Consider the following 57,671-nt stretch of genomic DNA (forward strand, 5'->3'; position numbering starts at 1 on the left):
TGGACAATGAAGTTGGACACCACGCGGCCGTCATTGGGGTGCATCCTCGGGCCGTAGGTGTTGAAGATCCGGGCGACCTTGATCTTCAGCCTGTGCTGGCGATGGTAGTCGAAGAACAACGTTTCGGCGCAGCGTTTTCCTTCGTCGTAGCAGGACCTTCGACCTATGGGATTCACATGCCCCCAGTAGGATTCGTGCTGCGGATGGACTTTGGGATCGCCGTAGACTTCCGATGTGGATGCCTGCAACACCATCGCTTTATTTTTTCTCGCAATTTCCATCAAATTGAAGACGCCAATCGTGTTGATCTTCAGCGTCTTTACAGGGTCCGCCTGGTAATGCACTGGTGAAGCTGGTGACGCCAGATTGATAATAATCTCCGCGCTCACCTCAAAGGGCTCCAGTATGTCATGGTGAAGGAGCTCGAACCCCTCCCTACCGATCAAATGTCTGATGTTCTCCTTTCTTCCAGTGAGTAGATTGTCTACGCAGATAACATCGTATCCGTCCTCAAGAAGTCGATCGCATAGATGAGAGCCGATAAAACCAGCGCCACCTGTGACGAGAACTCGTGTCATGCGGTCTGATTATTGCTAACCACGTGTATAACTCTATAGTTTGATGGGGCAGAGGGTGTTTGAGGGCAAAGGCTAAGGATTGAGAGTTTGAGAGGCTCATACAGTGATAGAGGTATTCAATATCTGGGGAGAAAACTCGTCGATGCGCCTATCCATCCTCGCGGGCAGAATGGTGACTTGACACCTTTATATTCGTGAGCGCCTATAACAACAACGTGAATGTCCTGGTAACAGGTGCGGCAGGACAGCTCGGTTCTTACCTGCTGGACGAACTGTCTCGTGATCACGATGTCCGAGGGATCGACATCAAGTCGCCGAAACTCGAGGCCCATTCAGATATCGTCTCTTTAATGGACATCAGGGATGCTGAGGGCGTGATACGGGAATGTAGCTGGGCCGATGCGGTCGTCCATGCAGCTGCGCAGGTCAGCGTTGAAAAGAGTATTGAGGACCCGTTGCTAGACGCCGAGATCAATATCATCGGTACGCTCAATTTACTTAAGTCTTCCATTATTGCGGGTGTCGGTTTGTTCGTTTACATTTCGAGCGCTGCCGTTTATGGTGACCCCAAGTATCTACCTGTCGACGAGGCGCACCCAACGAATCCGAAGTCGCCCTATGGTATCAGCAAGTTGACAGGGGAGGAATATGTGAGGTCGTTTGGAGAATGTCACGACCTCGATTATTTTATCATCCGACCTTTCAACTTCTATTCACCGAGGGCGGACCCAAGAAGTCCCTATTCTGGCGTTATTACAAAATTTGTTCAGAGGATCAAGGCTGGCGAGCCGATCGTTATCGAGGGTGATGGCGAGCAGACGAGAGACTTCATCCATGCGCTCGACGTCGCGCATTTGGTGAAGCTTGCCATTGATTCACCGGTTAGGAACATTACCATGAACTGTGGCTCTGGCAGGGGTATCTCGATCAACGAGCTCGCCGATGTGCTCGCATCTATCTGTGGTGACGTGGAAGTCGTGCGTACAAAGTCGAGGGAGGGGGATATCAGGCACAGCGTGGCGGACATCTCGCTCGCGAGGGATTTCCTCGGCTTCGAGCCGAGAATTTCCCTTCATGAGGGACTAAAGGCCTTTTTCGAAAATGATGAGTGATGTCTCAGATATGATCGAATTGGTGCTGCACAGTCATGTGATTCTCAGAAATCAAGGTGCCTGCGATTTATTTTAACTCCAAAAATTATGCAATCGGCAACTCGATGACGAAACGCGCACCCTTTGTATGATCGCCCTTGATTCTGTCCTCAACCCACACTCTCCCTCCGTAGCGCTCGACGAGCCTCTGCACGATCGCAAGGCCGATGCCAGTACCCTTTTTCGCTTTGTCTGTGTCGAGGGAGAAGCGCCGGTCGAATATTCTCTCCTTGTACTCATCTGGAATCCCCGGCCCTTGGTCCTCAAAGGCAACCTTCGCGACTTTCCTTTGAGGGTCAATTGTCAATACAACCGAAACAGGCTGCTGGCCGCTGTATTTCAACGCGTTTGTAATGATGTTGAGAAAAACATGTGGCAAGGCGTCGTCTGCAGCGATGAATGTCTCCCTTGCTGACTTCGCATCAAGTCCCTCGACAGTGATGTTTGCATCGCTGTACCGCTGTTTTGCAATCTCGATGCTCTTGTCGAGTGCTGCAAGGAGATTTATCGGCTTCATTTCCGTTTCCTTCTTCTCTATGGCGCGAGCAAGTACTCTCACATTTTCGATGAATTCAATTAAACGCTGGACTGAGGACATCAACTTTGAGGCATACCTTTGCAGGTTTTCATCGTCCATCTCAGAATCTTTCTTCTTCACAAGGTTGTTGACGATCTCACAATACGCGTTTATTGGCATCATAAAATTGACGATATCGTGAAGGATGATGTCACCGTAAAGCCTCAGGGTTTCCAACGATCGTCGCAAGTCTTCATATAACATGATGTTTTCGTAGGAATAGCCAATGATGATTGATAGCGACTCGAAGAAACTCTTCTCTTCTGGGGTGAATTCTTTGTGACCGTGCGAACAGACGCAAAAGAATCCGTTGAGCTTCCTTCCCCTAATCGGGACGAACGCGGCAGAGGAGACGTCCTCCAGCTTCTCTCTGAACTTTCCCCCCTCGCTAGGTGAAACAAAGATGATGTTGTTGCTCTTGATGATTTCCTCTGCAATCTCCTCAGCTATCTGTTCATAATCAGGGACTTTTCTCCTGTCATCATCGCCGAGACTGAGGATTTTCTTTGGTTTCATTTCTTCTGTAAAAGAAAAAACGGCCGCTCGATCAAAATTAAAGAAATTGATAGCGATCTCGATTGAAGCTTTCAATGCTTCCTCTGAACTGAGCGATGAAGTCGCAGCGACACTAATATCATTCAATCTCTTGAGCAGTTCGTTGTGTTTCCTGAGGTTTTTTTCGATTTCGAGCCTCGAGGTAATATCCTCGCCTATTGCAACAATCCCTGCAATTTTTGATTGCTGGTCATAGAAACCTTTGAAGGTCCATAGGATACTTGCTCTCTTCCCGTGTTTAGTAGGAATCTCCCACGTCTTTTTAACAATCTCCCCGTTTTCTACCACACGAGTCATGAGTTCTTTGAATTCACCGCGGGCCTCTTGCGGCACGAATTTTTCTGCGAAATCTGCCTCGATGACCTCATCCTTGCGATAACCGAGGATTATCTCTATACTATGATTGACCAAACTAATTCTTCCGTGGAGATCCATTTCCACGATGATCGCAGCAGCCGTCTCGATGATCGTTTCCAAGCGTTTTTTGCTCAGCACGAGTCTTTCTCTGAGTAGTTCTAATGAAGTCATATCCCTGATAATCCCCTGGACGAGCAACTCACCGTTTTTTTTCTTAGCGAGCTGGGCATAAATCTCGCATCGCCGTAATTCACCGGCCTTTGAAATTAGGTCAACGAAATACCTTGGTTCAGAGGCCTCCCCCCTTATCCTCCTTGAGAATTGTTGGTAGGAAAACCTGCGGGAATCCGGGGTCATGAGGTCGAAGATCGAAGTACCGATGAGTTCCTCTGGTTCATAGCCAATGATTTCCCGCGTCGCCGGATTAATATAAAGGATCTTTCCAGTTTGATCGATCAGGTAAATGATGTCCTTCGCGCCCTCAACAATCTTCTTAAAATCAATCCTATGCATCGAATTTCACCCGCTTATCCTTCTACTTTGATAAGAATCTTTTCAAATGGAGTTCATAAATTTCCCATCGATAACGATTTGGACTTATATGCTAAATATAAGCGCTTCACCTGGGTGCAATACTTCAGCACTCAGTGAGTGCATGGATCCGTCAACGGAATCCTCTTTGAAAAAAAGGGGGGAAAGGAGTTTAACGAAAATATTAGCTGACGAAAACCTGCGTGAAGGGTGCTCTCAACTATGCTCGGCTTGAGCGCATTCTCTCATGAGCGCTGCGAAATCGAAATCGTAGTTGTAGTTCTCCGTCGTGCCGTCGTTCATTTCAATTCTAGCTCTAATTCTATTCTTTTCGAAGATGATCTGTGCGATCCTGACCTTTGATTGGTAAAGGCTGATCCTCTTGCCAGCTTGCGTCAATCTCCTCTCTGCGCAGATCAGGAGGCCGGCTTTTTCGAGTAAATGGATTTTCCTGTAACAGGCGGCGATCGGGATTCCAAGGGACTCGCTCAACTCGAAAGCACTCCTCGGCTTAGTCATCGTCGCCAGAAGGATCTTTGCGGAGTATTCATCGGTCAACAGGCGTGAGGTTTCAAGAGCATGCATATTTTCACAAATGAGAAAAAGTTCGGGAGGGTATATAAATTATCTCAGGTGATTATCACTTTTGATTCTTGTTTTTCCGTGATGCCAGTATTCTAAAATATTGTGAAAATATTCTTACATTTTCGTCGTGAGGAATGAGGTCCTGATTGAATAGCGGCATTACTAATCGTGATTCTCATGGCAGAAATCAATACTCCTCTTGATACAATTGTTCCCCAGGTATCATGTCTGTGAACAAAGTTTTATATATATCAGTCGGTAATATTTTTTATCACAAAGCCAGATATGGAGGGAAAGAATGACCTGCGGAAAGTGTGGATCGAAGAAGGGAGAAGCAAAGAAGGAAGAAAAGAAGAAGAAGGCGACGAAGAAAAAGTAGTTACTGACCTCGCATTGTAATGATTCACGGGGCCGAGTCATATCAACTGTCGCGGTGAGTTTATTCTTTCTTCTCTGTTTTTTCTATAACGCCTGGCTCTCGTAGAGTTTTCACTAGCCCCAGACTCGCAGTGGTCATTCCTTATTTGGTATTGATCTTCGCACCGGGTTATGTTTTTCAATAAACTATTCTCCGATCCAAATAGTCGAAAGAGAAGAATTGATATCAGGACTTTTTAGACATTGAGCTGGCTCGCAGTCCTCCGCCTTGAATCCAATGAGTCCTCTCTTGGTTCAACCTCCTCGGTCGTTTTCTCGCCTCTCGAAGCGACGTAGATCGCTGCGAAGATCATCGTCGCGCCGATCAATCCTGAAAAATCGAGCGTCTCGCCGAGTAATAGGCATCCAAGGACCGTCCCGAAGACAGACTCTGAGAGGACGATGGTCGCCGAAGTCGTCGCGCTAATTTTTGTCAGTCCCTTGGCCCATAGCAGCGAGGGTATAGAAGTGCAGAGGACGCCAACATAGAGAAGCAATGGTATCGATCCAGGATCGATCGTGAAGTCGTCAACGGTCACTGCCGATAATAGGAACAGTGGTATAGGGTAGACGCAGTAGACCCCGAAGACCCACTGATCGTGGCTGAGGTGTCGCATCGCACTCTTCGTCAGAATCCAGATCAGCGCACCTGAAGCCGCAGAACCAATGAGCATCGCATCGCCGAGGAACTCGCCCTCGAGGAGTTTAGACAAGTCCCAACCGGTTGTCAGGGATACGAGCCCGACGATCCCGACGGTGATGCCAAAAATGCCAGTACGGTTGATCCGCTCACCGAGGAGGAGCGCGGACATCGGAGCTACGAAGACAACGGTGCTGCCGATGATCAGCGCCCCTTTCGATGCGTTCGTCATCGTCATCCCGATGAATTCGAGGGAGATTGAGACTGCACCGACGACCATCGCTGCCCAGACCTCCCAGCGTCTAAAGACTTGGAGGGTAAAGGATCCCCTGATCAATGCGTAGAGGATCGCGATGAGGCCGCCTATCCCGATGACGATAGCCTCGAAGAGGAAGGGGTTGTTCCTCTCGACGCCGACTTTGATCGCTACGTACGACGTCGCGAACAGCATGCTCGAGAGGAATGTCAGGGCAATAGCACCATTCCTCGTCAACTCCCCTTCTCCTATCGATGCGGCTTTGAAGACCGGCATCGACACCACCGTGAAGGGGGAATGCCGAGGGGGTTTTTGACATTTTCGATTTTTTTGAAATATTTGCTAATTGAGCTCCTGGCTCATGCTAACAAATGCCAATAATTCATAGTCGAAACGAGTTTCATCGGGGTGCTCGATCGACCTTTGAGGGAGACATGTTGTGACATCCCCCATTATCTTTTGCCCGTTGGTTCCAGGAAATACGATTTTTGGTCATTTCTCAGACGAAAAGGCAGAGATGAAACGTTCCCACCTCTTTTTCATTCCTTCTCTGAGAGAACCAATCTTGAGCGTCGAGGCGATCAACCCTATGAAAATCCCGATGACCGCTCCACCTATGACGTCGAGCGGCCAGTGGACGCCGTAGTAGATCCTGCCAAAACCGACTGCCATGGCAAAGAGGCCGAGGGGAAGGATCAATTTGGAGTATCTCCTGCCGAGGACTGCAGCGGCTGCGAAGCTCCCCTCAGTGTGGCCCGAAGGGAACGAAGGGTCCGTGGGCTGGTAAACCGTATGCACATCGTCTAGCACCTCGAAGGGCCTCGGCCTGTCGACGACGTATTTCAAAGTGCCACCGACGGCAATATGGATGAGGATCGCGATAAGCAGGTAAAGCGCCATCTCCTTTTTTCCGATAAGCCAGAGGACAAAAATGACGATGAACCAGAAAAAGAACGAGCCCATTTCCGCAAAGATCCTGCAGACCGTTTCTAGTGATGGGTTCCAGAGCGCGTTGATCCGCAAGAAGGTCTCGCGGTCCCAAGCGATTGAATTCTTGTTAAAAATCAGGAGGATGAAGAGTCCGATCATTAAAATGAGTAGGACGGTGAGGAAGCACCTCTCCCTCTCTTTACAAAATTCTCTTATCGTGCAGTTCACCGTATGCCACCTGTTTTCAAAGAATATAAGGAATAGATGAGGCTGGTAATTATGCCTCGCATGCCTGCGACAATGTTTAAGTCTCGTGCATCACATTAAGTCAGTGTACATGTTTGAGAAGATCCTCCTTCCCATCGACTTCTCCCAGCAGTCAATCATGATGCTCGACTGTGTCGCAGAGCTGCGCCAGTTTGGAGCGGAGATGGTGATCATCCTGCATGTGCTCCCGCCTAAAGGGAGGCTATCCGAGGACCAGAAGAAGACGGCAGAGGAGCTCGTCAACAGGTTGAAGGAGCGGGGTTTCGATGCGATGTTCAATACTGTCCATGGGAACCCGGTTGACGAGATCCTGGCGCTTGCAGAAAAGGAAGAAGTGACGCTCATCGTCATGGCCTCGAGCGGCAAGGGGAGGGCGCAGGAGTTCTTCGTCGGCAGCACCTCCTTTGGCGTCGTTAGGAGAACGGGCAAGCCGATGCTCATCGATAAGTTCGAGGTCATCGAGAAGGATGGGAGCAAGAAGATCAAGCCAGCGTGCACGATGCTCTTCCGCACTGCGCTCGTCCCAATTGACTTCTCGAGGTGCACTTACACCGTCATCGACGTTCTCCATCATCTGGCTAAGCGAGGTCTGAAAAAGATCGTCCTCTTTCATGTCATCGAGTCGACGAAGTACAGCGTCTCCTCGGACAAGCGCTTCGGTGAAGTCAAAAAGAGACTCGAGGAGCTCGAGAAGGACTTGTCGAGCGCTGGTTTCGAGGTCGTCACGCATGTCCATTTCGGCACCCCTGCATACAACATTCTCGAGGCAACGAGGGAATTCGACGCCTCGCTCATTATCATCGGCGCGAGTGGCAAGAGTTTTTTGAAGGGGCTGGCGCTCGGTAGCACTTCTGAGGAGGTCATAAGGAGAGCGACCGTGCCGCTACTCGTGGTCAGGTGCTGACACTGAGCGGTTTTTTGAGAAAGGCAAAGGTGACTAATTTTTGAATCCTAGCACAGCATATTTACTACATTCTTGAAATTGTGCGCAAGTGGCACATGATCATTTAAGTAAATAGATCGCATAATAGAAGGAGATGCATCGCTTTGGTGTTCAGATTGCCATATCATGGGCATCGGTCATCGCGATTTTTCTCGCGACAGAGTACGCAATCTTTGCCTTCAATCTATTCTGGATTATCATGGGCTTCTGGGCCCTGTGCATCGCTGTCTTACCTGCAATCATGAGCCGGAGCGTCGCGAGGATCCTCCCTTTCGAGCTCCTCTCCCTCATCACCGTGCCCTTCTTACTCTACTTCATCCCTGGAGTCTTCGGACTCGAGAACCAGTTCTATGAGGAATATCTGCTGAGGGCTTCCCAGGTGATGGCGACTTTCCTCATCGGCTTCGTTACAGTCATTGACCTCCATACTTATACAAGTTTGAGGATGAACAGGGTCTTCGCGGTCGCTTTCACCGTCATGTTGACAATGGCATTGAGCAGTTTTTTCGCGATCGGCGACTTCATCAGCGATGCGATTTTCGGTACTCACACACTTGTCAGCAACGACTACCTCATGATGAACCTCCTCTACAGCTCCATCGGCGGTCTCATCATGGGTATCGTCTTGTCCATTTACTTGGGGCGCGTGCCGACCGAGCGGCTCCGGCGCTTTGGCATCAGTAGGATCGGTGATGCGAAGTGAACAGGACGAAGGTTGAGAAGTGGCTGGGCCATTTCTTTGAAGGATCGCTTTTCGCGATGTTCCTGTTCGGCCTCTTCAACGGCGATCTGTACGCTGCCTTCTCCGCCCTCTTCGGCCTCGGCATGGCGATGATCCCCTGGTTTTTAAAGAGGGAGAGGATATTGACGGTGCCGTTCGAGCTGAACCTCTGGATTTTCATCGCGCTCTTCCTCCACAACCTCGGCGTCCTCGTCAAGTTATATGACACGGTCTGGTGGTGGGACAAGATGACGCACTTCCTCTCGACATCGATGATCGCCGCCTTCGGGTTCATCGGTGTCGTCATTGTCGATAAGTACGTCGATGCGATCTATCTCCCCCCAAAATTCCTCCCCTTTTTCATCGTCATTTTCGTTGGCGCAATGGGCGTCCTCTGGGAGATCATCGAATTCGTCCTCGACAAAGCGTTGAACGCCGGTATGCAGTACTCTCTTTCCGACACGGTCATCGATCTCGTCTTCGACAATATCGCTGGCGTCGTCGTCGCGGTCCTCGGCCCACTGTACCTGCGTTACAGGTCTGTCGACGCGATCGTCGAAGAAATGAATGTCGAAGGCGTCGTCAAGAAAATTGCAAACAGAGCTGGAAGGAAAAATTGAAAAAGCTTTTATTGCAAAAATGGAGCGTCAGGTTCCCTGGATTCAAATCTTTTCTCGTTGAAAATGGATTGGAGCATTGAGAAGCGTGATGGTTTCTGATTAAAGTGATCGTCCCATCCTGAAACAGTTCGAGGACGCTTGAGAACCGCCTGCGATTTATTGGAAAATACCTCGACCCGAAGCAAGCCATCATAATGGGCATGAATTCCACTGATAAGACTGCTAGAATAGCGGAAAAATGTGATTGCACGATTCTTTACGATCTTTTTTTTGAGCTCTGCGAAGATGACTGGGGTGAGAAGGGTATCAAAGGATCTGATGGTATTCATCGACGACGTTCAAATGTAGAGGTACTTTATCTATATAATTGATTTTTCTCCATAAGCAAAGTCATACGATACAGGTGCTGCCTGATTCTGGATTCTTATCTTGAAGATTCACGCGTGATTGAATCTGTTGCTCACGAAAGTAAACTGTCAATGGACGATCAAGGATGTAAAAATGCGATGGTCGCAAGAGGATTTCCTAATTGATTACGATAACGATGTCTCAGACGCGCACTGGTAATAAATTATTTGGTCATTCATTTAGATATCAAGTATTTCAACATGTGATCGTTCTCAGCGTCGTAAATAATTTAGAGATCGGAAAAAAGGGATGGTTATAGCAGTAGCCTTAGCCATTAATGGCACTCTGGTTTGGTATCACAAATTTCCCCTTTTTCGAAGCTTCTACGACTTCCAGCACTTTTTCATGAGGCCATTTCTTGTCGTATTTTTTCTTGTCACCAACATCATCAAAATCTTTCATCACTTCTTTTCTTTTATTAAAATGTCCAATATGATATGTTTTAACAAAAGGACATGTGGTGATCTTCCATTTATCTGAGAGAATTATTCTAAAGCAAATATCGACATCAGAAAAGGATGTTCGGAACTGCTCATCAAATCTTCCGATGTCTTCCCAACACTCTTTTCTAATGGCGAAAAGCGATGTAGCCTGGCCGATCATGCCTGGTACGAATTTATTGACTCCGACAATGAAAGGTCTCTGATCAATCGCTTGAGTTATTTTTCTTAAAAATAAAAAAGGAGAAATATTCAAAATACACATTTTGAAAAAAGTGGGTGAAAAATTACCATATATCCAACCGAGTATATCAGCTGCCCCAATTTTGCATTTCTGCCTTATTTTAACCCCAAAATATCCGACATCTGGATATTTCGTTGTGAAATCGATGAGATCCTTAAATGCATTCACATAAGGAAATGAATCATAGTCCATTCCTATAACAATATCCGATTCCGCTTCCGAGATCCCTCGGTTCATTGATTTCCCAAAGCTGAACGATGGGGTGCTGTCCTCTATTAAAATAGGTCTAAAAGGATACTTCTGCGTATGCTCCAAATGTTGCAAACATTTTTTTGTGGTTTCATCATTCTTGTTTGGAACAGGGATCACCACATCAATAGCCCTCATATCTTTTCCTCCAGCTTACCCCTTATTACAGATTAGATCCATCTCTTCTCTTGCGTCGTTAGTTCACGATTCCAACCGCCTTGATTGCGAATCGTGCAAATAAAGATGCGCAACCAAACTGTCCTGAATATACACCGGATCGAATAAATAAATAAAAGATACGATTAAGAAGTCCTTCCCATTCATGTGTCGGACGATGGATTTTTTAGCGTCTATGAGTTGACCCGCCATAATTTCGCCAGACTGGTGCAAGTCTTTAGAGAAAGATCAACGCAGCGAGATTCTTTAATGCGCCTGGAAGGCGAGCAATATTTCTCCGTTCCGTGCTCTGGTATCTTTTCCCTTTGTTGAGCACTGGTATTAATTCATTCATGAAATCCCAATTTTAAAATCTATGTCTCCCGATTTCCCAGGTTGACGTATGAAAAAAAAAGGATCTTATTCATCAGGCCTCAAGCTGTGAGTTTCACTGAGACCGACCGCATGATTCTCGAGAAGCACTTCGAGGTGAAGGCGATCGATTTCGGATTTTTTGCGAAGAACCCCCTAAGTTTTCTTGGGAACATTTATCGAACGATCATAGGGGTAACCTGCGCGGACGGCGTATTCATTTGGTTTGCTGACTTCCACGTGTTATTGCCGATCATTCTTTCGAAATGTCAGTGGAGAAAAACGATTGTCGTCATTGGAGGATACAAAGTAGCTAAAGTGCCAGAAATCGAGTACGGCGGGATGCCGAGTCGGAGGACACGGTGGATAAAGAGATAAGGGAACGATAGCGCGCCAGAGGGTCATCGAGAAGTTCAGCATCGCTGAAAGGGAAAAGAAGCTCCTCGAGTTGATCAAGCGAGATCTTTGAAGAGAACTGATCCGAATGCATTCACCCCTTCTCTGCTAAATCGACTCGTGATTGAGGACATCTTTTCGTCTTTGAGGAGTCTCGACAAGGTGTTATTGATCAACCCTCCTCATAAAAGCGCTCTCAATCCCTCTTTAAAATATCAAAGCTGGTGGTACCATGAGCACGAGGAAGAGAGAGACTGCGAAAGCCGTCTTGAAAGTCTTGGCATCAGCTGAGATGAAGGGCATCATAAGGACAATCGGCTGAACGATCGCGAGGATGAAGAGCTGCACGCCGCCGATGAGAATGGTATTCGCCATCAGTGTCCCAACGCTCCTGATCGTCGTAACTGACGCGAAATTCATGACGAAGAGGGATTCAACGGCGACGACGAAGACCACGACGATGATTGTGTATGATGCAATCTTCGCGATGATTGGCCTCTCGCTCAATATGTCCGACGCGAAATTCCTCACCAGCCAGGCAATCAATGCGACGATGCCGAGGACTAGGAGTTGCGTGCCTGCTGTGTTGACAGTCGAAGCGGTGATCCCCCCGATGCTCTGCACGTTAGCTGGTGAAGCAAGCCCCATCACGAGCAACCCTTCCGACGCGATCGCAATCGATGCAACGATAGAGATAATCTCGGCAAATCTTGTCCTCAACAGGTTCTCTTTGCTGAGTATCCAGAGCGAAGCGGAAAGGAGGCCGAGGGCGAAGAGCTGTGCGCCGCTCGCGACGACCGTCCTCTCAAGAATGCCGCCGATCCCATCGATCGTCATCCTGCCGCATTTTATTGCGAGGATGATTCCCTCGATGGCGATGATGATTGAAATAACGACTGAGAGGATGCGGACAGCCCGCTGTCCCGAGATCTTCCGCCCCTTGATCGCGATGGCCCCATCTTTTAGGGACCAGGCGCAGAGGAGGATGAGGGCGAGGACGAGTAATTGGATTCCAGCGTATGTGAACGTCGACTCCCTGATCCCGCCGATCCCCTCGATTGATGTCCTGCCGGCTATGCTGATGACGAAGAGCCCTTCTGCTGCGAGTGCCGTCGAGACGATAATCCCGAGGATCCTTGTAAGACCGATTGTCCTGAGCGGTGTGTCGGCGAAGCGCGATGTCAGCAAGCCGCCAACACCGAGTACAAAGAGCTGACAGCCAGCAGCGCCCACCCAAAACTTCCTGATCCCGCCGATCCCTTCCCATTGGACAGCACCGGCCATCGATGCGATCACGATCCCCTCGACAGCGATGACCGTCGCGATGAGGAACGGGAGGATTGTGAAAAAAAGGGAGAGAAGTTCACGCCTCTTGCCCATCCCCCAGTCCCTTTTTCTCAACCAGAATGAAACGATGAAGAGGAGGCCGAGGACGAAGAGCTGCAACCCGCCCAGGGAAACCGTTGTTTCCTTGATCCATCCGATCCCGTCAACCTTCATTGGAGCGGCGAGGTTCAGGAGGGCCAGACCTTCAATAATGATGATAATACCGATGATGATCGCGATCAGGTTGACAGCCCGTGGAATCTTCACCAATCTCCTCTCCCGATGTGTGCGACATTTAACTGCGTTTATGAATAAATGTTTTGTCTTGATGCATCAAATTTGTTATCACCTTTCATTTCTTCGTCCAAAAGTATCATTCCTCCACATTCATCGAAAGGTTGAGTGAGAGAATCCTGCCTTCGATTGCGTCAACAATCCTTGACCCCATGCCACTGTCCACATGGTCCTGATATTTGATGCCCTCGAAAGGTTGTTGATCTTTGAAAAGGAGGAACCACATCTTATATTGCCCTGGCATTTCGAGAGAGAAGTTGTAGCGGAGCTCCCACTGCGGCGTCCAGTTACCCTCGAGGTTGACTGGTGTGTGTGCGAGTGAGACAGAGAAGGAATCGAAGAAGTACATGTGGTTGACGACAGTTGTGTTGTTGACGAAGCTCGAGTCGACGAGCCAGATCTCGACGGCGTAGTTGACCTCGCGGTACTCATGATTCGCGATGCCGATGATGATCGTTGCGTTCTCTCCGACGGTCAAGTTCGTCGGATAGTTGTGCGCCTTGCCATCTGGCCCCAATATATAGAACTCGGTGAACTTCTCCCCCTGCTTCGGCACAGCGATTACATAGACCAGAGCGATCAGACTTGCTGCGATCGAGATGACGAGGATGATGTTGAGAGCGCGGTCAATTTTCGTCCCTCCTTTGAGATTCTTTCTGACGTAGTGTACGACCGCTGGGAGCTGCACTGGTAAGAAGGGCTCTTTAGCCCCCTTTCTCCGATAATAAGCGGTGAAGGAAAAGAGAATATTGAAGGCAGAGACGCTCGCGAGTATGGGATCGAGCCGGATGCCGAAGGGCGTATAGTTAAGGCCGAGGCCGATGAGCGGTGTGATGGCAATACTCAGTCCAAAGGAAAGGGCGACCCTCTCGACAAGATCGATGCTCTCCTTCTCAGGGAAAAGGGTTGCGATGAGTACATAACCTGGAAAGAAGAGGATGAAGGGGAGGCCTATGACAATCCTGAGGGGGTTGTCTGGCAGGAGGTAGACAATCGGGATAAGAATTCCTGTCAAAAGAACGATTGACGCGAGATCCCAGTGCCTTCTCAGTTCTTCCTTCATCTGACTGGAAACTCCGCGTTCGATATTTATTGTTTGTCATCTAGATGAAAATGTTTTTGAAAAGGTGTCGCAACCATTGTGTCCTATCGGTCGGGAGGATTGTTTAATAGGGGTGAAAAAAATCACCTCTCCACATGCGGAGAAAGGTCTTCCTTCTGATCCCTATCATCCTTATCACAGTCGCAGAGTCATTCTTTTTCATCAAGTCATTTGAGACGACCCTGCTGGTCCACGGGATCAACCTCCTCTTCTGTGTCCTTTTTCCCCTTTTTTTAAAAGAGAGCACAACGCTGTGCCAGTCATTTTCCTTAGTCTCCGTCCTCAGAATGCTCAATATCGGCATGCCGGTCTTCTTCACAATGACGATCTACTGGCTCCCATTCATCTACGGGGCGGCGATCCTCGCCGCGTATTTTGTAGTAAAGAAGGAAGAGAACCTCAGATTGAGGGAAAGGATAGCGAGGGCAGTCAGCTTCTTCTCGTCGCAGAAGAGAAAATACCCCGTGTACTTATGCGCAGGCGTCGTCATCGGCCTCGTCCTGGCGAACGCCGAGTTCTCTGTTTTGAAAGCCGAGAGCCTCATCCCCTCGCTCGATCTTTTTAATCTATTCGTACTCGCGGTCGTCATGTTTCTCTTCGTCGGCTTTGGCGAAGAGCTCATCTTCCGTTTTATACTCCAGACAAGGCTTGAGAAGGAAATCGGGAAGTATAACGGTCTTTTCCTCGCCTCCTTCGTCTTCATGACGATGCACTCCGGCTACTCTTCAATCCCTTACCTCGTCTTCGTGTTCATCGTCGGGCTCATCCTCGGTTACGCGTTTTACCGGACGAGGAGCCTCTTCCTCGTCACGGTCATCCACGGATCGATCAACTTCTTCCTCTTCTCGCTGATCCCGCATGGTTACCTTGCGTTTACCTGATTAAGACGGGTGCCAGTGTGATAGCGCTTTGCAGAAGGGCCATGCATGGCAGTCCCAACTCCATTGATTAATGGAAGGGGTAACGATTGATCAGACACCCTCCTCTTACTTTACATAATGTTTTTTCGTCTCACGCCTGTGATGCTTCCTGCCATTCTTTTGAACAATCCCCAAAGTGGATTTCGAAAGAACATAATCGAATGTGATCTTATTGCGCAAAATCGTGTTTTCTCCGCCGAGAAGCAAAACTGCTTTCTCGGGAATGATAAAATCTTTAAGACGTTAAGATCGATGACTTAACGGGGGTGAAAATGGATCCCGAAAAGTTTCGAGAGAAGTGCAAGGGGGTATTGACGCTGGTCCCGACGGCCTTCAAGAAGAATTATGAACTGGATCTTGAGGCCTTGAGGGAGCACGTGAGGTATCTCGCAGAGAATCGGGTGACGGCAGTGATCCCGGCTGGTAGCACGGGCGAGTTTTCTTCGATGAGTGAGGAGGAGATCAAGAAGGTGATTTCTGCGACTGTGGATGAGGTGAACGGGAAGACGATGGTCGTCGCTGGGACGGCGCACAGCGGAACGCATGAGACTATTAAGTTGACAAAGTACGCGGAGGATGTAGGGTGCGACGCAGTGATGATCGTCACGCCATATTACTTCAAGGAGGTCGAAGAGGGCATTTTCCAGCACTACAAGATGGTCGCCGATAGTGTCGATATCGCCATCATGCCTTACAATAACCCGTGGGTGACAAGCGGTGTCATTTACAGCTACCGCCTCGTCGAGCGCTTTGCCAAGGAGGTTCCGAACATCACAGCGCTCAAGGACGTGACGGGGAACTCCGCGTATGTCCTTGAATTGCTCAGGCGCGTCGGGGACAAGATCGCCATTCTGCCGTACGCTGAGACGGAGCACACGATGCTCTGCTATTTATTAGGATGTCCCGGTACGATTTCCCTCCTTTCAAACATCGCGCCGAAGGAGTCGATCGAACTGTGGAAAGCGGCATATCTTGAAAAGGACGCGAAGAAGGCGATGGCGATCCTCGATAAATTCGAAGGGTTCAACCGGTTGATGAACAGGTTGATCATGGAAAAGGGGATACCGGCGTATCTCCACACGATCAAGCACGCCCTCACGCTCCTCGGAAGACCTTGTGGACTCCCGATGCGGCCTCCCGCTCAACCCTTGAGGGAGAACGAGGTCGAGGAGCTGAGGCAGGCGTTGATCAGAATGGGGCTCATGTGATTGGGAGATTGCTTTCGAAGTGTCCGCTATCAAATTGCGCGGCTTGAACGATCATAACGGCCCATCGAATGCCCGGCACTGTTTCCCCCCTTTCTTCCTTTTTTTACTGGCGCGATAAGTTCCGAGAGGCCACGGCGTCCTCTTGCATACTCCTCCTGACCCGTTGCGGCTGCGATTGAGGGCCGGGAGAGGATCGCAGATCTTAAAAAGACCCAACTATGTTAGTCGTGCTTCGTCAATTGCACGTTTGTGCTCACCGTATTTGACGGATATGGTATCCTTTTTAATCTCTGGAATTGACAGGGCCGTTATCATTCACCGTGTCATTGGCGTCTGCTTCACACGTCAGAGATGATATGGAGACCACAATCTTTTTAACAGAAAGGATGAATACATGTGAGGGAAGCATGCTTTCGACCATTGTGACCGTGACAAGCACCTCTTCAAGCACGAGCGCCGTGTCGAGCGCAGCGTCCAGTGCAATCTCGATGACGACGGCCATCTCGATCGGCATCGGGGGCGCGCTCATCGCCATCTTCCTCATACTCTTCCTCGCCTCTAAGGAGCTCATCACCGCTTCTTCGCTTAAATCGAAAAAGGTCCTCGACTCCCTGAACTCCGTCATCGCGCCACTTTTAATCGTCTTCGCGCTGACCGTCATCTTTAAGGTTATGGAAGTCCTCGCCGCCTGAGCCTTCACCCTCTTCCTCCCTCCTCACAGCCTTTACAAATCCTTCAATCAATTTTCAAAAACAATGAGAATTCTTCGCTCTCCCCCTCACTGAAAAATTGAATAATTTTTTTTGAAAAAAATTCACATCGCTTGATGCCCTCAGCTCTTCATCTTGATTATAAATATCACTGCTCCTGTAAGAGAATCGTTATAAACGATGAAAGAGAATATATTTTGCTGAAAAGGGGACGACCTAGCTTTTTTCTGGGATTCTTTTTTTGGCATATAGGAGAAAGGGGGTGAAACTTGTGGCGATATTCGTGACTTTCTGGAAGCTCAATCCAGGTGTGCCTCCGGCTGAGGTCTCAAGAATCGCGGCGACTTTGCTGCAGAAGGGCCTTTACCCGCCTGCGGGTGTGAAGGTGCTCGCGTGGTATCTCTGTCCTGGCGGGAAAGGCGTATCGATCGTCGATATTCCAAACGGCGACTCCGCGACGGCATTCAAGAGCTGGCTTGCGTGGGTCATGGAAAAGGCGGTCTTCTCTGAATACGAGGCGATGCCGGCCATTACCGCGGAGGAAGCGATAAAGATGGTTGCCGCACAGGCTGGGAAGGGGTGAGCGCTTCATCGTTCTTACAAATCCCCTTTTTTATTTTTTTGGATCTTTATTGTCGCTATTAAGAAATTAAAGGGAGTGCTGAAACAATGAGGGGATATGATCTGATGTCCCCTTTTTTGAATTCTTGTATTGAATTGAATAGAATAAGATCATTGTTGGCCTTGCAATCACCTCCGTTTTGTCTCTTATTGCTGTTTTTGAAAGGAAGTGGAGGCGATTCTTGAATCCAGCAATTCCCGTGCTAAACCTATCATCCCTCACTTTTTCAATTGAGGGATTTCAATCAATAGATTTCTATTAAAGACATTTATCGTAGATGCGAAAATTTATGAATGACATTCTCTATCACGTTTGATAATCACGGGGGAAGTCATTTTGGGTGAAACGATCGTCGCGCTCATTCCAGCTTATAACGAGGAGTTGACGATCGGGAGTGTTGTTCTTGAAACGAGAAGATATGTTGACGAGGTCATCGTCGTCGATGATGGATCCTCTGATGCAACGGCGGAAATCGCGAAGCTGGCAGGGGCGATCGTCGTCAGGAATGAAGTCAATGGGGGGAAGGCGAATGCGCTGAAGCGGGGGTTCGAAGAATTAAAAGGGAGAGACCTTTCGGCGGTCGTTCTTTTGGACGCGGACGGCCAGCACGCGCCGCAGGAGATTCCTAAAATCCTCGAACCAGTTTTGAAGGGGAAGGCCGATCTCGTCATCGGATCGAGGTTTATGAACTCGGATAATGACATTCCAGCTTATCGACACCTGGGGCAGGTCATTCTCAATGTCGTCACGAATATGGGGACGAAGCAGAGGATCAGCGATTCGCAGTCTGGTTTCAGGGCGTTGAGCGTGTCGGCCGTCAGGAGCCTCGATTTCTTCTCCCGCGGGTATTCGGTTGAATCGGACATGCTCATTTATCTGTCAGAGAAGGGCATGAGGATCAAGGAGGTCCCGATCACCTCGAGATACGAGGTGCCGAAGGGGCATAAGAAGAATCCATTCGCCCATGGGCTTGAAGTTTTCGCAAGGGTTCTGAGAATTGTCAGCCAAAAGAGACCGCTCCTGATCATCGGCGTCCCGGGTTTTATTATATTTCTAACAGGATTGATTCTCGGTTTCCTCAGTCTCATCGAGATCACGCTTTTTGGATGGGGGTGGCTGTTCCAGACGGTGCTCGCTGCATTCTTGTTCATCATAGGCATGGTGCTCGGGATTACTTCATTGACATTGAATGCGATCGCAATGATGCTGGCAGAGAGACATTAAAGAGAGGTAATGGTTGTTAAAGGAAGGAATCAAGTATCGATTCATGCCATTCCAGTGGCGTTGTATTTCAAAAATGGGGGTGTGTCAGGAAAGAAATGAAAACTAAATCAACAAGTTTCTGATGAGGCTTTGGTTAAACAATAAGGGAGATGAGAAGCAGATGGGAGTTGCCCGGGAAACAAGTGTGATCATAGTCACCCACAATCACGCACGATACATTGAAAAATGTCTGGGAACCGTGATTGAGAACAATCCGCTGGAAATCATCATCGTCGATAATGATTCATCAGACGGCACTCCCCAGCTGGTGAAAGAAAATTTCTCAACGTTAGAAATTATCGACTTGGAAGAGTATCTTGGAAGCGACAAACGCGAGGATCCATCAATCCACCGTTCAGAATTTTCGTCTAGGAATATGCAAAGAGGAAGCGAATTCTGCGAAAATCCCATTGAAGATTTCACTTCGAGCCAGAACGAAAGAAAGCCACGAATAAAGCTCATTCTGTCTCCCAATAACAGAGGATACGGTGCTGGCAATAATCTCGGGGTGCGGTACGCAGAAGGAAAATATATCGTCGTGCTGAATCCTGATACTGTGGTAGAAAAGAATTGGCTGGAGGAATTGGTAAAACCCCTGGAAACATCAGAGAAAACGATAACGACGCCGAAAATCCTTCTTTATGATGGCTCAGCCATCAACACATGCGGAAACATCAACCACTTCACAGGGCTGACATTTACACGAGGACTGAATGAAGATCCGGGGAAATATGATGTTCCAGAAGAGGTTAGCGGTTTTTCGGGGTGCTGTTTTGCGATGAGAAAAGATCACTTTGAGGAACTCGGAGGTTTTGACGAGAATTTCTTTGTGTATAACGAGGATTCGGATCTCTCGTGGCGTGCCCATTTGAGGGGATTTAAAATACTTTATGTGCCAACATCTATCGTTAAACATGCTTATCAACTGAATGTCTCTCCAGAAAAACTGTATCACCTGGAGAGAAACAGATATCTCATTTTGAGAAAGTATCTATCTCGAAAAGATCTTTTTATTCTTCTCCCGTCCATGGTGATGGCCGAGGTGCTTACTTGGGGGTACGCATTGAGAAAGGGATCTGGATGGGCGAAATGGAAGTTATTAGCTGTGATGGATGGATTGAGAATTGTGGTGAAAAAAGAGGAGGGCGATGGAAATCGGTTATTTCAGAGATTGAGCAAGACCATACCCGTTGAACACCTTGCCCATAACGGAATAGAAAGAATGGTCAATATGTTTGCCAACAGCGTTTTCAAATGGAACGTGGGGGTAACGATGTGAAAATAGCTCTGGTGTGTTCCCACGGCGGACACTTATCGGAAATGCTTCTTCTCATGGAAGCATTTGAGGGCCACGAAGTGTTTTTCATCACATATCAAAGTCCGAGGACTATAGCTTTGAAACATAAGAAATATCTCCTGGAAAACATAGGGACGAATCCACTTAAGATGTTGCATGCGTTTGCTAAGATTCTTATTATATTTGTAAAGGAGAGACCAGGGCTGGTAATCAGCACGGGTTCAGAAATAGCGATTCCAGCTTTCATCCTTGCAAAACTTTTGCGAATAAGAACTGTATTCATTGAAAGCTGGTGCAGAGTTAAGACCAAGTCTGGCACTGGAAAGATTCTCTATCACATTGCTGATTTATTTCTAGTTCAGTGCCCTGAACTTGCTAGAATATATGGGAAAAGGGCGTTGTACAGAGGGGCGGTAATATAGAAATGATCTTTGTGACGGTCGGTACCCATAATCAGGGTTTCGAGAGGCTCATAAAGAAGATGGATGAGATAGCTGGGAAGATTGATCAAGAGGTTGTCATGCAAATTGGTTCCACGGATTATGAGCCGAAAAATGCCAAATGGTTCAAATTCATAGAGAGTGAGGATGATGTTCTAGGGTACTATGAAAAGGCGGACGTTATCGTGGCTCATGCTGGAGCAGGTACTCTTTTGACTGCGTTATCCCTTGGAAAAAGAGTTATCGTGGTTCCGAGATTGAAAAAGTTTGAGGAGCATATAGACGATCAGCAGATTGAGCTGGCTGAAGCCTTATCTCGAGAAGGAAAAATAATAGCGGTTTACGACATTGAAGAGCTTGAAAGAGCTCTTAGGGAAGTCAAGAAGCTGGAACCCGCTGCGGTGGAAAGGGATATGAGATTGATTGAGTTCTTAAAGGAGTATATTAGAGGACTGGAAAAATGAGAATCTGCATGGTAATCTCGGTCCCCTTTCCTCCCGAGGAGGGGATTGGATATCATGTTTACAATCTCTCAAAAAAACTAATAGAAAGAGGACATGAAGTTGCTGTAATTACCCGAGGCAAATTGAAAATCGAAAAGATGCGTTTGGATGGTATAGATGTCTTAAAGGCACCATTTATCCCCTTATATCCTTTTCATATATCGATTCATGGATACTTCCTTAATAAATTATTTAAAAAAATCGAGAAGAATTTTGATCTAGTTCATATACACACGCCGCTATCGCCTATTGTAAGAACCACACTTCCGATCGTTAGTACGATTCACGGTTCAATGGTGGAAAATGCTCGTGCAGTTGAGGTTGTGGATTTAAAATCGTTTGGAACAAAAATACTGACTAGAATTGTCAGTTACCCACTAATTATGAAATTGATTAATATATCCGACGTAGTTACCACGGTGTCCGAATCTGTTTCTGAAGAATTAAAGAATTATTACGCAGACAATAACGTGATTGTTGTTGGAAATGGAATAGATCTGACACTATTTTCACCTCCAAAGCAGAAAAAAAATGAAAATTATATTTTCTACGCAGGTCGTATAAGCTATGGTAAAGGTTTGTTTGACCTTTTTGAGGCTGCAAAACGGGTCTGTCAGAGGTATAATATTAAATTTATGCTGGCAGGTAAAGGGGAACTGGAAGGAAGATTAAGGGAAAAAGCAAAGAAAGACGGATTGCACGACAAATTTCTGCTTTTGGGGCACATTAACCAAAAAGAATTGGTACACCTCTATCAAAATGCGACTGTCTTTGTTATGCCATCACATTATGAGGGACTGCCAACTGTTCTTCTCGAGGCGATGGCGTGCGGTCTTCCGGTGGTGGCAACAGACGTTTGTGGTAACAGAGATGTTGTGAATAATGGAAAAAACGGCTTACTCGTTCCTCCCAAATCAGCTCAGAAAATGGCTGAGGCTATATCCATGCTTCTTGAAGATAAAGATCTAAGGATAAAGCTTGGAAGGAATGCAAGGAAAACTGTCGAGGAGAAGTACACATGGGACGTGGTTACTGACAATGTCCTGAATGCTTATCACCTTGCGAGGGATGCCAGATGAATGTTTGTTTCATATGTTTTGATTTCAGGAAAGAAAATGTTAGAAGACAACCTTGGAAGTATGTTTATGAGATAAGCCAGAGACTGGCCCAAAAGGGCTTGGAAGTGGTTGTAATAACAGACACATTTGAGACTGAGCTCGATGGTGTAAGAATCCGTAATGTGAAAAAAATATCATCTCCTTTTGGAGTAAGAGAAGAACTTGTTGAAGCGATTAATGAAGAGAATCCAGATGTTGTAATAACACTTCTCGGAATAACCAGTTTTTTGAGTCTTTATGGCTTGAGAGAGCGAGTTAATAAGCCGATTATAGGAATCCTCACAAGTCCTATTTACTCGCTTAGAGAGGTTATGGCGGTAGGAGCGGGAGAATTCATCAGACATATCAATTATTTGGCGATACATATCGCCGGGGCACTGATTCCTCGTTTTATTATAAGAAAAAGTGCCATGCAGTATGACTACATAGTAACCTTAAGCGATGAGAACAGAAAAAGATTAGAAAGAATCGGGGTAAGGAGTAAGCTAACAACGATACGGCCAGGAGTGAATGATGGTTTTCCAAAACCTCCAATTGAAGAGAAAGTAAAGAAGATAAGAGAGAAAATTAACCAAGATGACCTACCGCTGATAATGTACTTTACCTCACCATTGACGCTTAGAGGAACTGATACATTAGTGAGGGCATTTGCAAAGGTCAGGAAAACTATACCATCCAAACTGCTCATTCTCTCAAGACTTGAACACGAAGAACTGATGAAGGAAGAGCGAGTGCTAAGAGAAATAGCAATAAAAGGTGCAATTTCTGACTCAGTAGAAATACTTTCTGAAGTACTGACACCAGAAGAAGTGAAAGCATACATTTCAGTAGCAGACATTATCTCACTTCCTTTCAAGTTAGTTGTATCTGATGTCCCTGTAAGCATTCTTGAATCTATGGCGCTTGGTAAGCCTGTGATATCGACCAGAGTTGCGAGCATACCGGAAATGCTTGAAGGAAGAGGTATAATAGTGAAACCAAACGATCCAGAAGAACTATGCAATGCTATCATTAAGTTGCTTGAAGACAGAGAGCTTTGCTTAAAACTTGGAGAGGAGAGCAGGAAGTATATGGAAAGGTACCCACAATGGGGCGAGTCCGCAGAGCAGTTTTACAAATTGATTAGGGAATTGGTGAGATGAAGCCTAGACTAATTTGCATAATTGGACCTGACGGCACGGGGAAAACAACACAAGCAAAACTATTAGTTGAAAAATTAAGAAAAAAAGAGGTCGATTGCGATTACAAATGGATGCGTTTTCATCACTTTTTTTCCCTACCGGTACTCGCGCTTGCCCGCCTGATGGGTTTAAGCGAAGTTAAAACATCAAAAAATGGAAGAATAATAGGTTATCACTATTTTTATAAATCAAAAATGATATCAAAATTGTATACTGGTCTTTTATTTCTAGACACCTTGAGCTTCACTATGATGAAGGTTTATATCCCAATGAAATTACTTAAAAAAACCGTGGTCTGCGATCGTTTCATACACGACACTTTAATTGATTTGGCAGTCTCGACAGGAGATAAGAGTGTTTATAATTCAAAAATGGGCAAGCTATTCATAAAATTGATACCAGAAGATGCGAAGACATTCATGTTAATTACAGATGAGGACGTATTGAGAGAAAGAAGAGAAGATGTTATGGAAGATAAGACATTAGAAATTAAAATCGATCTATATATGAGGCTGGCTCAACAATTCAAGATAACAATGATGGAAGCAAATTTACCTATTGAGGAAATTCAGAATACTCTATTGAGGGCTATTGAATGAAAAGAATCGGCATAAGTTTCAGTGAATTCCATAAAAAGTTGGCAAAAGGGAGGGAGTTTCCCCCGATTATTAAAGTGCCGATATTGACCATATCATCGTGGTTGTTTCAAGGAATCCTTTACATGGATCGCACTGAAAGAGTATTTAAAATACTGTTGGATATTCTGTTTTTCGTACCATTCTATTGTTTAATCTTGCTATTTAATTGCGGGATACCTGGGATACTTGTATCATTTGCAATGGCACATACTTTGAATTGGGTATTCAATAGTCATATATTTGTTTTAATGAAAAATTTGAATTTGAAAAAAACCGAACCTGAACGTTTCAATCAATATCTGGAAAGACTACAGAAAAGGATCAAAAGTGAACGTAGCATCATTTGGGCCGGAGTTTTTGGAAGCTTGGCTAGAGGTGAATTTAAAGAGACTTCGGATCTAGATGTTAGACTCGTAAGGAAGCCAGGATTAATTAATGGTGTGAGAGCGTGCTTTTTTGCGATGAGAGAGAGAGTATGGGCAACAATTGGTAAATTTCCACTTGACATTTATGTTTTGGATAACATAGGTACTACAAACAGACATATTGATAAGAATGAAATTGGAAAAGTGATAGTGCTGTATGATCCATGTAAAATTTTGAAAGGAGTGATTTAAATGAAAGTGGCGATCGCATATAATTATGACCCATCAAACTTAAGGGGTGGAGGTGGAATTACTTATGTCCACAATCTGCTAAAGGAGCTACTTAATAAAGCTGAGGAAGTAGTTTTGTTTGGATGCAAATTATCGGAAAATCAAACTTTCAGACATTCTAATTTAGAATTCATACCGGTGTTAAGAGGAACAGATGATTGGTGGAAATTTTTGATAAATCTTCCTCGTCGCATAAAATCTGCGAATGTTCGAAAATATTACATAATCCATACCCATCATCCCCCAACCATGTATCCCTTTACTCGCATTACCTCAGATAATCCAAAAATATGCACTTTTCATGGCGTACCTTTAGATTGGGTCAAAATCAATTATCGATATCTCCATCCTTTTGTTGGACCGGTGTATAAATTTGTTGAGAGACGCATAATCGAGAACGTGGATGCAATTACTACTGCAGGAATATATCCACAAATGGGATTAAAAAAAAGATATCCTAATTTAGATTTAGATAAAAAATATGGGTAATACCGAGTGGTGTTGATTTAGATAAATTTAGGCCGATGGATAAGAACAAATTAAAAGAAAAGTATAACCTCTGCAGATTCGATAATATAATCTTATTCGCAGAGCGACTTTCAGAAGTAAAGAATTTGAAACTGTTGTTAGAGAGTTTTGCATTGGTTGAGAATACATTAGAAGATATAGCTCTTGTAATTGCCGGGCGAGGAGATAAAGAATGGGAAATAAAACTGCTTTCCCAAAAAATGGATATCAAGAATGTCATTCTTACTGGAGAAGTAAGTCCTGAGAAAATGCCAGAGATTTACAATTGTGCAGACGTTGTCGCTCTCACTTCTTGGTATGAGGCCAGTCCTACTGTGGTAAAAGAAGCGTTAGCATGCGGAGTACCTGTTGTTTCAACGAATGTAGGTGATGTGAGTGAGATAATTACTGATCCACAGTTAGGCACTGTTGTCGATGAATATGATGAGAAACTCTTCGCAGATGCTTTGATAAAAACCATTGAGATGACTAAAGCAATACCGGAAGAGGTCAGAAAGAAATGCCGAGAAATAGCTTTAGAACGATTTGGTTTCAACAAAGTGGCAAAAGAATTCTTGGCTGTTTATGAGAAAGCAATGACTATGAGGGGAGCAAAAATAAAAACTAAATGAGACCGAATGTGCACGGAATTAGTAAATCCCATTGCTTCAAAATCTATTTCAATGCGCCCCATGCATTGACTTATATTCTTTTTTTCCAGTGCGCCATATTGGATCTATGAGAGAATCTTGAAAAACACCCATTTCTGATTTAATAGAGAATGCCAGATTTTGATGATTCGATTGATCTATAGCGGTCTCAATATATATGAATGAGACCTAGCGAGTTTTAACATGGGATTTTTCAAAAATATTTCGTTCTCACCAAAGCAATTTCAATTTCATGGGTTTCGCAATGACATCTTTGTGGTAATTTCTCTAGTTCCATATTTTAAATGGATACCAGCTGCTATCGGTCTAGAATTCGGCAGGTGCTTTCCAAGTAGCTTGAAGCATTTCATTAGTTTTTTCCTGATCTATCGAAACGGTCTAATAAGTCAATTTCTTCCATGACTATTGGGTCAACGCCAAAATCGATCGTCAATGTTCAACTCTTGTTTCTTACTATTCTCTCAAGTAATTGCATCTCGATTTTAATCCTTGAGTCCCAATTACGACTATCGATTATCGTCTTTCTGGCGTTTCGTCCGAGTTCGTCTCTCAACGCCTCGTTTTGATAGAGTTGCAGTAAAGCCTTCGCAAAGCCATCTATATCGTTTGGTGGTACCAATATTCCGTTATAATTGCATCTAATCAAACTTCTCGTTCTTCCTGCATCAAAGGCTACAACAGCACGGCCACAAGACATAGCTTCCTGGATGGATAGGTTTAGATTGGATTTCAACGAAGTTCCGACTACTACATCGGCTATCCGCAAGTAATCGCGTACTTCTTTAGTAGTCTTTCTCCCCTTAAATTCGACCAAGTGATTAATATTCTCTTTTTCGACCAATTCTTCAAGCCCAGCTCTTTGTTTTCCATCGCCGATAATAATAAACTTAGCGGTTCTCTGGCCTTTCGGGTTCCCATAATGATTCAATTCCTCTAAGAATTTCTTAAACGCAAGAATGCCTAGGTCTACCCTTTTGAAGGAATCAAGCCTCTGAGTCGACAAAATTGTGAAAATATCATTTTTTTTTCTATCACCGCATGGACTAAAGAAATCAGTGTCGATAGCATGGTATACAACTTCATGAAGAATTCCATGCTTTTTGTACAGGGTTAACGTTTCTTCAAGTTCCCCACCATCATCAACTATAAGGAGAAAATTTGGTTTACTGAATTTGAAAAAGAACGGAGCTAATCTTTCCATGAGTGCACTCCTAATACTTATTTTAAATGGATTGGAGCTATGCTGTAATATGACTAGTGGAATGCGGACATTCGATTTCTTCAGGTGCCAGCCGATCATTGCCCCAAGAAGTGTTCCATGTACGTATACAATATCGAAGTCCTTTGAATTTTCTTCAATCTTTTTCGATACGGATTTTGAATAAATCCAAATTTTGAAAGGGGCTACCGGGAGTTTCAATTGTTTAAACCGCTCGAGATTTTCCGGATAGTATACCTTTGCAATAGGAACTTCAAATGAATTTTCAAAGTCTCCATCCTTAATATTTTTTGATGGTGCGATGATTAGTTGTTTTTTCAATAAAGAGTTCATTTTTCGTGATAATTCAATCGGGTGTGTAATCGACCCTCCAATTGCAGGAGGAAGGCCATCGACGACTCGAATCAGTGATATCCCATCAATCAAACGGCTCTCGTCAACCATACGTTACCCTCAATATTCGTATAAATCCTATCTGAGGATGTATCAAAGTTCATTTTGGTAAAATCATCTTTCGAAAATCTATTCGCTGTTTTCCAGATTGTACTGTACGTGATCCTATCAATCTTGTTAATTACTATATACCTATCCTCTTCCAGCACTTCTCCAAGTTCTTTAGACTTATTGTATCCAAAATGGTCTGGTATGATGAGTTTGCCTGGAACAACAACATCTCTGAAAATAGTGCCGCAAATCATATCAGCATACCTCAAGGGTGATGAGAGTATTGACGAGATGCCGATTTGGGTATGTTTCTTTGAAATAATCCATTCATATGTAATGATGTCGCTATTAGATATTTCAGCATTTGGCTTCAATGAATAAGGTGAGGGATGCAGAGCCAGAATACTTAGTGTTGACGCAATTAAGAGAACTAAGCTGAAGACGGTTGCAATGATCTTTTTTCTGCATTTTCTTCTATTAATTAGACAATACACAAGACCCATAAATACTGGTGTGAAGATCATTGTGTAAGCAAGTGATCGATCTCCCCCAATTAGAATAAGGCCAGGAACAAGATCAAATGTAGCGCAGGCATATATCGCAAAGGCAAACATGGAAAATGCATATAACGAGAATAGTGGAATCTTATGAGCCAACACCTCTTTCTTTAATTTTAAGATCCCCAATAATCCAATGAATGAAATTGCTAACAATATCAAATTATGACCTATAACCTTCGCAATATAGATGAGGAATTGCCAATCACTCCATCCTAATTTCTGCAAGGCCGCATCTACTTTGCCAAGAAAGCTCGGACCTTCGCCAGCAGTTATTGCAAGCCACAGGGCTTCTAAGCCATGATGAAATTGCTTGAAAGCGAAGATCCAAATAAAGAATCCGATTAATATTATTAATATAAAGTTAATGGTTCTTTTTGGCAACTCATTCATAGTCGATCTTTGTTTTTTCGAAAAATTGGAGATTATCAACGCTATGATTCCAAACGAAAACACCAATATGATTAAATAAAGTGCAGATAGGGGATGAAAGAAAACGAAAGTAATTGAGAGAATTATTGCCATGAGGGAGAATTGAACTGCGTGGTCTTTGTTAGACCTTATAAAAAGGTATATGAAAAGAGGAATGAAGTGGATGCTCCAACCGTTGGGCATTAAGTATAGTTCGTAGCCAGTATAAAGTACGGAAGCGGCAACGATCGCAGCGATCGTACAGATTTTTCTTTCATAGAAAATAGTTCTTGCAATTAAGTAAATCGATAGAACATAAAATGTGGAGGTAATAGCGGTGAAATAGTTTCCAATGAGATGAATAGGGACCGATGCTATCATCGATAAAGAAGAAATAAGAATATGTGTAATTGGATAATAATTCTCTTGATAAAAGTACCCCGTTAATATTATATCCTTCGTGTAACCGATTTGCGTCATGTGGTCCCCGCCAAGAGCGTAGGAGCCTCTCAAGAACGGTAACCATTGAACAACTAGTATATTCAAAATGATCACTATCATGCCAGCTATCCATAGATATGAACGGTTCTCATCTTTCCGTAAATATTCAGACAACACTGTGGCAATGCCGATGAAGATATTAGCAACCAACATTAACCAGATGATCAGAGGAACTTCGCTGTATAACGAGAGTTCATAGCTCTTCATCGGATTCATGGAAATTAAAATCAGAATAACCACATTACTAATGAAAGCGTAAATCAAGATCAATTTCTTGAGATGTGATGCATGAAGGTCTACCATCCATTTTCTCCGTAATACAATTACTATTGATAATGTTTTTTTATTTGGTTCAATTCATTTTTTGCGTTCAATTGAAATGCAAAGAAAATTCACCAAGACTAATCCAATCCAGCTTAAGTATGTGATCTGTTATGTACTACATTTTCCCATAATCAAGAGATCAAGCGATACATATTCACTATTGTAAACAGCCTCATTTTCAATCTCATGATCTCTGGCGGTTGTACTTCCCCACCAAATTTCTAGTGCATTCATTGCGGACAAAGTAAGCTTGCAAGAAGGTGCCAATTACATCAATTTCAGCGAAATCCCGAATGGAAAGCATCCCGCATCCTTTCTTCTTCTTTCCAAATCTCATTTAGAAATCTTCCTTCGGAGCTCGATGTTGTTCGACATGTCATTCGAAATTCGCAAAGAACCATGAAGTCCTCTCTCTACATTCCAACTCATTCAATGGATATCTTTCGATCAAGATGAGGTTTTACGGCGCCGAGCCAAGACGTTCAAGTTATTTTCCGGTGGCTGATGAGCTTTTATTAACGAATCCGTTTCTGGCATCATCGCCTTTGGTGATCGACATAATATAGTTATTATGTTTGTTAATTATATTGCAAATGTCGATATTTTTATCGAATCGGGATAGAAACGCGGTGTAGATGTCTGATGAAAGAATTTCTCGATAACTTTTTTCTTATATTATAAGAATAATCGAAGATTTCCAATCATTGAAGACAAAAAATCCTTTCTGATCGGATGGCTTCCAATATTGATAGTTTCTAGCAGCAGAAATCACTTTCTTTCAAAAGATCCCGCATCACCCCTCTCCCGGCTGCACTGATCGAGTAAACGCAGCATGACTGCGAGCATCTCATTCTGACCTCGCATCATACTTGTTAAGAAATCAGCCAAACGAGACGGGAAATAGGCAGGGCAGAACGCACACATCGACTTGTGCTTTTCGACTCGAAGAAAGTAAACCCCCCTCTCTTTCTTCATATCCCAGCCTTTTATCGGACTCTTCCAGAAAAAGGACGTGCAGTAACCGTCATCCGTCATGCGAACGCATGTCCACCCGAGATCTCTTCTAAACCTATTGTTAAGCGATATCTCAAGCATCTTCTTGATCTCGAGCAATTCCTTAATGTCTTCCTCGCGCTTATCAGATCCGTTTCGGGCGACTATTGAACTCCTTAACATTTGTATTTCTCTTTCTAACTCTAAAATTCTCCTTTCCAAAGTTCCGCTCCGTCCGTCGTTCTCGCCCTCCCCGTCCGCACGGAGAATTCTAGCTATCTGCGTGAAGCTCTTCCGGTATTTCTTGGCTAGTTGCCTGTAGGTCGCACCATCCTCGTAATCCTTCCTTATCAGCTCTTCAACATTCATTCGCTATCATCTCAGTGTATCGTTATCCTGCTATCTTCAATGTTACTCTGCTACTTTAAGGTTTCCTTTGAGCTTACTACTCAGTTTATGGGATCCTCCACCATCCTTGTAATCGTCCAGAACGCACAAGTAGTATTGTCTATCCAGCAGGCTTCACCTCAGAAACCGCGATGTAGTATTGATAGTAATCTTTATAGTATCATGATTCAATACTCTACTCGATTGAAAATGGTCGTCAGAAGTGAAGAAGAGCTGAAGGAACTCCTCGATCAGGAATGGAAGCTTTACTTTCACAGCAGGGTAAAGCGTTGGTATTTATACAAAGGGGCAAAGGAACGCAGAATCGTAGGCAGAAATCTCGATAATCTCTGCGAGAGCCTTCACGAAGGGAAGAGTGGCATTGCGGTGGCCGAGATTCATAGAATGAGGCTCGAAGGACGAACCCTTTCACAAATCGCTGCTGAGACAGGGATCAGCGAGAGGGCAGTCGCAAACGCTATGGATAGGGAGGAAGATGAAGTTATAAAACCGAGGGAATCCGTCGAAGTCAGAATAGAGTCAGGAGAAAATTTAGAACAAGGGGTGAGTGTTGACTCTCTGATAGCAGTGGGTCTGGTGCCGTTCTTCTCCATTGGAATTGTTGGTCTTTGGACTATTGGGAACTGGCTAATGGGGAAATTTGGGGGATAGGAACCGGATTGCGAGGTTAAAGAAAGCATTTTTGAGGGTTCATAAGCCAGGGTTTATCTCCTATTCGTTCAAGAATCTTTAATAGAAATCCCCGAAACGCTTTGAGACGCCCTAATGCAATAAAACTCGTCGCCGTCACAGAACGATTCTTAATTTTTCCGATGCACTTCACCTCATTTTGTCATTACCTCAAGTGCCAGATGGAGTGTGATTCTCTTAGTCGACATTGATAGGCTTTGCAAGCCCATTTCTCAGAAATCAGGGACGATAACATGGATAGAGTTGAGGATAAACGAAGTGTCAACAGGAAATGGCAGAACAGAGGGTTTTCAAAGCTCTCAAGGGAAAGGCGTTGAAATGAAAGATCAAAAAGCATGCGAACTTGTTGAGCTTGCAAGTCATAAATCATGAAATCAAGAGGTTATTCAAGGAATAATCCTCGAATTCATTTTCCTGAATATTCCGATCTCTTTGCGCGGCGCAATTCATTCCTCTGCAAGATTTGTTCAAAGATCGCCAACACTTCCCTTCCGTATTTCTCCTCGCTGAAATGCTCTGTCGCCCACCTCTCTCCGTTAGCCCCCATCTCCTTCGCGATGTCAGGATGCTCCAGTAAATACAAGATTTTCTCCGCCAGTTCCACATAGTTCCCTGGTGTATACAAGAGGCCGTTGAAGTTCTCGCGGATCAGCTCGGTGGTCCCGCCACTCCTCGCTCCGATTACTGGTTTCCCAGCCCGCATCGCCTCGACGGTGACGCGGCCGAAGGCCTCCATCCTTGAACATACAAGCACGATATCGACGCACCGCATTACTTCGATCGCATTCGGAATGTAGCCAAGGAAAGTCACATGGTCTTCCAGATGATTTTCATTGATTAAGTGATCGAGATATTCCTTGTATTTGGGGCTCCCCTTACCGACGATGTAAAGATGTGCCTTTATCCCCTTTCGGATCAGTTCTCCAATCGCCCTTATCGCATCCTCCTGCCCTTTTCCCTCTTGTAAGGTACCGACAATCGCCAATTGGATAATTCCTTCTCTAATACATTGCTCTCGGAATTCCTTCAAACGAGGGGAAGTTTCGAGGGGATTGAGAAAAGAAATTGGGTAATAAACGACCCTCATCTTTTCATCGGGAATAAATCGTCGGTATTTTTCGGCGACGGCGTGGGAGCAAGCGATGCATGCCGTTGAGAGTTTGTTTATCAAGTGCAAAGAAATTCTTGGACCTAGAATGTAAATCAATCTGTGATCTTCGTATCCGAATTCGTGAATATACCAGATGTGTGGTGCATTGAATATCTTTGCAGCAAAGGCACCAGCGCATACGGTTATCGTGTTGGCGACAATGATATCAGGATTCCACTTCTTCAATTGTCTGACGACTAGCGGAATCGCAGCAAAGCTGAATATAATTCTGTACACGCGTCTCCAAAGTGGCAAAGTCTCGCTGGCTGTCCACCATCTGTACGGAATCACCTTGAAATGTACGCCACGCTTCTCCAGTTCCTTGATGATCGGACCGGAGGCAGGTAGCATCGCAAAACACTCAACACCTCTGTTTCTCAAAGCATCGATTAATTCAAGATTAGCCCTTTCCGCACCGCCCAGGGCTGGTGAATGCAAGACGAAGCAGACCCTCATGTTATCATCTTTGTGGCAACAGATGGGACGGGTACAATTAGACTTCGATTCTTTTAGAGGTTTTGCTAGTCAAGACACACAATACAACTACCTCTTACCGTAGGCCAAGTGAACCAGAATCGAAATGTAATAGAAAGAATGATATTACGCCTGTCAAATTCTTCGTTTATATTGTGTTACATGGAGGAGGATTGGTAATGATTCGATTTGAGGAGGAAGTTGCGGAACGTTGGTATGCCATCAGAGGATACTTAACGGCTCGGAATGTGATTTATGGTGCTCCAAAGAAAAGTAAGGGCGGCAAGGGTAGGGGAGAGATAGACATTCTTGCGTTAGTTTTATAGAAAATGAAAATGAAGATAAAAACAAGAATAAGAATGAAAATTTAAATGAGAATTGCTCAGTGAAAGACAGGGTGTTGTGTGAAATCGGAGTGGGCGTTGCGTCCAGTTTCCCCTATAAACCTGAATATGAGGCTAAATGTATAATTAAAAAATTCTTTTCAAAGGGGGCCCACGAGAAAGCGGTGGAGTATTTAAGTTCATCCGATTACAGATGCCAGTTCGTTACCAGCCCTTTTAGAGATAGCTGGGACAAATTGCTTGAAGAAAGTTTACAGCGTCTCGGTGCGAAGCTCGTTAAGGTGACATACTCTGGCGCAGATGAAGCAAAGATCGAAGTCGCATATACCCCAAAAGATGGCGGATTGGAGATCGGGTTTGATGATAAGGACCCAAGGGTGATCGAGATTGTTCCATTCCCTGCGATAATTAAGGAGTTAAAAAAGGAATTTGAGGAACGGAACCTTTTGACGAAGGACTTTGCGGATCCAATAATGCGTTCTATTCAATGGCTGTGTTTTAAAAAGTAATGAAGTCTCTGAAACTGATAACAAGAATTCCTAGGTTTGATCTGTACTTTGGAATGTAAGCGAACACAAGTGTCATAATCATTTTGAAATTTCTACGAATCGTTCTCTCAATGGCGCATACATAATGAAAAGAAAAAACGATCTCACTCGAAATACCTGAGCAGTGTCGATGGCTGTTGCACTTTCTCAGCGATAGCCACAGTCTCGCTCCCTTCGGGGTAACTGGAGTCGACGAGCCTCATGAATCCCGACCTGATAACATTGGCCATGCGCTTCCTCCGCTCCTCGAGAAAATCGAAGTAATCCATATCATACCAACCTTCCCAAAGGGCATGGTAGCTGTACATCTCTTTCAGTTGCTGTTCAGTAAATCTCTTTTCGATTTCTGGGACATATTCCTTCGGTGCTTTGTCGGAAATCGCGATATTGTCAGTCCACTCAATCAGTGTGTAGTTTGCAGTTTGATTGATCGAAGGTATATCAACGATGCCGCATTTTTCCAAGTAGTTTCGGGGAAAGAGGTGGTGGAGCTCGAGGGGAGATTTCGGTCCTCTCACCGATGGATCCAGCAGATCATTGACCTTCATATCAGAGAAGAGGACGGGTGCATTGAGGACGGAGAGAGCGGCGATGTATGCGAATCTCGCCGGACTTCTCGAAGCACTCGTCGCGAGTTCATTCGGTAGCGTGATACTCCAGAAGTCCTCGGTGAGGACCGCTTCCATTTCCCGCTTCAAGATCCTCACGAATTCGTCAGGATCACCGGTGTTCCTCAGGTATTTTAGATCCTGTTCAAGACGACTTTCGGGGGAACCAGTATATCTTCCTGTGAGAAGTGACATGAATGTCCAGGCAGCGATAATCCTCCGGAGCGTTTTTATCTCTAGACCAAAATCCCTCTTTCCGATGAGCCAGAGGGCATAGGCGTAGAAGAGCGTGTTGGGGGAAGAGATGTAACTGCCGCTCCTGAACCCGGCGTGGACAGGCGTCTTCAGAAACTCATGCCAGTTTAGAAGATCCAGTGTATATTTCTGCGCCTCTTTGAGCAAATTAAGGTTTTTAATTCTTTCTTCTTCAGAGTACTCCCTCGTCTGCAGATTTCTGCCTCTCAAAAGAGAATAGACCGTGTCTAGTCTCCCCCGTCTGAAGCCCAACGCGATGACTGCGCGGAGGAGCTGGTCTGGAGTCGGATTGATGAAGCGGTTGAAGGGAGTCGCTGAAGTCTTTCCGGGATGCCTGGCATCCTCACAGAACTTTTCCAGTTCGTCCCTCCCTTCGCTCCAGTAAACGGACATAAGGGTGAGTATGAAATCTGATTGGTTGAGGGTCACACCTGCGCTGTTTATTCGTACAAAGATCTCAGACATCTCTTCGTCCGGTATGCTCGATGCCAGTTCGAGACACGTAAGAGGATAATTGATCAAGTTGTACAGCCGGTTTATCGCCCTGTATACCTTCTCTTCGATTTCGTTGTTTATCTCTCTCTTTTCCTTGAGCCGGGTGAGATATTCTTTCACGAAGGCGTACTCCCCAGATGAACCTGACCAAATCCTGCTTATGTCAGGTATCCAGTCCGGGTTCTTCATGATTGCACTGTCTGTCACATCGAACTTTTCTTCCAGCGGGTTGAAGGCGATATTGATTTTTCGGGAATCGTAATTCTTCCAGATGATGTTCTTCCCTTTAATGACGGCATAAAGCGAAGTCAAACGCTGCTGTCCATCAATAATTAACAACCGTGGATACTTCTGCTTCCCTTCTACACCGATTTGCCTAGAAAATTCATCCGTCGCATTTTCCCAGAACAGGAAATATCCGATAGGGTATCCTCTATACATCGAGTCAAACAAATCCCTGACCTTTGTGTTCTTCCAGATAAATGGCCTCTGAATATCGGGTAGGGCGATCTCGCCCATCTCGATATCGTTCACTATCTTAATTACAGTATAATCCACCTTCCTGAAGCATACTTGATCCATTCATGTCCCCCTTATTCGTTCGGGAAATGTGGAACGTTTGACCCCCACCATGAGTTATTCCAAACAAATAATGAGTTTTATAAATATAAATTATTGCCATTGTTATCTCGCCCTGGACGAAAATGACAGATCGTTATATCGATTAAGCGTCTTCAGGGTTATTACTTCAATTTTCATTTTTCCGTTTTTGGAGATACCAGTGCTACTTGCCGTTGATAACTGTCATCACTGCATCATTCCCTGCAATCTCATCAGTTGAAGGGCAATTCGATGATTCATTCCTTCACATCACGTGCTTGTTTCAGTCATATTGAGAAAGCTAGGCGATCCGCATGTATAACTCTTTCATGATTCACATTCCCAATTCCTGATGAAGATCTTTCCGTGCGACCGTCGTCCAATCCTTTCTTGATCAAAGATTAAGCAACGCGCTCATCGCATGCATTTCATCAATCAAGTGCGGAATAATCGCTCCTTGGTCGAACGAAATGATAATACCCTTCAAACGAGGGTCTCAGTCGATTGTAGCTGTGTGATCGACAACACGTCCTCTAAATCTGGATTCTACTTTGAGAATCAAGGATCGGCCGGCATATCGAATCAATCGAATAATTTTTGCATACCAGTTTCTTTCTAAATTCACTTCATGATAATCAAGAAATCAACTTCTTTTAGGTCAAAAGAAATACAGGATTTGTACATCCCTATCACCTGAAATCGGGAGTCGAGAATATGGCAGAAGGGAATGGTCCTCTCGCGCAGGGCAGCGATGTGACGCCCTCAAGTGATTTGCAACCTCCCCAGAAAGGGAAAAAAGTGCAGGTTGTCGCGGCAATCGCTGTCGTCATCGTCCTCGTCGTTGCGGTCGTCATTGTCGTCGAGAACATGTCATTTCTTTTTAACATCGGCAAAGAAAAAGAGATTGCCCCGGTTTATCCCGAAGAATCGGCCATCATCACAAATTCCACCCCGACTTTCGAGTGGGAGGGCATCCCTGGTATTTCCTCTTACCGCTTTCAGTTATCCCTAGACATCGATTTTGACCACCCGATAATCGACATCGTTGTCAACGGCACCTCTTATACGATCGATCATCCGCTCGAGGAGAATAGATCATACTTTTGGCGGTTGATGCCTTATGATACCGATGAGGCGGAGTGGACACCGGTATGGGACTTCTTCATCGGCTACAATGTTTTCACGCGGACATACAATTGGGAATACGAGGGAAACTCATGGTCGCTTACAGTCAACATCCCTGGTGATGATTATTACGAGTACAGCACGAGAGCTCGCTCCTCGAATTACGCATCGTATGTCATATCTAATGACCCGGTGATCTATCAGCTGGCATACAAGCTGAACAATATGGCGGAGAAAGAAGGTTATGAGAACACACTGAAGGCAGAGTTCGTGCTCGCCTTCGTTCAATCCCTCCCATACTTCTATGACAACGAGAGCAAAGGTGTGGTTGAATACCCCAGGTATCCCATTGAAACGCTCGTTGACAACGGTGGCGATTGCGAGGACACCGCGATCCTCTTCGTTTCGCTGATACAGACGGAGGTTCTGAATTTCGACGGTATCCTCTTGCTCTTCACGGGCGACCCGAGTCACATGGCCGCGGGTATCTGGGTAGATTCCTCGATCCCTGGCGTCTATTATTTCTATCACGATAAGAGCTATTACTACTGCGAGACGACAAGCGAGGGGTGGGGGATCGGTGAAGTGCCCGGAGATTACGAAGGTCGGTCGGCGAGAGTCATCGATTGCTGACATGCATCCTTTATTTGATCTTTTTTTATTGCTCTCATCGATTGAAAATATATTGGAGCCAGAAAATCCTCTCCGATGACTAGATGAAAAGGCTAAAATCCAGAGGAATGATATCGGAGTCGGGCTTAAATGACCTCCTGCCGACTTCTCTTTCATGTTCACACGCACCACTCGGCGGACGCAGTTCTTTCACCAGAGACTATTGTCAGATATTGCTCAAAAAATGGTATTGAGATTGTCGCGATCTGCGATCACGATTTCTTATTGCCGCACAGGGAAAGAATTGCGCTTGAGGAGAAATACGGTGTGAGGATCATCCCAGCGATTGAATACTCGACGGAGAACGGGGACATCATCGGCCTGTTCATCGAAGAAGCATGCGAGTCGCACCGCTGTGATGAAGTCCTCCTCGATATCAGGAAACAAACGGGTATCGCAGTGTTGCCACATCCAATGCGCGGTCACCGCCTCGAGAAGATCAATATGGCGATGATCGATGCCATCGAGGTTTTCAACGGCCGTTGCGATGCGCATGAGAACAGTCTTGCAGCCGAGAAGAACACCATATGGAAGAAAATCGGATTAGCTGGATGTGACGCGCATTTCCCGTGGGAGCTCGGTATCGCCGTCAATATAATCAATCTCCCAGATGAGAATGATCTCGATGATGATGAGGCACTCAAAAAATCGATTCTTTCATCACCCTGCATAGAAATTGAAGGAAGGGGGATGCCGAGGCTCAACACTTCATTTTCCCTTTTGATCAAGGCGATAAAGAAGAGATCGATGAAAGCGCTCAAAGATAGTTTACCTATGGTAAAAAAGTCGAAAGGGACGAGCGACCGATAAACATGCGGTCAGATCCAGAGCGGCAATCGCTTTGATCATTCACATAGATCAGTATGTTTTCAAGAATCATTCCAGTATGGGCGTATCGGATCCAAAGATCTTTTCAAGTGCTGAGCCCTCGCATCTTCTTCTCGGTATATCCAGACAGACAATTTCTTGATTAATGGCGAGATCCAACGTTTTGCCAACAACAATCGATCTCCCCGTACAGAGAAGATCATGAAGAGATGCACCACTAGAATATATCCATTCCGTTGGAAATTTTGGGACACACCGAATATGAATTTCGAGACAGTTTTGCAAATTGGCAAATTACTCCGTATCATAGTCCCGTATGATACATCACAAATATCAACAAAATTCGCTGCGTGATTTCTTTTCTCAAACGGTAGCCAGACGTTATAATTATAACGGCAAAGGATCGATCATCATTGGAAGAAATACCTCCTAACTGGCGTTCACCATCGTGAAGGAAAGGTTTATTATTCCAGTAGCGAAGTTCTTTCATAAACTTAACGAGGATAAAGGGGTGAGCATTGGTGGTAGAGGTCGAAATCAGCTTTGGGGTGCCAGAGGAAATCGTGTCCGTGGTGAAGGAGAAGTTCAAGAACGAGAAGGAAAACAACCTTCGCGTTACGTTGCCAAATCCAAGACACCCGCCATACTACGCAGCAGGTGACCCGCGCGCGACCCCTCAGAAGATTACTTTCGAAGGCAAGGAGTACTGGGTCTGGCGCGTGACGCCTGGAAAGAAATGATTTCACGAGGTCGGTATATCCAGAAGATTTAATGGGAAATCCTTTGGTCCAAACCCTTCCTTTCCTTTTTTTATTAAGTTATCGGAAATCCAAAGTCCTCTCGAGTGGCGGTGCGAAGTTACTTTAAAGCTAGGGGAAATCAAAGGGCTCAAGTCTATTCTCGTAAACATCGCCTACTTTGTTAAGGGGGCTATTTCTCTCAGACTCTGGTTATGCATTACTCTTGTGGCCTCATTTATCTGGGCTTTGATTCTCCCCATTCACAAGCTTTTCTTAATCGGGAAATTTCCTTCAAAGGAAAAGATTCATTACGATATCTTATGATTCAGGAGTGAGAGGCATTGTTTTTTCCACGGTTTCCAGCCTCTAAAACCAGGAAACCGGGGGGAGAGGAATTTGATGCTGGATGTTACCAGCAGTGCTGATAAATGGATGGAGATTCTTCGTCCCTATCTGCGGGATTTCCGTCGAGAGAGAATATCCTTTGATCCAAAGAAATCCGCCCTCATGGTCATCGACATGCAGCGTTTTTTCCTCGACCCCCGGTCCCATGCATACCTCCCCACTGCAAGTCAGATCATCAAGAATGTTCGAGAATTACTGCACGCTTACCGGGAATCCTCGCTTCCAGTCATTTTCACAAGACATGCCCTCCTGCAAAACGAAGACCCAGGGGTGATGGGCAGGTGGTGGCGCGATGTTATTCGCGAGGAAGACGCGATGTCTTCGATCGTTGAGGAATTGAAGCCATTACCCGATGAAATAGTGATCAGGAAGACGCGGTACAGCGCGTTCGCAGATACAGACCTCAAACAGATATTGAGAAATCTCGGGGTTACACAATTGGTCGTCACAGGTGTAATGACACACCTCTGCTGTGAGACAACGGCCCGCGAGGCCTTCGTCCGCGATTTCGATGTCTTCTTCGTCATCGACGCGACGGCGACGAAAAATGAAGACCTCCATCTCTCGAGTTTGAAGACTTTGGCTGATGGGTTCGCCATTCCTGTCAAGAGTGAGGAGGTGGTCGCTTGGATAAAGCAAAGGAAGTGACTGTCATTGGGGCGGGACCAGCTGGTATCGCAGCGGCGATATATCTGAAAAGAGCGGGTCATGATCCTTTGCTATTGGACAAAAAAGGTCCTGGGGGTCTGATCGTCAACGCGAATCTCATCGAGAACTATCCAGGTTTCCCCGGAGGTATTGATGGTCCTTCACTCAGAAATCGTTTTGTCGAACAGATGCAGTCCCTTGGCGTCTCCGTCACTCGAGCACATGTAAAGAGAATCAGCCGCGTCCATAAGATCTTCCGCGTCGAGACGGACAACGGAGATTACGATTCCCTTGTCATCATTGTCGCCACAGGCACGCGCCCTAAGAGAATAAGAATGAAGGGTGCGAAGGCGCTCGAGGGAAAGAAGGTCTTCTACGACCTGGAAGGGGTGCTCGCGAATAATATCGTTGATGGAAGGATCATCGTCGTTGGCGGCGGGGACATCGCATTCGATTACGCGATTAACTTGCGAGAACGTGGGTGGAAGGTGAAGATCGTGTCACGGTCGACGCCGCGGTGCCTACCGCTCCTCTGGAAGCGAGCGGAAGAAAAAGGGATTGATGTGTTGGTCGGATATTCACCTGTTGAAGTCCTTGACAAAGATGATTCGCTCGTTCTCCTTTGCAATTCTCATGGGGAATCGAAGGAGGTCGAGGGGGACAGACTTTTGATCGCCTGTGGCAGAGTGCCCAATCTCGAGGTACTCGATTCAAGGCTGCGGAGAAATCTTTGGAGAAGGGGGTTGCCAGAAACCGGGGTTCCAGGTCTTTATCTCGTCGGGGACGTCGCGCGGAAGCGGTATCGCCAAGCTGGCATTGCGGTCGGCGATGGTATACTGGCAGCCATGATGGCCGATTCATATCTGAAAAAAGGGGGAAGAAGATGAGGGTCCTTGCTGAATACGGGAATGAGGAGATCGCGAAGGTTTATGTCGTCCAATTAAGGGAAGACGAGGCAGGTAACGGGAAATCCCGGAAGTACGTCGTTGAGTGTGTCGAGTCCGTCCAGCCCCCGATCCCGAGGGAGAAAAAATGGGTTCTCATCGTTTCGACGATGTTCGGCTGTCCGATCAAATGCAAATTCTGCGACGCTGGTGGCGATTATCTCGGGAAACTGACAGCGGAGGAGATCCTCGCGCAGATCGCCTACATAGTGCGCCGCAGATTCCCGGACAATTATGTGCCTATCCCCAAATTCAAGATCCAGTTCGCAAGGATGGGGGAACCGTCGCTGAACCCCGCGGTCCTCGAGGCGATGCGTCGTCTTCCAGAGATTTTAGACGCCCCTGGACTGAATGTTTCTCTCTCAACGATCGCACCAAAGACCAATACCGCGGAAAAGTTCTTTGAGGAGCTCATTGAAATCAAAGAGCAATACTACTCGCGAGGAAGATTCCAGTTGCAGTTCTCGATACACACGACTGATGTTGATAAAAGAAATGAACTGATCCCGATCAAGAAGTGGTCATTCGAAGAGATCGCCGCCTACGGCGATCGTTTCAGTTCACCAGAAAGCGGGGATAAAAAGGTGACCTTGAACTTTGCACCAGCAGTTGGGTATCCCCTTGATGCAAAGGTCATCCGCAAACACTTCGACCCCTCGAAATTCATTATCAAGATTACCCCACTGAACCCGACGGTGCGATCGCACGAGCAGTCGCTTCAGTCGTTGATCGACCCGTATGACTCAAAGAGTTCGCAGCGAGTTGTCGAGATGTTTGAAAAAGAAGGGTTCGAGGTTATCCTCAGCATCGGGGAACTGGAGGAAAACAAGATCGGGAGCAACTGCGGTCAGTATGTCCAGAGGGCGATCCATTCTCGTGCGAAACCGGAGAGCAGCTATGACCTCGAGAAATACGGTGTGAGAATTTTTCCGTCATGAGGATTCTTCAGACGATAATTTTATGTGCGTGTTACTGTTGAAAAACGATTTGGACGGTTGAATTCTCTTTGACCTCGCTTCTCATTTAATCAAAATTGACATCTTTTTTTATTTTTTTCCCTGCCATAAAATTTTGGCCTAGGACGGGATAAATCATTCTATCAATATTTTCAAGAAATCACATCCATTGAAAAATTTCAAACAATCTCATTTGCGCTCCTTCCGAATATTACCGACAATACGTATTGTTACGCGAGACCGGTTTCGATCGTGTTGGTAGATTCCCATTCGAACCTTTTCATTCACAAGTCGATCAACGAATCAAGAATGACAAAATCGACAAGTTCTCATATTACCAACACTCTGTTTTCATATCGAATAAAACGGGAGGTCGTTACGTGCCGATTGTTAACGTCTACGTGTGGAAAGGGTTCTCTGATGGGGCGAAGCGGAAGGTAATATCCGGTGTCACGGAGGTCTTCGTAAACCTTGGGATCCCCGCGCAGGCGGTCGAGGTCGTGATCCAAGAGGTCCCGATGGAGAACTGGGGAGTTGGCGGGGAACAAGCGAGTGAGAAATTCAAGCAGACAAGAATACCGTGAAGATGCACCGCCAGTTTATCGACGTGCACAAAATGCTCGCCGTCATGGATCACAGTGACTTGTCCTTTGTCCTCTCAGTATCAAAATCCCATAAGAGACTCCGCACAACGCAATTCACGGAAATTTGAACGCGTATTCAAGGATATTCAAAATTAGACGGGCGAGTGTAAAGATATCTAGGAAAACCCGAAAAAGGATGAAACCAGGAAATAATGGCCTTTCAAATCTCAGGTGAAATGCGCACCCATGAAGGATTCAAACGCGTAATAAGAGAAGGGAAAACTGTCTTCATTAGTCATGAATCGATTTCTTTTTGGGTGGCGATAGGTAGACGATTCTTCTTGTTTCACATAACTCGTAAATGCAGAGTATCGCTCTCAACGAGAGCCTCTTCTTGTCTCACCCTCGATGGGATCATGGTGGCCGATTGATATTCAGTAGCGGGCAAAGAAGTACATGGTAGAGATCGAAGAGGGACTAATCAGTCGGCGAGACCAGGATCACATTATATGACTGAGTCCTCTCGTTATACACGATGTCGACATCGACGTGGAAGACCTCCCTGATTTTTTCCGGCGTCAGGACATCTTGCACCTGTCCAGCCGAATGTACTTTCCCAGCACTGAGAAGGAGGAGTCGGTCGCAGTATCGGGCGGCTAAATTGAGGTCGTGCGAGACGAGAATCGTTATCAAGTCCTTTTCCTTCGTAATTCTTTTGACCATTTCCAGCACTTCGAGCTGGTGGTTGACGTCCAAATGGAGAGTCGGTTCATCGAGTAAAAGGACTTCGGGTTCCTGTGCGAGTGCCCTTGCGATGATCACCCTCTGCAGCTCCCCGCCACTCAATTCGTCAATCGCCCTCTCACACAGGTGCAGGGTGCCCGTCATCTCCATCGCATTCGTGACAATCTCAAAGTCACGCGGGCTCTCGCCGCTCAACGCGTCGATGTGTGGAAACCTCCCCATCAGAACGACGTCGAACACCGTGAAGGGGAAGGTGGTGAAGCGCTGCGGGACGACGCCGATCTTCTTTGCGATCTCCGCCCGCTGGAGTTGGGATAAATCGGTACCATCGATCAGGACCGTCCCCGCCTTCGGCTTCAGCGTCTGGTTGATGCACCTGAGCAGCGTCGTCTTTCCAGACCCGTTAGGACCAATGACGCCGAGGATTTCCCCCTCCCTCGCATCAAAGCTCACATCCTCCAGGGCCTTGATGCTTTCGTAGGAGAAGCTGATGTTCTTGATGTTGAGGAGCAAAGCAGATCACCATCCCATGATTCTTTTCCTCTTGCGCAGGAGGTAAAGGAAAAAGGGGACACCGAGGAGCGCTGTGATCACGCCGACTGGTAACTCCGTCGGCTCAATGATCGTACGCGCGAGCGTGTCGACCCAGATGAGGAAAATCGCGCCGACGATGCAGGAAGACGGCGTAAGAATGCGGTGATCTGGTCCGACGACGATCCTCATCATGTGCGGTATGATAAGGCCTACGAAACCGATGATCCCGCAGACGGATACCGCAGCTGCGGTGACGAGGGAGACGAGGACGAGGATTATCTTTTTGAAGGTCTCCACTTCGAGTCCCAAGTTCGTCGCTGTCTCCTCTCCCATCAGGATTAGGTTCAAATGCCTGTTGAAGAGGGAGATCGCGATGATGCCGAAGACGATCAGGGGAGCTGCGATGGCGAACTTGTCCCAGTCGCTTGTCCAGAACCCCCCCATTAGCCAGAAAACGATCGTGCTCAGTTTTTCGCCCGCAACATACTGCATGAAGGAGACGAGAGCTGAAAAGAGTGAGCCGACTGCGATTCCCGTCAGCAACAGAGTCTCCAAAGGAGTCCTCCCGTTGACTTTGGCGATTTCGTAGACGAGGAAGATGGTTATGAGGGCGAATATGAACGCCATCAACGGGATCGAATAGATGCTCGCCATGACTGTGAACCCGCCGACGATCGCGAGTGATGCGCCGAAGGCCGCACCCGACGAGATACCGAGGATGTAGGGGCTCGCCATCGGGTTTCTGAACAGGGCCTGCATCGCGGCCCCCGCAACCGAAAGCGCGGCCCCGACGAGTCCGCTGATGAGGACCCTCGGCAATCGTACATCGAGGACGATCACGTTGTAAATCGGTGGCCACGGCTCAGAAGAATGCGTTGCGCCGAAGAGGATTTTTATGACGGTCAGCGGCGCTATCTTGACGGGCCCGATGCAGATCGATGAGATAATCGTCAGGAAGAGCGCCACGGATAATCCGAGGAGTATCAGCGCTCGTCGGAGTCTTCTCCGGGCGTACAAATCATCGATACCAGGTCCTTTCACCTAGGCCACCACTGCACTCTTGAAGCGCGGATCGACGGCCCTCAAATTCCGTAACATTTCAGGGGTCAGACAGGAAAAGGTCACATTCGATAAATATTTGCTGGCGAGGCGGGCAGCGTGCTCAACTTCTTCAGGTCTTGTGCCCCTCCATGGGGCATTTGGCACTGGGACATAGCCTACGATGTGATACGGAATCGTTTGATCGATGCCTGCGATGAATTTCGCTATTCTCTCTATCTCGTCGCAGTCAATGTACTGGGGAATAAGAACGCTGCTTGCTTCCAGTTTAATTCCCCTCTTGTACATTCTTTCGAAGTTCTTTAGCACCTCGTCGTTTGGAACGCCTGTGTATTCAACATGGATCTTGTTCGAGTGCGCCTTGATGCTCACAGAGACCGCGTCTATGTTTGCTGGCGGCATCATGGAACCGTTTGAATGGCCGATCTTCGTATATGCGTGGAGTTCTTCGTGACAGAACCGTGCTGTCTCTGGGAGATCGGGATTTGTCGTCGGCTCGCCTCCGAGGAAGTGAACTCTCTCTGGGCCGAGCTTCAGCAATATCTCTTTTATTTCCTCCACGCCAATAAACCGATTGGTTTGTCTGCGTGTTCCAATGACGCCATACGCGCAGCCTGCGCAGCGGAAATTGCAGCCCCAGTTATAGAGGTTCGCTCTCTTGAACTCCTGGGAGTATGTGACCATGTAAATGGTCATGACGTGATCCTCTGTTATCCGAAGAGCTCAGGGTGGAACCATTGTGCGAACTGTTCGAGCCCCAGCACAAGTCGAGGGCTCGCTGTGACCCATCCGCTCTCGATCGCATAAACACGGTCATCTTTCACAGCATCGATGTTCTGCCAACCCTCCCTGTTCTTGATCTCATCGACGGAGGCACCATAGCTCACCACCACGATGACATCGGGGTTTTTCTCGATGATGTACTCATTGCTGAGTATTGGGTATCTGACCGACTCGTTGGCAGCGATGTTGATGCCTCCCGCCATCGAGATCAGTTCATTGGTAAACGTACCAGGGCCGACTGTCTTGAGAGCGGTGCCCAGCTCATAGTATACCAGAGGTTTTTCTTCATTAATAAGATTCAAGACCTTTTCTGCGATGGCGTCGATCCTCATCTCCATCTCCGAGATCACCGCGTCCGCCTCCACGGATTTCCCGACGAGCGCTCCGACCGTCTTTATAAGGTTGTAAACATCCGAAACATTCTGAGGGTTAACCGTGACGACTGGAATTCCCAGGTCTCCGATCCTCTTGTTCACGTCCGTGTTATACCACCATGCGAATACGATGTCTGGATGGAGACTGACGATGAGTTCCATATTCGGGTTTGAAGCTTTTCCGACGTTCGTCTTATTGAAAATATCGACCGGATAGTCTTCGAGCTGGCCTGGAGCCCCCTCAAATGTCTCATTACCCGAAAGGGCATAATCGACGCTCGATTGATCGACCCCCACGAGCTTGTCACCAGCGCCAATTGCGTAGATGATCTCGGTACAGGCCGCAGAAAGTGAAACGATTCGTTCGACAGAAGTCCCCTCTTGCCCAGTTTCAGGGGTCAAAACCTTTGCAAAAAGGTATCCACCACCGAATGAACCTATAATCACCGCGACGATGATCACCGCATAAACGATTTTTGCATTGCTTTTGTTCATATATCGCCACCTATGGGACAATTCGGTGTTAACCCTGCCGGCATTGGAATGTTTTTTGTGGCTTGAATAACACCTTTTTGCGAATAGTAATACCCTTCAATAAATCTTTTTGTCGAACGCACGCCTTTGCTCCTGGTTGTTGAGTTCCGAGTGAATTTTCGAATGAAAGCTATCAATACAAGATAGAATTGTACGACGTCCATATCAACCGTTTCTGTAATAATATGCTGAGACTTTCTTGGGTATGTCAACATTAATGAGAGATTGTAATTTGGTTGTCATTTGACGCTGTTGCCTAAAGATTTATAAGAGGTGAGTGCCTTATCCGTAACACGAAATCTCAAAAAGTAATAAGAAAATCATATAAGGTTATCGGATTTCGCCGTAGCGCAAGGATTTGCTTTGAAGTCTGCCGATGAATATCCTCATATCGACTAATGGTCACGATGAATTGCGCATTGGGCCATCGTGGCTCCGATCCGGCACGGAACCTTCGCTCCCTCCTGTCCCCTTTGCCCTCGGGATTCGGAGTCCCTGGCCCTTCACATCTAATTTCTCGAGTACTGCTTCTGATCCTCTCCTAGGCAAGAATGATTGTTTTCCGATTCATTATCATGTTCCGATTGAATCAATTTTCCTTTTATGATTCGCATTACTTTCTGATTTCAGACTGTGGACTCTACTTTCTGCGTACTGCGGTGTTTCAAGTCCTTCAATTCTTCTGTGGCGCCGGAAATTGAGATACGATATGAAACAATATGAAAATATGGCTCCCAGTGGAAGTCCGTGAGGACTGACGAAAGGGGAGTTGCGTCCCCCTCCCTGAAATGTGGAAATATCCTGTTATCGATATCCTACGCGATTGAAAGATACGCGATAACGAAGGTACTCGCAAGGTCGATCTGTATGAAGTCATCGGTTATCATTACTTCATATAATAGAAGTTGGGCCCTCCCTCATTGTTTGGGGAGTCTTGCAACGCAGTCTCTCCTTCCTGATGAGGTCATTGTCGTCCTGAAGCCGTCTGGAGACGGCAGCGAAGAGATAATCGATGAACATGGTGACAATCTGCCCATCAGGACGATTATTCAAAAAGAGGGCAATGTGGCGGTGGCGGCCGCAATGGGCATCGAGGCCGCGAATGGCGATTTACTAATTTTCATCGATGACGATGCTGTTGCTCATAGAGAGTTCATTGAGCGATACTCCCGCCTCTTTTCCCAATTGCAGAATCCAGGTGGGCTCACTGGTGTTGTCTTCTCTCAACCTTATGGCGGAGAAGGCGACATGGAGCTCCAGATAGGTTCGATTCAACCGCGTAGGTCACCTAAACGCACACTCTCTTTTCGCCGACCGCTCTCTGCATATAGAAAATACGACGAATGGATCACAGTCTCGGGGCATCATTCACGGCACACAATCGATTTGGATGGTCCCATGGGATCAATTCTATCACCGCTCCTGATGGGTTGTAACATGGCATTGCTGAAGACTGCGGTCGATGACTGTCCGCTCGCTCAATTGTATGGAAGAAGCAAATCGTGCCTCCGATATGAGAGCCTTCTCGCTCTCTGGGCGAGGCTGAAAGGTTACGAGACGTATATATGCCTCGATGTTCACCGTGCACCGATTGTCTGGCATCTCGTCCACGATTCATCCACATTATCGAGGGGGAAGGGGTTCAAAGGGGAATTCTGGCGCTATACAGACGATTCTTCCTTTTATTTCAAATTGAAGAAACTGGGTCTTGACGTTTCATTTTTCGATTACTCTCTCTTTTCACTGACGGATGTTGTCGGAACACTCCTTTCTGAGCCACGAAAATTCTTGCCAAGAAGTCTTGCGGCTGGATATACATTCTTAACAAGGTTGATTGGACATTACTGAAAAGCACTTGCGAATTCAACTCGTTAATCTATTTGTTTGAGTCCATTGTTACTGTGCGTCAATACGAAATTGAGATCGCCATAAAGTCAGTCCAGGCCCTTTAGGTCTGCATCTCGCGCAATCAATTGAAAGGGTTTTATTGTGTGCGGTTTTTATTGTGGAATTCAATTTGAAAATATCACTCGTACTTCGGTCCCTGATTATCTTCTCTGATCTTTTTTCGAATTACAAAGCTACTGATCACTCTCCTCTTGAAAAGGATTGCAAGAATCCCACCGATAGTAACTCGTTCCTTTTTCATCGTCTTGCCGGAATTACATGTGACATCACTTGGTTTCTCACAAAAACAAATGATGGAGAGATCGGAGAGGGATCTTGATTACAAGAATTTTTATCGTGAATTTCTGTCGATGAGTCTGCCATCGGCATCGTATAACTCGAAGTCGATGCCCCTACTGCCAAACGAGTGTGAAGCGCAGCTGAGGCAGGGATCGTAAGCGCGGATGACGGCCTCGACGCGGTTGAGCATCCCCTCGGTCAGCTTCTTCGCGTTAACATATTTTTTTGCGACTTCCGTCACAGCCCTGTTGAAGGCCACATTGTTGTGCCCTGTTGCAATGATGAGGTTAACCCATGTAATGAGACCGTTCTCGTCGACTTTATAGTGGTGGATAAGAGTGCCTCGAGGTGCCTCAGCCACTCCGATTCCTTCTGAACGGCTAACCTCAGCCTTCGCCCACACTCGATCTGCATATGTCTCTGGTTCACTGAGAATCTCTTCGGCCCTTTCGAGGCAAAAGAGGATCTCAATGAGGCGCGCGTAATGGTATAGGAAAGAACTCTCCACGATCCCATTCTTTCCGAACTTCCTGAATTCTTTGATCTCTTCGTCAGCGAGTGGCGTGCCGCACCGCTTCGCGATGTTGAGCCTTGCGAGCGGGCCGACCCGGTAGCTTCCGCCAGGGTAGCCCAGCGGCTTGTAATAAGGGAATTTCATATACGACCACGGCTCAACCGCCTCCGCGATGAATTCCTTGTATTTCGTTGGATCGAGGGAATCGGCGATCACTTCTCCTTGGTAATCAATGATCTTCAATAGCCCGTCGTAATGTTCGAGTTCGCCATCTGGTGTGATAAGTCCCATGTAATTCGAGGGGAAGTTGCCAAGATGCTCGATTTCCTCGTCAAAACGCTGAAGCATATTCCTAAATTTCTCTAGCGTAGAAATCGTGATGTTCTTTGCCTCTGGCAGATCGGCAGCGATCCTTTCCCCTTTTTCTTTCGTCAGCGGCCACCTGACGCCACCTGGCACGATCCAATCGCTTGAATGAATCCTTTTCCCTGCAAGTCTCTCAATGATCTCCTGGCCAAACTTCCGTAACTTGATCCCGTTCTTTGCGATTTCTGGATCGCTCTCGATAAGCCCGAAAATATTCCTCTTTTCAATATCTGCATCCATGCCAAAGAGGAGATCTGGAAAAGAAAGGTAGAAGAAGCTGAGCGTGTGCGATTGGATAATCTGGCCCATGTGCATGAGTCGCCGGAGTCTTACCGCTGCTTCAGGGATCGTTACAGAAACGAGGGCATCGCACGCCTTCGCCGACGCGATCAAATGGCTAACAGGACAAATACCGCATGCCCTCGAGGTGATGCTCGGCATCTCGTAATATGGACGACCTTCGCAGAACTTTTCGAACCCACGGAAGAAATTGATCTGGAATCTTGCATCTTTCACAGACCCATCATCATCGAGAAAGATCGTCACTTTGGCATGTCCTTCAATTCTCGTCACGGGGTTGATCGTAATTTCTTTTACCATGGGAGACCCTCCTATCCAAACTTCGCCTTCCCCTCCATCTCCGGTTTTCGCCCGGCGAGGAGTTCCGTTAAGACATAAGTGATGAGAGACGCCGGCGGAGGACAGCCTGGTATGAAGTGGTCGACTTCCACAATCTCATGAAGGGGATGCGCTTTTTTCAACAAGGGCGTGACCTCTGAAGGGATCTGTGGTGTGGTATCAGCGAGTTCTAAATATGCTCTCTTCAGCACCGCCTGGTCCCCCTCTCTCAAAGCGTTCCTCAGCGATGTGACATTACCATGGACGGCGCAGTCGCCGAGGGCGATCAGCTGTTTTGTCCTCTTCCTCGCGACTTCAATCAACTCGAGTTGCTCCTCGTTCCCAACCGCCCCCTCGACGATCGTGATATCCACATTTTCCGGAAATTCTTTCACGTCGATGAGCGGGGAATAGACGAATTGCACGAGCTTCGCCAACTCCATCAAAAATTCGTCCTGGTCGAGGAATGACATGTGACAGCCTGAACAACCGCTGAGCCAAATGGTCGCTACCCTGACTTTATTCAAACGCCGATCGCCTCCTCTCGGTGATAAATTTCGCCACTTCTTTGTCCTTCGTGGAGGAGAGCGCCTCTCCCTTCACATAGATCGCCCCGACTGGACAGACCTTCGCGCATTTCCTACAGCCCGTACAGGAGGTGGCATTTTTCCAGTTCTCGTTGAGGTCTATCACGACTTGTGTCTCCTTACCGCGGAGCATGAGGTCGAGCGTGTGGACACCTTCGATTTCATCACAAACCCGAATGCAGCGGGTGCAGAGGATGCACCTGTTCCGATCGATGACGAGATATGCGTGTGTGAGATCGACACTGAGTTCAGGCCAGTCGCGCTCGAAAATGAGCTGGTCGACGCCCAGTTCGCTTGCCAGTGATTGGAGTTCGCAGGCACCATTCGCCACACAGACTGAGCATATATGTGCCCTTTCGGAGAGTAAGAGCTGGAGGGCCATTTTCCTGTACTCCTTCAGCCGGTCAGAATTCGTTGTGACCTCCATGCCCTGGCCGACTGGTGTCGTACAGGCTGGAAAGACTTTTGGTGACCCCTTGATCTCAACGAGGCAAAGGCGACATCCGCCGTAGTCCTTCACCCCCTCCAAATGGCAGAGAGTGGGGATTTTGATCCCGTTCGCCATGGCAGCGTCGAGGATCGTCGTACCATCTGGAACCTCGACCGCCCTGCCATCAATAGTCAATCTGACTGATTTCATGACCCCTCCGCACCCATATCACATCTCCCCGTCGGACACTTTTTGTCGAGGATATGCGCCATGTACTCTTCCTTAAAATAGCGGATCGTCGTGAGAACGGGATTCGGGGCTGTCTGGCCGAGGCCGCAGAGGCTCGCCTCTTTGATGTATTCGCCAACCTTTGCGAGGAGATCGATGTCCTTTTCGACCCCTTTCGCATGTCCGATCCTTTCGAGGATTTTCCTCACTTTGACGAGCCCGACACGGCAGGGCGTACACTTGCCACAGGATTCGTCGACGCAGAAGTCGATGAAGAATTTCGCCGTGTCGACCATACAGGATTCATCATCGAGCACGACGATGCCGCCAGACCCCATGATCGCGCCCGCTTTCGTCAGCGACTCGTAATCGATAGGGAGGTGGAGCTGCGATTCTGGCAGACAACCACCGGAAGGGCCTCCGACAAGAACCGCTTTGAATCTTCTTCCATCTGGTACGCCACCTCCAATCTCAAACACCACCTCCTTGAGCGTGATCCCCATCGGGACCTCGATGAGGCCGGGGTTCTTAATTTTGCCAGTGAGCGAGAAACATTTCGTCCCAGGGCAATGTGGTACTCCGATCTTCGAAAACCATTCCCCTCCGTTGAGCACGATGAGAGGAATATTTGCGAGTGTCTCGACATTCTGAATCAATGTCGGTTTTCCCCAAAGGCCAGATGACGCGGGGTAAGGCGGGCGGGGACGGGGCATAGCTCTCATCCCCTCGATGGAAGCGAGGATCGCCGTTTCCTCCCCCGCGATAAAGGCGCCCGCTCCCAGGCGCAGCTCAAGATCAAAATTCAAATCCGTTCCGAGTATTTTCTCGCCAAGTAGACCAAGTGATTTGGCCTGTTGTATCGCCTTCTTGAGCGTCTCGATAGCGAGCGGGTATTCAGCCCTCGTATACAAATATCCCTTTTCGGCCTTGAGCGCGTAAGACGCGATGATCATCCCCTCTATAATCGCGTGAGGATCCGCTTCAGCAAGCGTCCTATTGGCGAATACGCCTGGGTCGCCCTCATCTAGATTCCCTATGATGTACTTCGGAGAACCGGCCGCCTTCGATACGAATTTCCATTTCTGTCCTGTCTGGAAGCCAGCACCACCGCGCCCCCTCAATCCGCTCTTGAAGACCTCGTTGATGACGTCGTCTTCACTCATTTTTGTGAGACATTTGACGAGTGCGGCGTAACCTCCACGCGATATGTATTCACGGATATCAAGGGGGTCCATTTTGCCAGCGTTCCTCAGTACGAGCCTTTTTTGTTTTGAGAAGAATTCCGGAACGCTGTAGAGGAATCGTTTCAGGGGTATGCCCCGGATCACATGCTCCTCAACGATCTCCCGCGCGCTTTCCGGTGTAACACCCTCGTAAAAATAATCGCCAGGCTCGATGAGGACCACTGGACCAGCCGAACATGTTCCTGGGCATCCCGTTCTCGCGACTTTGCACTGGTCTTCCAGACCAAGTTCCTTAACCGCTCTCTCGAATGATTTAAGGACTTTCAAAGCGCCGAGCGAGATGCAGCTGCTCGAGCAGCAGACGTTGATTCTATACCTGAACCTTTTCTGTTTTTCCCGTTCTTCTTCTGCGATCTTCTCAATGTCTTCGACCTTCAGTTTTCTCCCCCAGCGAATTTCTTAATTCTTTCCAGAACGCCTTCTTTTGTCGCTTTGCCGATGACCTCATCGTCGACTATTACATTCGGCGCCATTGCGCACGCACCGATGCAACGCGTGATGAATAGAGTAACTCTTCCGTCTGGAGTGGACTTTCCCCTCTCGACCCCAAGCTCGCGCTCGATTGCCACGAGAATCTCACCTGCACCCTTGACATAGCATGCTGTCCCCATGCACGGCGTGATGATGTGTTCCCCAGGCTTCCTCAGCCTGAAAAAATTGTAAAATGTCGCAGCGCCATAGACCTGGCTAGGAGCGACGTGTAGTCTCTCAGCAATGAGGATCAAGATCTTCCTGTCGAGGTACCCAAAGATCTCCTGTGCCTTCTGGAGCACTTCGAGCAAAGCGCTCCGATCGTAATCATGTTCTTCCATTAGCTTCTCGAGCTTTGCCACCAATTTTTCTCTGATCAAGATATCGCTACCAGTGTGAGTACTCTCTACTGTTTTTTCATTACCTGTCAAGTCAACACCCTATCACTTGCTAGAGAATCAATACCATTCGAAAGCCCTCATGCACTCGAAACCGTTGATGAAATTAACGCACGGAAAAGATGTGCACTCGTCGCAAGTCAATCCTTTTCTTTGGCAACAGTCTCGAATCGCACAGCTCTCCTTTTCGGAACATCCTGGGCATCCATATCCCTCGGTTTCTTTAATTCTATTGTACACACACCACGTGCAGTCTAGCCCGCAAGGGCAGGAACAGCCCAGTCTATTCAAAGCTACCAATTAACCCCCCATCTCCTTCGGTCTAATTTTTTTACAGACCTTTTCGATTATAAATTTTGTGTTTTTGGTTTATGATAATGTAACAAATGAATTAGCATTCAATACGTCCAGATCTATTACCCTCATGTCGCTGTACTTCTCATTTTCGAAGCTTGAAATCAAGAAAGATCTTCATCGAAGGGACACAGCGATTAGGTTCCCTCCTCCTCATTCAAAGAATATCAACATCGTTCTCTCTGTGATTGGATTACCGAGAACCCGCCTTTCCCAGTATCCCTTTTTGCGGCTTTGCGATCATTTGCGTCTCTTATCTGCGTATCTCGTTTGGTGGTGGGACACCTTCTCGATCGATCTTACGCTTACAGACTGTGGTATGAATGGAATTTGAACAACGGTTACTCGTGATAAATTTTGAAACATCTGGATCACAGAGAAGAGACATACATGATCAACAAGATGCCGCACGAAATTATCGTTCAATTCCAATAGAGGGAAGCTCATCCGTTTTAGTGACAATTTGCTCAATGAAAGGTGAAGTATTCGCAGAGTTGTATGGACTGAGGCTGGTGTGTTCCTATTCATGTTAGGGATAAATTAAAACGAATTTGTTAGAACGTCGAAAGTTTGCGAGAATGCACCTCTGTCGTTCACCGAAAGCATTGTAGTAAGAGTTCCGACCAGTTTACATTGTAGCTTCAATTCAAATCTGATATTTCGCCGATCCACCGATATCTGTTGCAGTCAGTTATATGCTTTGAATCGATGTGGCGGCACGTGGATGACGAATTTCACACCCTCCATACCGATTTCTTCGACGTGCATATTGTTGATCGAGAGGATATCTTTGATCAGATAGAGTCCTTTCCCACCGCCTCTGACAAGGGAGGACTCAAAGATATTTTCGCCCCTCTGTTTCTTAATCCCAGGCCCATTATCCTCGTATATGATATTCAGTTCGTCATCCGAAATGTTCGCAGATATCGAAATACGAGTCGCTGTCTTGGCGTGTTTCAGTGTGTTGTGCATTAAATTGTAAAATACTTTCCAGATCATGCTGTCTGAAAAGATGAAGATACTTCGCAATTTTTCGTCGATATGAACATCAATCCCCTCGAAATCAAGCTGGGAAAGCGCTTTCTCAATCGGATCTATGAGTTTCATCCATACGGGCGCCTCTTTGCCTAAGTCTTCCATTTCCTTCGTGAATTCCAGGTGCTCCCCGATCCGTCTGGTGGCATGTTCAATTTTGTCAAGACAGTGATCCAAGGGGATTTTATTGGACGGCATTCTAATGAGGTCGAGATATCCCTGGATAACTGCCAATTGGTTCAAAATGTCATGTCTTGTGAGCCTAAACAACAGATTGAGCTTCAGATTAGCCAAGCGCAATGCATTTTCCATATCCTTTTGATGGGTGATGTCTGTCCCAGTGCAAAAGATACGTTCAACGGTCCCATCTTCGCCAAATCTCGGCATCTTTGTGACCCAGATACACCTTGGTTTCCCATCTGGCCCGGGCATCCACTCTTCTTGAGCGATCTTTTCGCCAGAAAAAGCCTTCTTGTTGCCCTCGATACATCTTTCGCATATCTCCTTCGGGATGATTTCGCGTAGTTTCCTTCCGATAATCTCTTCTTTCTTCCGCCCCAAAAATTCCGCACGAGCCCTGTTAACGAGCCCATACGTCTCTGGGTCTGTGGCATACCAGACCATCGTGTCGATGTTGTCAAGAAGCATCATGTGTTCTTCAGCCATTTCCTTGAGTTCCTTCGTTGTCCTCTTCAACTCGGTCACATCGATGATCGAAATGACGGATTCTTTTGTTCCAGGGATCGGGGAGACTATCATCTCACACTCTTTTATCTCGCCTTTTTTCGTCAGGAGATTAAATTCGTGTCTACGAGGGGCACCTCTGTGAAACTCCATGACCTTATCCCAATCTACATGAGTGTGACGCTCCGCAATTCTTTCCCTCTCCTCCACGGCAATGATGTCTGTGATGTTCAAACGCCCCTCCATCTCTTTCTTTGAATAACCAGTAAGACGTTCAACTTCTTCGTTTGCGAGCAATATCCTCATGTCCTCGTCGACTATCATCGTGGCGGTGCCTGTGTTTTCAAAGATCGTACGATATCGTTCTTCACTCCTCCTCAATACCACTTCTTTTTCCTTCAGCTCCGAGATTTCAAGCGTTAACTCAATAGCGCCAATGATATTTCCCTCATCGTCTTTCATAGGCCATCCAGTTATAGCCCACCATCGGCCATCAGGGGTCATGATCTCGCCGCTGCATGAAATTCCATCCTCTATCGCCCTGCTTACAGGGCAGTTTTCACATGGAGCCGTCCTGTGGTGCCAGATCTCGTAACAGAATCTCCCGATCAGTTCGTCTTGTGGCTTTCCAGCAGAATCGGCAGCCGCTTTATTTAACCAGATGATGCGTTTTTCTTTGTCCTGATAGATCACGTGCTCCTTCAAGTTGTTAAAAATAGCCTCTATTTGTTTATTTGATTTCAGCGCCCCACCTTCAATCATTTTTTCTCCGGATATTGTCACATTCTAAATATTTTATTGTTTTAGTATCAACCTTGATTATTGCGTGATTTACCTTTCTTAACGGCCATTGATTGAGTAACTAGTAATATGGAATCGTATGAGATCGATTTGGAATACTAATGAGGCTGTTGTAAATTCGGTTACCGATACATTTGACGTAATTTATTCAATCATTAGCGTGCAAGTGAGAAGTGGCATCGACCTTTTTCTTCACTGAAGAATTGCAAATTCGACTTATCAATGAAATTCTCATTCATGCATTATTGCGCCAACTGCTTCGTTTTATAAGAAAAGGTCACCAGCAGTTTTCAGGAATTGATCCCAAAATTGAATATAAAAAGAAAGCACATAATTGATGACAACCTAAAATCATACAAATCTTCTGCAATGATCCCCCGCGACGCACCAATTCACGTCGGATGGCAATGCACGAACGAATGCAACCTAGAATGCGTTCACTGCTATGCCAGCGCTGGCCATCGGTCATTGAACGAACTCGATACAAAGGAAGCGCTGAAGCTCATCGAGTCTGTGGCTGACCTCGGGGCTAAGAGCATTGTCTTTACGGGGGGAGAACCCCTGATGAGGAAGGATCTTTTCGAACTAGTCGGTTTTGCAAGAGATCATCATCTTTTCGCGATCATCGCCACCAATGGCATCCTGATCGACAGGGATATCGCTAAATTCTTCAAAAAATCAAGGGTCGCGGTCGCGATTAATCTGCCGACTTTAGACGAACGCTCCAGCGAAATTTTCACCGGAGTTTTCAATTCTCATAACGCACGGATGAAAGGATTGATGTATTGCTTAGAAGAGGGGGTGCCAACGAGCGTCGGAATCGCCGTAACAAACCTCAATTTAAATGAGATTGTTCGTGTGATCGATTTTTCGCGTGAAAAGAGAATCAATTGCGACGTGTTGGCAACAATTCCCGTCGGGAGGGCATCGTCCTCCCTTTTACCTCCTGTGAGC

55 protein-coding genes (1 of these 55 running past the window's edge) are annotated in these 57,671 nt (G+C 46.4%); 30 read left to right on the forward strand and 25 right to left on the reverse strand.

Annotated features, from left to right (window positions below):
• The coding region (locus QHH00_04065; protein MDH7508556.1) for a GDP-mannose 4,6-dehydratase at positions 1-578 on the reverse strand (578 nt) is incomplete at its 3' end.
• A 215-nt stretch (positions 579-793) separates the two neighbouring features.
• On the opposite strand from QHH00_04065, the gene QHH00_04070 reads away from it, so the two are divergent.
• Complete coding sequence (locus tag QHH00_04070) at positions 794-1,690, forward strand: NAD-dependent epimerase/dehydratase family protein (GenBank protein ID MDH7508557.1); 897 nt, start codon at positions 794-796, stop codon at positions 1,688-1,690.
• 85 nt (positions 1,691-1,775) lie between these two features.
• Here QHH00_04070 and QHH00_04075 read toward each other — a convergent pair whose 3' ends face one another.
• From QHH00_04075 to QHH00_04090, 4 genes are all read right to left on the reverse strand, one after another.
• On the reverse strand, positions 1,776-3,731 hold the full coding sequence (locus tag QHH00_04075) for a PAS domain S-box protein (GenBank protein ID MDH7508558.1): 1,956 nt from the start codon (positions 3,729-3,731) through the stop codon (positions 1,776-1,778).
• 234 nt (positions 3,732-3,965) lie between these two features.
• The gene (locus tag QHH00_04080; protein MDH7508559.1) at positions 3,966-4,334 is read right to left on the reverse strand and encodes a helix-turn-helix domain-containing protein; all 369 of its coding nucleotides are present in this window, start codon (positions 4,332-4,334) and stop codon (positions 3,966-3,968) included.
• 614 nt (positions 4,335-4,948) lie between these two features.
• Complete coding sequence (locus QHH00_04085; GenBank protein MDH7508560.1) at positions 4,949-5,923, reverse strand: DMT family transporter; 975 nt, start codon at positions 5,921-5,923, stop codon at positions 4,949-4,951.
• 216 nt (positions 5,924-6,139) lie between these two features.
• Positions 6,140-6,805 carry a phosphatase PAP2 family protein gene (locus tag QHH00_04090; GenBank protein MDH7508561.1) on the reverse strand — a complete coding sequence of 222 codons (666 nt, stop codon included), beginning with the start codon at positions 6,803-6,805 and terminating at the stop codon, positions 6,140-6,142.
• A gap of 109 nt (positions 6,806-6,914) precedes the next feature.
• On the opposite strand from QHH00_04090, the gene QHH00_04095 reads away from it, so the two are divergent.
• The 3 genes from QHH00_04095 to QHH00_04105 all read left to right on the forward strand — a co-directional run bounded on the left by QHH00_04095 (position 6,915) and on the right by QHH00_04105 (position 9,128).
• Complete coding sequence (locus QHH00_04095) at positions 6,915-7,748, forward strand: universal stress protein (GenBank protein ID MDH7508562.1); 834 nt, start codon at positions 6,915-6,917, stop codon at positions 7,746-7,748.
• A gap of 133 nt (positions 7,749-7,881) precedes the next feature.
• Positions 7,882-8,490: a hypothetical protein gene (locus tag QHH00_04100; GenBank protein MDH7508563.1), complete on the forward strand. Its 609-nt coding sequence runs from the start codon at positions 7,882-7,884 to the stop codon at positions 8,488-8,490.
• The gene (locus QHH00_04105) at positions 8,487-9,128 is read left to right on the forward strand and encodes a hypothetical protein (GenBank protein ID MDH7508564.1); all 642 of its coding nucleotides are present in this window, start codon (positions 8,487-8,489) and stop codon (positions 9,126-9,128) included. The genes QHH00_04100 and QHH00_04105 overlap by 4 nt, the downstream gene beginning before the upstream one ends.
• Before the next feature lie 675 nt (positions 9,129-9,803).
• Here the strand turns inward: QHH00_04105 and QHH00_04110 are convergent.
• Positions 9,804-10,607 carry a hypothetical protein gene (locus QHH00_04110; protein ID MDH7508565.1) on the reverse strand — a complete coding sequence of 268 codons (804 nt, stop codon included), beginning with the start codon at positions 10,605-10,607 and terminating at the stop codon, positions 9,804-9,806.
• A gap of 414 nt (positions 10,608-11,021) precedes the next feature.
• Here QHH00_04110 and QHH00_04115 point away from each other — a divergent pair, with 414 nt between their 5' ends.
• Positions 11,022-11,375 carry a hypothetical protein gene (locus QHH00_04115; GenBank protein ID MDH7508566.1) on the forward strand — a complete coding sequence of 118 codons (354 nt, stop codon included), beginning with the start codon at positions 11,022-11,024 and terminating at the stop codon, positions 11,373-11,375.
• Positions 11,376-11,600: 225 nt separating this feature from the next.
• On the opposite strand, the gene QHH00_04120 is transcribed toward QHH00_04115, so the two are convergent.
• Positions 11,601-12,986: a hypothetical protein gene (locus tag QHH00_04120; protein MDH7508567.1), complete on the reverse strand. Its 1,386-nt coding sequence runs from the start codon at positions 12,984-12,986 to the stop codon at positions 11,601-11,603.
• Positions 12,987-13,092: 106 nt separating this feature from the next.
• A complete protein-coding gene (locus QHH00_04125) occupies positions 13,093-14,076 on the reverse strand; it encodes a DUF1616 domain-containing protein (GenBank protein MDH7508568.1) in 984 nt (327 codons plus the stop codon).
• A 134-nt stretch (positions 14,077-14,210) separates the two neighbouring features.
• Between QHH00_04125 and QHH00_04130 the strand changes: the two genes are divergently transcribed.
• Both QHH00_04130 and QHH00_04135 read left to right on the forward strand, forming a co-directional pair.
• Positions 14,211-14,996 carry a CPBP family intramembrane metalloprotease gene (locus tag QHH00_04130; protein ID MDH7508569.1) on the forward strand — a complete coding sequence of 262 codons (786 nt, stop codon included), beginning with the start codon at positions 14,211-14,213 and terminating at the stop codon, positions 14,994-14,996.
• 311 nt (positions 14,997-15,307) lie between these two features.
• Entirely contained in the window at positions 15,308-16,243 is a 936-nt protein-coding gene (locus tag QHH00_04135; GenBank protein ID MDH7508570.1) for a dihydrodipicolinate synthase family protein, read from the forward strand.
• Between the two features lie 283 nt (positions 16,244-16,526).
• Here QHH00_04135 and QHH00_04140 read toward each other — a convergent pair whose 3' ends face one another.
• A complete protein-coding gene (locus tag QHH00_04140; GenBank protein MDH7508571.1) occupies positions 16,527-16,943 on the reverse strand; it encodes a hypothetical protein in 417 nt (138 codons plus the stop codon).
• Between the two features lie 272 nt (positions 16,944-17,215).
• Between QHH00_04140 and QHH00_04145 the strand changes: the two genes are divergently transcribed.
• The 11 genes from QHH00_04145 (at position 17,216) to QHH00_04195 (ending at position 25,810) form a co-directional block, all read left to right on the forward strand.
• On the forward strand, positions 17,216-17,536 hold the full coding sequence (locus QHH00_04145; GenBank protein MDH7508572.1) for a hypothetical protein: 321 nt from the start codon (positions 17,216-17,218) through the stop codon (positions 17,534-17,536).
• Positions 17,537-17,911: 375 nt separating this feature from the next.
• On the forward strand, positions 17,912-18,799 hold the full coding sequence (locus QHH00_04150) for a glycosyltransferase family 2 protein (protein MDH7508573.1): 888 nt from the start codon (positions 17,912-17,914) through the stop codon (positions 18,797-18,799).
• A gap of 121 nt (positions 18,800-18,920) precedes the next feature.
• Entirely contained in the window at positions 18,921-20,117 is a 1,197-nt protein-coding gene (locus QHH00_04155) for a glycosyltransferase family 2 protein (protein MDH7508574.1), read from the forward strand.
• Positions 20,114-20,557: a PssD/Cps14F family polysaccharide biosynthesis glycosyltransferase gene (gene pssD / locus QHH00_04160; protein MDH7508575.1), complete on the forward strand. Its 444-nt coding sequence runs from the start codon at positions 20,114-20,116 to the stop codon at positions 20,555-20,557. Before QHH00_04155 ends, pssD begins: the two co-directional genes overlap by 4 nt.
• Positions 20,558-20,559: 2 nt before the next feature.
• Positions 20,560-21,039 carry a PssE/Cps14G family polysaccharide biosynthesis glycosyltransferase gene (pssE, locus tag QHH00_04165; GenBank protein ID MDH7508576.1) on the forward strand — a complete coding sequence of 160 codons (480 nt, stop codon included), beginning with the start codon at positions 20,560-20,562 and terminating at the stop codon, positions 21,037-21,039.
• An 8-nt stretch (positions 21,040-21,047) separates the two neighbouring features.
• Positions 21,048-22,157, forward strand: a complete 1,110-nt coding sequence (locus QHH00_04170; GenBank protein ID MDH7508577.1) for a glycosyltransferase family 4 protein — start codon at positions 21,048-21,050, stop codon at positions 22,155-22,157.
• On the forward strand, positions 22,154-23,338 hold the full coding sequence (locus QHH00_04175; protein MDH7508578.1) for a glycosyltransferase family 4 protein: 1,185 nt from the start codon (positions 22,154-22,156) through the stop codon (positions 23,336-23,338). Before QHH00_04170 ends, QHH00_04175 begins: the two co-directional genes overlap by 4 nt.
• Entirely contained in the window at positions 23,335-23,976 is a 642-nt protein-coding gene (locus QHH00_04180; protein MDH7508579.1) for a hypothetical protein, read from the forward strand. The genes QHH00_04175 and QHH00_04180 overlap by 4 nt, the downstream gene beginning before the upstream one ends.
• Complete coding sequence (locus QHH00_04185; protein ID MDH7508580.1) at positions 23,973-24,632, forward strand: nucleotidyltransferase domain-containing protein; 660 nt, start codon at positions 23,973-23,975, stop codon at positions 24,630-24,632. The genes QHH00_04180 and QHH00_04185 overlap by 4 nt, the downstream gene beginning before the upstream one ends.
• Complete coding sequence (locus QHH00_04190) at positions 24,633-25,160, forward strand: glycosyltransferase family 4 protein (protein MDH7508581.1); 528 nt, start codon at positions 24,633-24,635, stop codon at positions 25,158-25,160.
• A 35-nt stretch (positions 25,161-25,195) separates the two neighbouring features.
• A complete protein-coding gene (locus tag QHH00_04195) occupies positions 25,196-25,810 on the forward strand; it encodes a glycosyltransferase family 4 protein (protein ID MDH7508582.1) in 615 nt (204 codons plus the stop codon).
• A 475-nt stretch (positions 25,811-26,285) separates the two neighbouring features.
• Here the strand turns inward: QHH00_04195 and QHH00_04200 are convergent, their stop codons facing one another.
• The 3 genes from QHH00_04200 to QHH00_04210 form a co-directional block, all read right to left on the reverse strand.
• Entirely contained in the window at positions 26,286-27,512 is a 1,227-nt protein-coding gene (locus QHH00_04200) for a glycosyltransferase family 4 protein (GenBank protein ID MDH7508583.1), read from the reverse strand.
• Positions 27,491-29,284: a hypothetical protein gene (locus QHH00_04205; protein ID MDH7508584.1), complete on the reverse strand. Its 1,794-nt coding sequence runs from the start codon at positions 29,282-29,284 to the stop codon at positions 27,491-27,493. The genes QHH00_04200 and QHH00_04205 overlap by 22 nt, the downstream gene beginning before the upstream one ends.
• A gap of 789 nt (positions 29,285-30,073) precedes the next feature.
• On the reverse strand, positions 30,074-30,667 hold the full coding sequence (locus QHH00_04210) for a hypothetical protein (protein MDH7508585.1): 594 nt from the start codon (positions 30,665-30,667) through the stop codon (positions 30,074-30,076).
• A 228-nt stretch (positions 30,668-30,895) separates the two neighbouring features.
• Here QHH00_04210 and QHH00_04215 point away from each other — a divergent pair, with 228 nt between their 5' ends.
• On the forward strand, positions 30,896-31,357 hold the full coding sequence (locus tag QHH00_04215; GenBank protein MDH7508586.1) for a hypothetical protein: 462 nt from the start codon (positions 30,896-30,898) through the stop codon (positions 31,355-31,357).
• Positions 31,358-31,802: 445 nt separating this feature from the next.
• Here the strand turns inward: QHH00_04215 and QHH00_04220 are convergent, their stop codons facing one another.
• The gene (locus tag QHH00_04220) at positions 31,803-33,002 is read right to left on the reverse strand and encodes a glycosyltransferase family 4 protein (GenBank protein ID MDH7508587.1); all 1,200 of its coding nucleotides are present in this window, start codon (positions 33,000-33,002) and stop codon (positions 31,803-31,805) included.
• Positions 33,003-33,199: 197 nt separating this feature from the next.
• On the opposite strand from QHH00_04220, the gene QHH00_04225 reads away from it, so the two are divergent.
• Both QHH00_04225 and QHH00_04230 read left to right on the forward strand, forming a co-directional pair.
• Positions 33,200-33,346 (forward strand): hypothetical protein, encoded by a 147-nt coding sequence (locus QHH00_04225; protein ID MDH7508588.1) that lies wholly within the window; start codon positions 33,200-33,202, stop codon positions 33,344-33,346.
• 59 nt (positions 33,347-33,405) lie between these two features.
• Positions 33,406-33,873, forward strand: coding sequence for a hypothetical protein (locus QHH00_04230; protein MDH7508589.1), 468 nt, complete (start codon positions 33,406-33,408; stop codon positions 33,871-33,873).
• A 143-nt stretch (positions 33,874-34,016) separates the two neighbouring features.
• Here QHH00_04230 and QHH00_04235 read toward each other — a convergent pair whose 3' ends face one another.
• Positions 34,017-35,852 carry a DUF262 domain-containing protein gene (locus QHH00_04235; protein MDH7508590.1) on the reverse strand — a complete coding sequence of 612 codons (1,836 nt, stop codon included), beginning with the start codon at positions 35,850-35,852 and terminating at the stop codon, positions 34,017-34,019.
• Between the two features lie 732 nt (positions 35,853-36,584).
• Here QHH00_04235 and QHH00_04240 point away from each other — a divergent pair.
• From QHH00_04240 to QHH00_04270, 7 genes are all read left to right on the forward strand, one after another.
• The gene (locus QHH00_04240; protein ID MDH7508591.1) at positions 36,585-37,628 is read left to right on the forward strand and encodes a hypothetical protein; all 1,044 of its coding nucleotides are present in this window, start codon (positions 36,585-36,587) and stop codon (positions 37,626-37,628) included.
• Between the two features lie 129 nt (positions 37,629-37,757).
• Complete coding sequence (locus QHH00_04245) at positions 37,758-38,477, forward strand: PHP domain-containing protein (GenBank protein ID MDH7508592.1); 720 nt, start codon at positions 37,758-37,760, stop codon at positions 38,475-38,477.
• Between the two features lie 539 nt (positions 38,478-39,016).
• On the forward strand, positions 39,017-39,235 hold the full coding sequence (locus QHH00_04250) for a hypothetical protein (protein MDH7508593.1): 219 nt from the start codon (positions 39,017-39,019) through the stop codon (positions 39,233-39,235).
• A gap of 399 nt (positions 39,236-39,634) precedes the next feature.
• Positions 39,635-40,288 carry an isochorismatase family protein gene (locus QHH00_04255; protein MDH7508594.1) on the forward strand — a complete coding sequence of 218 codons (654 nt, stop codon included), beginning with the start codon at positions 39,635-39,637 and terminating at the stop codon, positions 40,286-40,288.
• Positions 40,267-41,175 carry an NAD(P)/FAD-dependent oxidoreductase gene (locus QHH00_04260; protein ID MDH7508595.1) on the forward strand — a complete coding sequence of 303 codons (909 nt, stop codon included), beginning with the start codon at positions 40,267-40,269 and terminating at the stop codon, positions 41,173-41,175. Before QHH00_04255 ends, QHH00_04260 begins: the two co-directional genes overlap by 22 nt.
• The gene (locus tag QHH00_04265) at positions 41,172-42,170 is read left to right on the forward strand and encodes a radical SAM protein (protein MDH7508596.1); all 999 of its coding nucleotides are present in this window, start codon (positions 41,172-41,174) and stop codon (positions 42,168-42,170) included. The genes QHH00_04260 and QHH00_04265 overlap by 4 nt, the downstream gene beginning before the upstream one ends.
• Positions 42,171-42,568: 398 nt before the next feature.
• Positions 42,569-42,772 (forward strand): 4-oxalocrotonate tautomerase family protein, encoded by a 204-nt coding sequence (locus tag QHH00_04270; GenBank protein ID MDH7508597.1) that lies wholly within the window; start codon positions 42,569-42,571, stop codon positions 42,770-42,772.
• Between the two features lie 477 nt (positions 42,773-43,249).
• Here QHH00_04270 and QHH00_04275 read toward each other — a convergent pair whose 3' ends face one another.
• Genes QHH00_04275 through QHH00_04290 form a run of 4 tightly spaced genes read right to left on the reverse strand, consistent with a single transcriptional unit; the run spans position 43,250 to position 46,761 of the window.
• Positions 43,250-44,029 (reverse strand): ABC transporter ATP-binding protein, encoded by a 780-nt coding sequence (locus tag QHH00_04275; protein ID MDH7508598.1) that lies wholly within the window; start codon positions 44,027-44,029, stop codon positions 43,250-43,252.
• Positions 44,030-44,035: 6 nt separating this feature from the next.
• Positions 44,036-45,091, reverse strand: a complete 1,056-nt coding sequence (locus QHH00_04280) for an iron chelate uptake ABC transporter family permease subunit (protein ID MDH7508599.1) — start codon at positions 45,089-45,091, stop codon at positions 44,036-44,038.
• Positions 45,092-45,805, reverse strand: a complete 714-nt coding sequence (locus QHH00_04285; protein MDH7508600.1) for a radical SAM protein — start codon at positions 45,803-45,805, stop codon at positions 45,092-45,094.
• Positions 45,806-45,819: 14 nt separating this feature from the next.
• A complete protein-coding gene (locus QHH00_04290; GenBank protein ID MDH7508601.1) occupies positions 45,820-46,761 on the reverse strand; it encodes an ABC transporter substrate-binding protein in 942 nt (313 codons plus the stop codon).
• Positions 46,762-47,547: 786 nt separating this feature from the next.
• Between QHH00_04290 and QHH00_04295 the strand changes: the two genes are divergently transcribed.
• On the forward strand, positions 47,548-48,648 hold the full coding sequence (locus QHH00_04295) for a glycosyltransferase family 2 protein (GenBank protein ID MDH7508602.1): 1,101 nt from the start codon (positions 47,548-47,550) through the stop codon (positions 48,646-48,648).
• 178 nt (positions 48,649-48,826) lie between these two features.
• On the opposite strand, the gene QHH00_04300 is transcribed toward QHH00_04295, so the two are convergent.
• The 7 genes from QHH00_04300 to QHH00_04330 form a co-directional block, all read right to left on the reverse strand.
• Positions 48,827-48,949: a hypothetical protein gene (locus QHH00_04300; GenBank protein ID MDH7508603.1), complete on the reverse strand. Its 123-nt coding sequence runs from the start codon at positions 48,947-48,949 to the stop codon at positions 48,827-48,829.
• A 90-nt stretch (positions 48,950-49,039) separates the two neighbouring features.
• On the reverse strand, positions 49,040-50,467 hold the full coding sequence (locus QHH00_04305; protein MDH7508604.1) for a Ni/Fe hydrogenase subunit alpha: 1,428 nt from the start codon (positions 50,465-50,467) through the stop codon (positions 49,040-49,042).
• 11 nt (positions 50,468-50,478) lie between these two features.
• On the reverse strand, positions 50,479-51,012 hold the full coding sequence (locus tag QHH00_04310) for a hypothetical protein (protein ID MDH7508605.1): 534 nt from the start codon (positions 51,010-51,012) through the stop codon (positions 50,479-50,481).
• On the reverse strand, positions 51,005-51,712 hold the full coding sequence (locus tag QHH00_04315; GenBank protein ID MDH7508606.1) for a 2Fe-2S iron-sulfur cluster-binding protein: 708 nt from the start codon (positions 51,710-51,712) through the stop codon (positions 51,005-51,007). Before QHH00_04315 ends, QHH00_04310 begins: the two co-directional genes overlap by 8 nt.
• Positions 51,709-53,328 carry an NADH-ubiquinone oxidoreductase-F iron-sulfur binding region domain-containing protein gene (locus QHH00_04320; protein MDH7508607.1) on the reverse strand — a complete coding sequence of 540 codons (1,620 nt, stop codon included), beginning with the start codon at positions 53,326-53,328 and terminating at the stop codon, positions 51,709-51,711. Before QHH00_04320 ends, QHH00_04315 begins: the two co-directional genes overlap by 4 nt.
• 20 nt (positions 53,329-53,348) lie before the next feature.
• Positions 53,349-53,876 (reverse strand): NAD(P)H-dependent oxidoreductase subunit E, encoded by a 528-nt coding sequence (locus tag QHH00_04325; GenBank protein MDH7508608.1) that lies wholly within the window; start codon positions 53,874-53,876, stop codon positions 53,349-53,351.
• A 1,008-nt stretch (positions 53,877-54,884) separates the two neighbouring features.
• Positions 54,885-56,678 (reverse strand): PAS domain S-box protein, encoded by a 1,794-nt coding sequence (locus tag QHH00_04330; protein ID MDH7508609.1) that lies wholly within the window; start codon positions 56,676-56,678, stop codon positions 54,885-54,887.
• A gap of 408 nt (positions 56,679-57,086) precedes the next feature.
• On the opposite strand from QHH00_04330, the gene QHH00_04335 reads away from it, so the two are divergent.
• Positions 57,087-57,671: the 5' portion of a radical SAM protein gene (locus tag QHH00_04335; protein MDH7508610.1), read on the forward strand. The gene runs 450 nt beyond the window's last position; the window shows 585 of its 1,035 coding nt (coding positions 1-585); it begins with the start codon at positions 57,087-57,089; its stop codon lies off the right edge, out of view.

The sequence above is a fragment of the Methanomassiliicoccales archaeon genome, from assembly GCA_029907465.1.
In the GTDB taxonomy this organism is placed as follows: Archaea; Thermoplasmatota; Thermoplasmata; order Methanomassiliicoccales; family JACIVX01; genus JACIVX01.

Bases quoted from the DNA above. Each gene is read 5' to 3' on its own strand.
- QHH00_04305 (MDH7508604.1), bottom strand. From the start codon at position 50,467: ATGGTAAAAGAAATTACGATCAACCCCGTGACGAGAATTGAAGGACAT.
- QHH00_04235 (MDH7508590.1), bottom strand. From the start codon at position 35,852: ATGGATCAAGTATGCTTCAGGAAGGTGGATTATACTGTAATTAAGATA.
- QHH00_04210 (MDH7508585.1), bottom strand. From the start codon at position 30,667: ATGAATGTTGAAGAGCTGATAAGGAAGGATTACGAGGATGGTGCGACC.
- QHH00_04190 (MDH7508581.1), top strand. From the start codon at position 24,633: ATGAAAGTGGCGATCGCATATAATTATGACCCATCAAACTTAAGGGGT.
- QHH00_04255 (MDH7508594.1), top strand. From the start codon at position 39,635: ATGCTGGATGTTACCAGCAGTGCTGATAAATGGATGGAGATTCTTCGT.
- QHH00_04205 (MDH7508584.1), bottom strand. From the start codon at position 29,284: ATGGTAGACCTTCATGCATCACATCTCAAGAAATTGATCTTGATTTAC.
- QHH00_04135 (MDH7508570.1), top strand. From the start codon at position 15,308: ATGGATCCCGAAAAGTTTCGAGAGAAGTGCAAGGGGGTATTGACGCTG.
- QHH00_04110 (MDH7508565.1), bottom strand. From the start codon at position 10,607: ATGAGGGCTATTGATGTGGTGATCCCTGTTCCAAACAAGAATGATGAA.
- QHH00_04200 (MDH7508583.1), bottom strand. From the start codon at position 27,512: ATGGTTGACGAGAGCCGTTTGATTGATGGGATATCACTGATTCGAGTC.
- pssE (MDH7508576.1), top strand. From the start codon at position 20,560: ATGATCTTTGTGACGGTCGGTACCCATAATCAGGGTTTCGAGAGGCTC.
- QHH00_04215 (MDH7508586.1), top strand. From the start codon at position 30,896: ATGGTCGTCAGAAGTGAAGAAGAGCTGAAGGAACTCCTCGATCAGGAA.
- QHH00_04085 (MDH7508560.1), bottom strand. From the start codon at position 5,923: ATGCCGGTCTTCAAAGCCGCATCGATAGGAGAAGGGGAGTTGACGAGG.
- QHH00_04240 (MDH7508591.1), top strand. From the start codon at position 36,585: ATGGCAGAAGGGAATGGTCCTCTCGCGCAGGGCAGCGATGTGACGCCC.
- QHH00_04315 (MDH7508606.1), bottom strand. From the start codon at position 51,712: ATGAAATCAGTCAGATTGACTATTGATGGCAGGGCGGTCGAGGTTCCA.
- QHH00_04300 (MDH7508603.1), bottom strand. From the start codon at position 48,949: ATGAAAAAGGAACGAGTTACTATCGGTGGGATTCTTGCAATCCTTTTC.
- QHH00_04095 (MDH7508562.1), top strand. From the start codon at position 6,915: ATGTTTGAGAAGATCCTCCTTCCCATCGACTTCTCCCAGCAGTCAATC.
- QHH00_04330 (MDH7508609.1), bottom strand. From the start codon at position 56,678: ATGATTGAAGGTGGGGCGCTGAAATCAAATAAACAAATAGAGGCTATT.
- QHH00_04180 (MDH7508579.1), top strand. From the start codon at position 23,335: ATGAAGCCTAGACTAATTTGCATAATTGGACCTGACGGCACGGGGAAA.
- QHH00_04220 (MDH7508587.1), bottom strand. From the start codon at position 33,002: ATGAGGGTCTGCTTCGTCTTGCATTCACCAGCCCTGGGCGGTGCGGAA.
- QHH00_04185 (MDH7508580.1), top strand. From the start codon at position 23,973: ATGAAAAGAATCGGCATAAGTTTCAGTGAATTCCATAAAAAGTTGGCA.
- QHH00_04075 (MDH7508558.1), bottom strand. From the start codon at position 3,731: ATGCATAGGATTGATTTTAAGAAGATTGTTGAGGGCGCGAAGGACATC.
- QHH00_04265 (MDH7508596.1), top strand. From the start codon at position 41,172: ATGAGGGTCCTTGCTGAATACGGGAATGAGGAGATCGCGAAGGTTTAT.
- QHH00_04195 (MDH7508582.1), top strand. From the start codon at position 25,196: ATGGATAAGAACAAATTAAAAGAAAAGTATAACCTCTGCAGATTCGAT.
- QHH00_04080 (MDH7508559.1), bottom strand. From the start codon at position 4,334: ATGCATGCTCTTGAAACCTCACGCCTGTTGACCGATGAATACTCCGCA.
- QHH00_04245 (MDH7508592.1), top strand. From the start codon at position 37,758: ATGACCTCCTGCCGACTTCTCTTTCATGTTCACACGCACCACTCGGCG.
- QHH00_04170 (MDH7508577.1), top strand. From the start codon at position 21,048: ATGGTAATCTCGGTCCCCTTTCCTCCCGAGGAGGGGATTGGATATCAT.
- QHH00_04100 (MDH7508563.1), top strand. From the start codon at position 7,882: ATGCATCGCTTTGGTGTTCAGATTGCCATATCATGGGCATCGGTCATC.
- QHH00_04125 (MDH7508568.1), bottom strand. From the start codon at position 14,076: ATGAAGGAAGAACTGAGAAGGCACTGGGATCTCGCGTCAATCGTTCTT.
- QHH00_04285 (MDH7508600.1), bottom strand. From the start codon at position 45,805: ATGACCATTTACATGGTCACATACTCCCAGGAGTTCAAGAGAGCGAAC.
- QHH00_04225 (MDH7508588.1), top strand. From the start codon at position 33,200: ATGATTCGATTTGAGGAGGAAGTTGCGGAACGTTGGTATGCCATCAGA.
- QHH00_04290 (MDH7508601.1), bottom strand. From the start codon at position 46,761: ATGAACAAAAGCAATGCAAAAATCGTTTATGCGGTGATCATCGTCGCG.
- QHH00_04175 (MDH7508578.1), top strand. From the start codon at position 22,154: ATGAATGTTTGTTTCATATGTTTTGATTTCAGGAAAGAAAATGTTAGA.
- QHH00_04130 (MDH7508569.1), top strand. From the start codon at position 14,211: ATGCGGAGAAAGGTCTTCCTTCTGATCCCTATCATCCTTATCACAGTC.
- QHH00_04155 (MDH7508574.1), top strand. From the start codon at position 18,921: ATGAGGCTTTGGTTAAACAATAAGGGAGATGAGAAGCAGATGGGAGTT.